The organism is Paenibacillus sp. (assembly GCF_048976745.1).
Classification (GTDB): Bacteria; Bacillota; Bacilli; order Paenibacillales; family Paenibacillaceae; genus Paenibacillus.
In genome coordinates, this window is the sequence record NZ_JBHGUU010000006.1 from 1,038,086 (window position 1) to 1,095,756 (window position 57,671).

The window sequence follows — 57,671 nt, forward strand, 5'->3', positions numbered from 1 at the left end:
ATATTCCCACCAACGAGCTGAAAGATTACCGCGTGGTTATTTCAGCCGGTTACGATGACTGGATTACACTGGACCTCAGCTGCAAGAAGCCAGAAGACGATAAAATCTACATCGTATTGGAAGGTACGGCGAGCCTTGCCGTATACAGCAATGAAGAGAAAATGACTGGGGCGGTTAGCTTCCTTTATAGACCGGAAGAGCCATCCAGGCTGAAGAAGTTTAATAAGAGCATTTGCTTCAAAGATCTCATACCATCCCAAGATATGTATAATCCCATGAATGTTATCAACGGCTACTCCAGACCTTATGGTCTGCCGAACGGCTGGATTTCGGAACATTCAGAAGGACAGGAATGGTTGGAATTTGGTTTTGCAAGCCCCAGGAATCTGGATGAAATTCATCTTGTTTTCAATTCACAGCTGAATTTGGAGCATTTCGACGATCCGATCCAGCCATTGATTCAAGATTATAATGTGACCTTAACTTTAGAAGACGGAACCAAGAGTGAAATTAATATCCGTGGGAATTATCTTTCGCTGAATAAACATCAGGTGAACGCAACAGGTGTAACCCAAATCCGGTTTGATTTCTGCGCAACGTATGGTTCACCTTATTATGAAGTGTTTGCTGTGAAACTTTTTGCTCCTAAAAACGCGAAGTGAGGTCGGGTGAAGTCGAGATGAAGGAATTTTTCTCACGAAGAGGATTGCCTAATGTCATTCAGAAGTTGGAAAATGGGGAACCCGTGACCATCGCTTATTTTGGTGGCAGTAATACACGTTCGAAAGGATACAGGGTCATGACGGCGGAGTGGTTGCGAGGGCAGTATCCCCATGCCGATATCCGTGCTGTGAACGCAGGCATTGATGGGACAGGATCGGACCTCGGCTGCGCCCGTTTGCAAACAGATGTACTGCGTCATCAGCCTGATCTCGTGTTTGTTGAATTTGTTGGCAACGATGGCGGAGTTCCCGAATCCAAGGCGCGAATCGAAGGCATAGTGAGACAGATCCGCAAGCAGAGCTGTTTTACCGATATCCTGTTCGTATATACGATTAAAGAGCGGGATTTGAACTTATTTCAATCCGGGGAGTACCAGAAGGGCGCTCTTATGCAAGAGGAAGTCGCCGACTATTACGGTATTCCTTCGATTCATCTGGGCGTGGCGGTCAGTCAATTGGTTTCAGATGGCAAGCTCATTTTCACCTCAAGTTCAGATGTGTCCATTCCCGGTGCCGTTATTTTCACGCATGATTCGATCCATCCAACGATTCCAGAAGGACATCAGATTTACACAGATACCATCATCCGGTCATTTGAGAAAATGAGAGAACTACGAGATCACGTGGGAAAAGTCGAACATCACTTGCCGCAGGACCCGTTGGTCCCGGCTAATCCTTGGGAGTATGCTACCATGCTGCCACTGGATCGTCTTACTCATTTTTCCGCAGGATGGTCTTACATGACTTCCAATGATTTTGCCTTAGTACGCGAGTATGATTGGTTGTTCCCAGGTCTGTGGCGAGCAGTTGATCCTGGTGAGGCGATTACAGTGGAGTTTGAGGGAACACACATCGGCTTATTTGATATCGGGGGACCGGATTCAGGCAGATTGAAGGTGTCGGTAGACGGAGGGGAGTCTTTTCTTATCGATCGATTCACGCCCTATAACGATCATAATCGAAATCAATATGTTTTCTTGCCGGAGCTACCGAATGGGAAACATACCGTTCGCTTCGAGATCGATCATGAGAAGACGGACAAAGCGGCCGTGTTTGAGGCTAGCGGCAATGAACAAAGTATGGCGCATATTCGGCAGCATCCAGCTTGGTATGATCAAACGGTCATTCAGCTTGGAAAATTGTTATTGGTGCAGCCGCCATTATAATGGATTAGTCCAATTGGAAGAGTAAGGACATTTGGAACTCTTGGAAAACCTACATTCTATCTGACTGCAATGAGCACTCAGTTAGATGTAGGTTTTTTTCACTTAAAATCGTATAAGAAATTCTTAAAATGAAAGAAATTTTACGGTGATGTGACTGCTAAGATGAAAACAACAGAGCGCAATTAGGCAGAAGAGTAAAGCGAAGGTCAATTGCTTTTTTTACAATCATTCGAGCAAAGGCAATGCATTTATGGAAGCGTTATCATTTTAAGGAGAGGCTGTGAATTGTATGGTCAAAAGGAAGCTGTTTTTCTTCATCGTTTTCATGTTGACGATCGTAGTTCCTTCTAGCCTGATTGGAATAAGGACCGCTTATGCGGAGACCTTACCTTATCAGACCATTATCATCGATGACGGGAGTATCAAGATCAATGATGTTATGACACCTGATGCGGGTAACGAGAACAATGGATATTCTGCTCCAAATTGGACGACAAGCACAGGCGTGAAGGGATATGATCTTTCCAGCACCAAATATACGAGTACAGCAGGCCGAACGATCACATGGAATCCACGCTTGGAAGAAGGAACGGCGAAAATATCGTTCTATAAGGTGGATTGGGCGGATAAAGCAGATCGTAATGTGAAAATTGAGATTGTTCATAATGGAACAACGGATGTACTCTTTCTCGATCTGAAGCCTTCCGTTGACGATCCAGCGGGGTGGGTTGATTTGGGAGAGTACTATTTCTCCGGAGTTGGTGAAGAATATGTTCAATTGACCCGGTCTACCAGCACCTCAAACACGATCCTTACACGCGCGGATGCGGTTAAGTTCGAAGGCAATATTGAGCAGAAAGAGCCACATAAGACGATCATCATTGATGATGGAAGCCTCACGATTGATAATGTCGTCACTGTTGATGCAGATAATGCCAATAACGGATTCTCCGCTCCTTATTGGACAACAAGCGCGGGAGTGAAGGGATACAATAATTCCAGTTCCAAATATACGGATGCTGTAGGTAGAACGATCACATGGAATCCGCGCTTGGAAGCAGGGACGGCGAGAATATCATTCTATAAGCTGGATTGGGCGGATAAAGCAGATAGCAATGTGAAAATTGAGATTGTTCATAACGGGATTACGGATGTTAAATTTATGGATCTTAGACCTTCGTCAGGTCCATCCGTTGGATGGGTTGATTTGGGAGAGTATGAGTTTAGTGGTGATGATACCGAATTTGTCAGGCTGACTCGAACGCAACCTACGACGGGTACAATTATTACGCGGGCCGATGCAGTCAAGTTCGAGGGAAATATCCGTCAGCAAGCTCCACCGTTGCCCCCGCTGCGGAGCCGTACTTTAGCGAATCTCAGTTACACGGAAAAAGGCAGCATTGAAAATGCCAATTATAAGGCAACTTTCTATGAAGCAGCATGGGATGAAGGGACATCTATCGTTCGTGACATGTTCTACAAAAACACGGAGACCGGGAACTGGGTTCCAATCAATAATGAATCGGAAAGGCTTGAGGAACAATGGGTCTTATTAGATGGGAATGCGGGGAGCCGAACCAATTACTACGATACGATGAACAAACGCTGGATTACATTTGACGGAATCACTTTTCCCGACAGTCAGACGGCGGTATTAACCGATTCCTCGCACGGAAGTGATTACGATTTACAAGTGAACTGGTCCATGGCAGGGGATAAACCCGATGTTTCATTTGCCTTCACACCTCGCCGCGACGGCAACTACGTGATAGGATATCAGTCCTTCACAACCGAGTCAGTCTCGGGCATCAATGAAGTGTTAAATGGATTCAGGTCTCATGCCAAAATGGTAGGTACAGTGGAATCAACAAGCTTGCGGGAGCTTAGCGCTCCGATGAGTCTGGTTGAGAAGAATGATAATGCGGGAAATCCATTGACGTATGGGGTATTTGTACCTTCGGAAGAGTTACCAGTTGAATTTGAGCCGACGGGAGGTGTTACAAAACAACGGCTGGGCATGAGCCTTGTTAACAACGAAGGCAGCGTGCAGCCCATCCTTTACGCCCCTCAGTTGGGGGCTTATTCGCAGATGACTGCAGAAAGCACCTATCAATTTCATATGGGGCTAATTGCGCAAAAAAGTAATCTCTATGAGTCCTATACGGATATTCTTCGCAATGAGTACGAATATTCGGCATATCGTGAAAATGTATCAAATAAGTCGCTTACTGACGCGATGTTTAATATGATTGATCTCCTTAAAATTGAGCCGCAAGGGGACAACTCTGTTAATTATGTCCCATCACCCAGCGGGTGGTGGAGCCGTGCCAAGGGTTTTATCGATATTGAAAATGAGGACAGCGTTCGAACAAGCTCGAATGCAGTTCTTCTGGGGGCTTACTATTTGACTGGGGATGACCAGCTATACGATACGAGAGCATTGCCCTCCGTCCAGTATGGCGTATCCCGAAATGGTATTGGTTGGTCGCCAACGCAGAAGAAAGTTTACGGCGTGCCTTCTTTATGGAAAATGGCTACTCTGCCGTTCGATGTTTCAAGCGTAGCCGCTGTCAATCAGATGATGGGCACTTCGGCAGGGATAGGGGCACTGGCACAGGAAGAATACCTCGTGCGTGATCCGGACCAGAAAGATCGGGGGCCTGTCATTCAGCCTCTGATGATGTATCGCATGACGGGAGATGCACAGCATTTACAGACTGCGAAGGATGCGGCCGACAGTTATATCACGCAACATATCGATACACCTCCATCTGTGAATGTGAGCAAAAATGAGTTCATTTATTATTATAGCAAGCTATGGATGGAGATCCTGGAGCTATATGAGGAAACTCAGGATCCCAAATACCTGGATGCCGCCTATAAGGAAGCCAAACGGTATGCAACCATGTTTGTTGCTCGCCCAGTCCCTGAAGGTAACGTTACAATTCCACAACCAGAGACATATAATTATGCGGAGTCATTCCATTGGCCGGAAAGCGGTAAATTTCAATATCCTCGGCTCAAACTTCCCGAAGATATTGCCGGAGGCGTTCAAGCCGAGCGTTGGCTTGTTTCACCAAGCGGATTGACGTTTGAAGCAGGAAGTACCACTGGCTATTATCGGATGAATGCTCAAGAAGCTCCATTCATGCTGAGATTATCGCTCTATACAGGGGATAAACTACTGCAGGATATTGCTCATAATGCGGTTATTGGTCGCTATTCCAGTTACCCAGGTTATTACTATAAGGGCTTCGCCGTTAGCCAGCTTGAACCCGATTTTCCACTGGAAGGCCCAAGCGGAGCTACATCCATCTATTATCACCACATACCGGGGCAGCTTGGGCAAACAATGGATTATTTGATCAGTGAACAATCCTTAAAATCAAACGGGAGTATTACATTTCCTTCGGTATTTGAAACAAACTTTTTATGGTTCAAATATCACCTCTATGGGAATAAACCAGGTCAATTTTATGGGAACTCCGACGTTTGGCTATGGATGCCCAAGGGGATTATTAAGACCAACCATCCTCAATTGAATTGGATAACGGGTGAAAGCGGCGATAAATTCTACATTAGTTTAAGCAACGCATCTTCAGAAGAAGTACAGACTCCGATCGAATTGAATGAACAAATTATTGGATTCAACCCGGCACAGGACTATACGGTAACGATCATCCGCGACAATGGTACACCAGAGCACACGGTTATGAGTGGGGGAATCATTCAAGCCACGATTTCAGGCAAAGGAATTACCGCGATCATCGTAGAGGGACTTAACATTGATGTGCCCCTGCATCAGGTCAGAACGGCTGATACCTCGGATGCAAGCTATTTCTTTGATATTCACAGTCCAATCGATGCGGTTAAAGGCATGCTGCTCGTCAAGCCTGACGAGACGGTCTATGATGCCTATGTACAGGCAAAAACGACAAAACCAGCGACAATCCATTATTCACTGGACGGCGGGGCTACGTATACGACCATTCCAGATACGATATATCCAATGGAATGGTCGATCAGGGTGAATGATGTATCCCAAACGTTCACGTATTACGTGGAGTCGGAGGGGAAACAGACCCGTAAGCGAACACTTTATCTGCCTGATCAGGTATCGGAAACTCCAGTCCAACCCGATGTGCAGGATAGTTCATCTATCATTGTGGATAACACGGAGGCGGAGACAGAAGGTGTCTGGATAAGGGATACGACGGCTAACGACTATTATTATGACAACTATGTATACGCCAAATCTACGACTGGCACAGCAACAAGCACAATGAAATGGCGACCTGAGTTGCCAGAAAGTGTAACTTACAGTGTGTATTACAAGATTCCACAAATCACTGCAACAAGTGAAAATTGGGCAACAAATGCCTCATTTACCGTTTATTATAACGGAGGCTCCGAGACGGTTACTGTTGATGAGACAATGGCAAATGGTACTTGGGTACACCTGGGTGATTATCCTTTTGTCGCAGGTGATAGCGGATATGTGGAACTAACCAATAAAGCCAACAAATCCAGAGTTGTAGCCGATGCGATGATGTGGGTGGACCCAAACAGGGTACCACAATTGGAGTCTGCGGTAATCCTTTCCGATCGCAGTGAGTTGCAGATGACTCAATCGGCACAACTGAGTGTAACCGGCTATCTGGATAACGGTTTGATTGGTGATCTGACACAGGCCAATGTGCAGTATTTCGTTGATCGTACGGATCTGGCTGAAGTGGATAGTAGCGGGTTGTTGACCCTGCTCAATCTCGATGGGGACACGGATCATATTGAGGTATGGGCCACGGTAACGATTGACGGGGTGACCTTAACCACACCGCCTTTGACCATCACGATTAGGGATCTAACGGTTATCGTGGACAGTACAGATACAACAGGGTTATACACGACAGAAGGATCTTGGAGCCAAAGTAATTTAGCCGGCTACAAAATTGGGGTTAAATCTCGCTACTCAACAGTTCAAGGATCATCAGCAACCTGGAAAGGTCAGTTTCCAGAGGGGAAATATACAGTCTCGATCTACAAGCTGGTTCATACAACGGCAAACGATAACAATGTCAAAGTGGAAGTGAAACATAAGTCGGGTACAGAGGTCACCTATATCGATGCAACGGTCGGCTCATCAGGTTGGGTTAATCTGGGAACATTCGACTTTACGGGTGACGGCAGCGAGTATGTCCGGTTAACCAGGGTTACGCCTACAACGGTAGATCCGCCAACGCTTCCTGCGGATATGATCTATACGAGGGCTGACGCAGTTATGTTTGAACGGCATTCCAATGATTCGGAGTTGCTCACAAATGAGGCGCCAGGTGAACCGACACTTTCTGAACAAGAGCAGTGAATGATGAATGGAAGTGAAACGAAGGTACGTGATGTTGTTCGAATTATTGTAAAATAATTTCAAGAGCCAAGTGGATCAAAACGATCCATTTGGCTCTTTTGGTCTAGGTGCATGAAAGTGTGACTACAAGGAAGAAAGGCTGGCAGCCACCTTCCTCTATCCATTAAATACTTATGTTTGCCAAATCCAACTTTTTTGGATTCTCATAAAAAAATTGCCGCTTTCAGATTATGTTTCGTCACACTCAAAACGTTTCTCTAGACCCACACAAATCTTCAATGATACCATCATACACGTGCTAGAAATGAAGATTGCAGGAGGATATCATTGTGGATCAACTAAAATACGATAATCTAAAGCTGGGGGAGCGCGGAGCTATTATCAGCATTATCGCCTACATATGTTTGACCGTATTAAAACTGATCGTTGGCAACATGGCCGGATCAGAAGCGCTCAAGGCGGATGGATTAAACAATGCCACCGATATTGTGGCCTCAATAGCTGTACTGATCGGTTTGAAGCTTGCCCAACGTCCAGCTGACAAAGATCATACCTATGGTCACTGGAGAGCAGAGACCGTTGCGTCACTTGTTGCTTCTTTCATTATGATGGCGGTAGGTTTACAAGTACTGTTTGAAGCCATTCGTTCTGTGTTTCAGGGTACACATGAATCTCCGGATATCATCGCCGCGTACACAGGCATATTCTGCGCAGTAATCATGTATCTGGTCTATCGCTATAACAAGAGACTCGCTACACGTATTAAAAGTCAGGCGGTCATGGCTGCAGCTCGCGATAATATCTCGGATGCCTGGGTGAGTACGGGTACAGTCATCGGAATCGTGGGTTCCCAGTTCGGCCTCCCATGGCTGGACCCTGTAACGGCTGTCATCGTAGGTTTCCTCATCTGCAAAACTGCTTGGGACATTTTCAAGGAAGCCACACATCATCTGACCGATGGTTTCGATGTTGAACTAATTCAGGAGTACAAAAAAACGATTGCCGGAATAGACGGTGTAGAGAAGGTCAAAGACGTAAGAGCACGCAATTATGGCAATAATGCTGTCGTGGACGTTGTCATCACAGTCCATGCTGAGCTGGATCTTCAACAAGCACACGATATCTGTACAGACGTGGAGAACGAGTTAATGGAAGAGCATGACGTATACACCGTTCATGTTCATGTGGAACCTGATATGTTGAAAGAGTGCATTTGATATTAAGATATTAAGAAATTAATAGAGTAACTCGGCATAGCAAAAAACCAGTGAGCGTACTTATGCACTGGTTTTTTGTTGTTATTAATTGTTCATCTGTAAAGAATATCGCGTTATTTATCCCGTCATGACTATCTCGGCAAATTATAGGTAATCAGATTGTTATATTTATCCGCATGTTTCTGTTCGTCCAGGATGATTCCCCAAACCGTGTCCTTATATATGCCATAAGGGAGACCAAACCATATTTTTCTATACTTTTCAACTGCCGCCAACTCACCCTGAAACGCTTTTTGCAATCCGGCAAGATAAGAGGGGACCGTCTCAACTGGCTCACTACTTACACCCGAAATCTCTTGGCCTGTCAGATCCTTGTACAATTGGCGAAACATTTGATTATGTCCGCGTTCATCATTGCGGATGCTCGTGATGATGGCAGCCTGAGTAGCATCGGGTGACAACTGAATCAGTGAATCATAGAACAGCTCATCGTTTCGTTCTCCCTGCACAGCCGTTTTGATTAATTCAAGTGCTTCGGTTGCTGATGTTGCCCATACCGGAGTAAAAGTGTACCTGTAACCATATGGATATGTCACATACATTACGAATCCCTCCAAGACCAATATGAGTTAGGATATGCACGTATGCCTATCAGCGTTAACCCATATACTCTGTCCCGTCGTATTAATCGAAAGCTTTAATGGAACTTTACTTGGTATACCTCAATATTTTACTGTAACCATAAGCAATAATAAATGGCAGGAGGTAGGACAAAAAGGTCCAAAAAATGTTCCATCCATTAAAATAAATAACATGTCCCATCATTTTGGCAACCCACTCAATGATTGTCAACGACAAGGATGCAACAAGGATTGCCAACCATGGATTGGCTCCTTTTACTAAAATCGTATACATCATCAGGCAACCGGCAATCGGGTAGACCCCCAGATCCATTGGAAGAGCAGCAAAGGATTGGTTACGTGTATTCGGGAGAATATTCCAGAAAAAATTAAATCCTATATTGTTGATACAAGCGGAAACAGCTACGCCCAGTGGATAATATAGAACAAGGATTGTAAAGTTTCGACGCAGAATCCATACACCCAATATAATGGGGATTATCATACCCAACAGAATGTTACCTAACATGTAAATCTCCTCCAAAGCTTTTTACTTCTGTAGTTTCAGCATAACTTTCATCACTCTTTTTTCTTCTCCAGTGGCCAAGCTGCCCTAACCAATCGTTAACTGCATTTATCGGATTTTTCTCCCTTTGATGCAACTAATGTTGTATAAGGTAACCAACTCCAGGGGATATAATGCATATTAGCAAATTGGATGTCAACCGCTTTCATTCTTTTGCATTTTTCAAAATAATGATGGATTATGTTGTTTTGTTTCATTTGATTATAGATAAGGCAACATATTTAAGGATAATGGAGTGAATACTCAGAAGAGTTCATAATTATCTAACGAGTGAAAGGGTGCTTGCATTGTACGAACATCTTATCATCTTCATCCGAAGTATCTTTGCCTTCATACTTCTACTGGGTATTGCGCGCATATTGGGAAAACAAACGTTGTCTGATATGAACTTCCACGAATTTGTCACCGCAGTTATCATGGGAGCCATAGCTGCCAATCTAGCTTTTAACGAAAAAATAGAAGTCACACATCTGATTATTTCGCTACTTGTTTTTACCGGAACATCTTATCTGTTATCCAGATTAAATCTGAAAAGCAGAAAATTGCGCCTATTGGCTGAAGGCTCACCCACTGTAATAATAGAAGGCGGAAAAATTCTTGAAAATAATCTCGCCAAAAATAAACTGACATTGGATTCCTTGAACCAAATGTTAAGACAGAAAGATATTTTCAACATGGAGGAAGTGGAGTACGCCTTACTCGAAGTGAATGGACAAGTATCGGTCATGAAAAAAGCCAAGTATAAAACGGCTACGGTAGAGGATGTTCAGAAGAAGGTAGAATCCAATCCTGAATGCATGCCTGTGGAGTTAATTATGGACGGAGAGATGTTAAGCAAGAATCTTGAACTGAACGGCATATCTGATAAGGAACTGATACAACAGCTTGAATTGCAAAGTAAAAACATAAGCGATGTATTCTATGCGGTAAAAGGAAGCGACGGCAGGATCTATATGGATTATTATGAGGATCAAATCAAACATCCCATTGATGTCGAGTGACATCCTCTGAAATGAAAAATATCCCTCCTCTTCGGATGAAAGAAGAGAAGGGATGATCGTAAACTGCTGTAGTGTTGAATTATTGATGATTGCTGAGAATATCAAATATGATCTTGGCATTATCGGTGTTATCGATCAAACCGGCAAAGCGATGACTTGCCGGGCCATAGGCATAGACCGGAACATCTTCACCTGTATGTCCACCTGTCGTCCAGCCCGTAAATGAACGGTTATCAATAATTGCTTCTATGGCATTATCAATCTTTGTTACGTCTGCACTTTTGGCTGCTTCTTTCACGGATTGAATCTCTTCCGACTTCAACTCCAGTTTCAGATAACTTTTCAATGTTTCTTCAACCGAAGCACCTTTTGCAATTTGTGCTGCCATGAAGTCTGGAGTTCGCAGAGCAGCTTTGATCGGGTCTACGAAGAAGTTGTATTCTCCGTCTTTTCCAAGGGTAAGTCCGCCCGTGGAATGGTCGGCAGTAGCTACAACAAGTGTTTCACCGTCTTTTTTGGCAAAATCAATAGCGGCCTGAAATGCTGCTGCGAAATCTTCCATTTCACTCATCGCACCAACGATATCATTATCATGTCCTGCCCAATCGATCTGGCTGCCTTCGACCATTAAAAAGAATCCTTTGTCGTTCGAACTGAGACGATCAATCGCTGTATTGGTCATATCAGCCAATGATGGAGTTGCAGCACTACGATCAATCAACTTGTCCAGACCTCCGTCCGCAAATAGCCCAAGAACTTGTTGATTCTTATCCGCAAGGAGAGAAGAACGATCTGTAACATAGCTGAATCCGGCCTTCTGGAATTCCTTCGTCAGGTCACGACCCTCGCGTACAAAATTGGATTTCCCTCCGCCCAGAAGTACATCAACTTTATGCTTGCCGTTAATCAACTCATCATAATAATCGTCCGCAATAGCATCCATATTTTTTCGACTGATATCATGGGCACCAAAAGCAGCTGGTGTGGCATGAGTGATCTCCGATGTAGCCACGAGTCCGGTGGCTTTCCCGTTTTCTTTTGCCTGCTCAAGTACGGTTTTGACTTCCTTCTGCTCAGGGTCAACCGCAATGGCAGCATTGTAGGTTTTCACACCTGCCGACATGGCTGTTGCTGCGGAAGCGGAATCCGTCACATTTTGTTTATCATCATCCGGATAGGTCATTTGTGCCCCAACCAGATAAGGGTCAAATACGGTTTTGTCCATGCCCTTCGTTGAAGGATCATCTTTCATATAACGGTAGGCGGAAGTATAAGAGGTCCCCATGCCATCCCCAATGAGGAAGATGATGTTCTTGATCTGTTTTTTCTCCACACTTACAGCTTGAACCGCACTTGCTTGTCCGGCAGTCAAGAGAGTAGAAGCCGATACAGCCAGAGTCAGCGCTACCGCTGGTAATACTCTTTTGGATAATTTCACAATGATTCCTCCTCATCATATCTCAACACAAAAATGAATGCATGAATCTGTATTCATTTGTTCATCATTAAAAAGGTTAGCACTTATTTGTAAATGAAAACCAAGAACTTTGTATACCCGAGGTAAAATAAAGGCGATGTGCTTCCGACGAAAGATCAACTGATATGTAACATACGAGATTATGAAAATATACAAAAATATACTCATTCCATTGTTTTTGAAGTATGATACAACATAAGTAGAACGCTTTCATTTTTTTTATTACTGTTAGTATAAAGTCAATTTTATTTTCAGGAGGCTCTTTACCATTGACCAAAACAACTCCAAATTATGATGGGTATCTCTTTGTACATTTTATTGGCGAACAACCAGATGGGGAGCAGGTTTACTTCTCCTATAGCGAGGATGGTCTTCACTGGAAGGATCTGAATGGCGGCTCGCCTGTGCTGTATTCCGACCTTGGAGAAAAGGGGGTAAGAGACCCGTTTCTGGTTCGCTCCGTCAAGGAAAATAAATTTTATCTGATTGCTACGGATCTCCGCATCGCAAGTGGCAAAGGATGGACTCATGCCGTTAATGCCGGGAGCCGTGACGTAATCGTATGGGAATCCAGCAATCTTGTGAACTGGTCATCCCCATGGAGCGTCACACTAGGTGTTGAAGGGGCTGGATGTGTCTGGGCACCGGAAGCAGTTTATGATGAAATAACAGATGAGTTTCTCGTATTCTGGGCTTCTGCGACGCAGGAACCTCAGGAGCAAGAACGAAAACAAAAAATATACAGCGCTCGTACAAAAGACTTTCGTACGTTCTCGGCATCGGAAAAATACATTGAACGGGATAATCATATTATTGATACAACGATTCTTCCTTCGGCTGGCTCTTACTATCGATACTCCAAGGATGAAACAACCAAAAACATACGGGTAGAAAGGGGAGACTCTCTGGACAAAGGGGCGTTTGCTTCGCTGCAATCCCCGGTACTGGAGGCTGTGGCAGGTGTGGAAGGACCTCAAATCTTTAAATTCAATGACCGGGAGGAATGGTGCCTGATTGTTGATCGATTTGCTGAAGGCAAGGGTTATCTTCCTCTGTTGACTACAAATCTGGGAAGTGGAGAATTCCGAATCGTCCCTGATGGTGATTTTGATATGGGAACGAATCAAAAGCGTCATGGAAGTGTCATGCCAATCACAGCTGAGGAGTGCAGCCGACTTCTCGCGGCTTTCGGAGATGGTCATCAGGTGCTTCCCGGACAATATGCCGATCCTGATGTCGAACAGTTTGGGGATCGTTACTATATGTATCCAACAACAGATGGCTTCGAGGGGTGGTCGGGGACACAATTCAAGGTGTTTTCTTCTTCAGACCTGAAGCATTGGCAAGACGAAGGCGTGATCCTTGATCTGGGAACAGAGGATGTCGGCTGGGCAACTGGTAATGCCTGGGCACCGGCCATTGCCAGCCGAAACGGAAAGTTCTATTTTTATTTCTGTGGCAAAATGCGTAACGGAGAGAGTGCCATTGGCGTTGCTGTAGCAGATACACCGATTGGTCCATTCCTGGCCGAGTCGCAGCCTTTAATCACAATGGAGCAGTTGAAACGTCTGGGCATTACCATGGGACAAGCGATTGATCCCTCTATCTATGTCGAAGATACTGGAAAACCGTATCTGTTATTTGGCAATGGACATGCTGCCATTGTGGAGCTTGGTGAAGACATGATAAGTGTAGTGGAGGACACAATGAGCAATCTGGCGGGCTTGCATGATTTTCGTGAAGCGGTAACTGTGTTAAAGCAAGGCGGACTATACCACTTCACGTGGTCCTGTGATGATACAGGCAGCGAAGACTATCATGTGAATTACGGTACGTCAGAGCAATTATACGGTCCTATTACCTATCAATACCCGATTCTGAGCAAAAATGTCGAGAAGGGCATGCTGGGCACAGGTCATCACTGTATATTTATTGATTCCGAAACGGGGCAATACCAGATTGCCTATCACCGTTTTGTCACACCACTATCCCGATTTTCCTCTGGAAAGGGGTATCATCGCGAAATATGTGTGGACCCGCTTCTGTTTGGTAAGGACGGACTGCTACAGCCTGTTATACTCTAATATAAGGCGTTTCATTAAATCGCTATCTATAAAGCCTCATACAATCAATGCCTGTCAAATGTCGCTTTTAGCGGTTTTGGCAGGCATTGATCATTTTTATCTTCCACCTGGAACAAGCAAAAGCCTTAGTGTTGGGTGGGTATGCGACTAACTGAATGCATTCACTTCAGAATACATTTGACATCCATATCAATAAATCGTATTATTACGATATAACGATTTAGGAGGGATACTTTTGAACACACCCGCTTTTGACAGCAATAACATTAAACAGTTTGATGAACCTGCTAATCTGCTGAAAGCATTATCTCACCCCATTCGTTTATGTATTGTTAGGGGATTAATGCAGAAAAAAAAATGTAATGTTTCATATATGCAGGAATGTCTGGATCTTCCCCAATCTACCGTGTCACAACACCTCCAGAAGCTTCGTAGTGCAGGTATTGTTGCTACGGAACGAAATGGTCTTGAAGTGAACTATGTGCTTGCCGATCAACGGGTTGAACAGATTATTAAAACTTTATTTGAAAAGGATGATTGTGAATCATGAACAAAAAAGTACTCATTGTTGGCGGTGTAGCTGGAGGGGCATCTGCAGCTGCACGTCTTCGTCGTCTGGATGAACATGCCGAGATTATTATCTTTGAGAAAGGCCCCTATATCTCATTTGCCAATTGTGGTTTACCTTATTATATAGGTGGCACAATCGAAGATCGGGAGCGTCTGCTGGTGCAAACACCAAAAGGGATGGCAGATCGCTTTCGTATCGATGTGCGTACAAAGAGTGAGGTTGTAGCTATTGATTCCCAAAAGCGGGTGGTTAAGATACATTCCCAGGAACGCGGTGTATATGAAGAAAGTTATGACGAATTGATATTGTCACCAGGTGCCAAACCGGTCATTCCCGATCTGCCGGGCAAGGATAATCCGCTAATTTATACCGTACGAAGTATTCCGGATATTGATCGGATCAAAGAACAGGTAAGTTCTTCTAACAACAAGTCTTCGATCGTCATAGGTGGTGGATTTATAGGCGTAGAAATGGCTGAGAATTTAAAGGAAGCGGGTCTGGATGTAACGCTGATTGAGGGGAACGCACAAGTACTCACACCATATGATCCCGAGTTAGCAGCCGCATTGGCACAGGAAATGGAGAATCATGGTGTTAACCTGCTGTTTTCCAAACGTGTTCAGGGATTCCATTCCTTAGAGCAGGGTATAGGGGTTGAACTTGCGGATGGTCAAACGCTGACTGCCGACATGGTTATTCTTGCGATAGGCGTTACGCCAGACACCTCTTTTTTGAAAAATAGCGGCGTTTCGTTGGGTGCACGTGGACATATTATTGTAAATGAAGCTCTAGAAAGCAGTGTGCCACACATCTATGCTGTTGGTGACGCCATCGAAGTAACGGAAACCATTCATGGTACGAAGGCAACGATTCCCCTTGCCGGACCTGCCAACAAACAAGGCCGTATCGTTGCTGATCGTATTGCAGGGCTTCATTCTACCTATAAAGGAACACAAGGGACCTCCATTATCAAAGTTTTTGGAATGACGGCAGCCACGACAGGCAGTAATGAGAAAACACTACAGCGTCTCGGCGTGGAATATCAAACCGTTATCGTACACCCTGCTTCTCATGCATCGTATTATCCGGGATCAAGCGCAATTACTCTTAAACTGCTGTTTACTCCGGAAGGTAAAATCTTAGGCGCGCAAGCCGTCGGGTATGATGGAGTGGATAAACGAATTGATGATATTGCAGTAGCCATTCATTTTGGAGGATATGTAGGGGATTTGACAGAACTTGAACTCAGCTACGCGCCACCTTATTCTTCTGCCAAAGATCCCGTAAATATGGCTGGATATGCAGCAGAGAATATGATCAGCGGACGTGTTCAGACGTTCACCTATAATCAACTGGCTGATCGTCAGCCGGAGCAGTCGATACTTCTGGATGTTCGCAGTGAAATCGAGCATCAGAATGGTCATATTCCGGGTTCACTCTCTATTCCAGTTGATGAGCTTCGTCAACGTTTAGATGAATTAGACCCATCCAAAGAAATCTGGCTATACTGTCAAGTCGGCTTACGTGGTTACACAGCTTCGCAAATTTTGCGTCAGCATGGTTTTAGTGTGAAAAACTTGAGTGGTGGTTATAAAACATACCGTCAAGCCCAGTTTAAGCCGGCTTCATTTACTGCTGCAAAACAAGATCATCATGATCCTGCGGTGGACGTTAAGGAAAAAAAGTCTATTCCCACTGACACAACACAGCCACAACGTATTGATCATGACTTGAACGTATGCGGATTAAGTTGTCCGGGTCCGCTAATACAAGTGAAGCAGAAAATGGATCAGCTCTCAAACGGGGAAACCCTTCGTGTGAAAGCTTCCGATCCAGGCTTCTATGAAGATGTCAAAGCATGGGCTACAATGTCGGGTTCCACAATCTTGCAGTTGGAAAGAATGAAAGGCGGTACCATTGAGTCTGTCATTGTTAAAAATACAACACAACCTGTATCGGATTCTTCCATCAGTGATCCTGCCAGCACGATGGTTGTCTTCAGTGGTGATCTGGATAAAGCAATTGCCTCACTCATTATTGCTAATGGGGCAGCAGCGAGTGGACGGAAAGTAACCCTGTTTTTCACATTTTGGGGATTGAGTATTATCCGTAAGCCGCAACCGCAGAAGTTATCCAAAACCATGATCGGTCGTATGTTTGATATGATGTTACCTCGCGGCAGCCAGAAACTTGGCATGTCCAAAATGAATATGCTCGGAGCAGGCCCAAAAATGATCCGTGGGTTGATGAAAAAACATCAGGTGCCTTCGTTGGAGGAATTGTTAGAGAGTGCAATTGCTCAAGGAGTGGAGATCATTGCCTGCCAAATGTCCATGGATTTAATGGGAATTCAGCGTGAAGAATTAATAGACCAAGTTAAAATTGGTGGTGTCGGTTATTATCTTGGACAAGCATCACAAGCAAATCATAATCTGTTTATATAACAAGTTAAGTTATCAAGTTGGTTCATGTAAATATCAAAAGAGATCTTCCGCAGTGAATGCGGAGGATCTCTTTTGATTGGTTTATAACAGAGTAATTATGCGAATCACATTCCATATTCATGATAGATTAGAGCAACAATCCGTATACAAATTACTGATATGTTATCTAATGTCCACCTGTATTCGAAGCCCAGACAGAGTACCAACCCAAGGCCGGATTTTCATTGTAGTACAGCACCAGATTGCCGTCAGTTTGCATGATGAGCACATTGCCTCTAAGGTTGGCTGGCACATTGTCTGTGCTGTATCATCTGCAAAATTCTTTTCTGGACTGATCAGTTCAGATATGTTATATTTCTGAAACAGGAGGTGTTACTTATCGCCAGGACTAAAGAATTTGACAAAAATCAAGCGTTACACCAAGCGATGCTGTTGTTTTGGAAAAAAGGATATGAGGCTGCCAGCATACCGGATTTACTGGAAGTGATGGGCATTAGTCGGTCCAGCCTTTATGATACGTTTTCCGACAAGCAAACCTTGTACAGAGATGCCCTGGAGCATTATAAAAAAGGGAATTCCAATAAACAGACCATTCTTGAACAAGCATCCAACGTTAGAGATGGAATTCTTCAATTTTTTGAAAATCATATTGCTTCAGCATACGATACAAGCCTGCCGGGCGGATGTTTTGTAACGAATACAGCTACAACATTGGAGTCACCAGATGAACAGATCAATGTCCTGATAAAGACTAGTTTTTTGGATTTGGAACAAGCTTTCTATGAGCTTTTGGAGAAGGGTCAACAATCGGGAGAGATAGATAAAACAACAGATATCAAAACATTGTCGTATTTATTGCTGAATCTACATCAAAGCATAAATATTATGTCCAAAACAGGTCAAGATCCGGAACGTGCCAAAGAGATGATTAACTTTGTAATGGCAGGGATATAATTTTTTTTTGACAATTCCGGAATGATTGTTCCATTATTATGTTCCTCATATTTTGAAGGTCTCATTTGAAGAGTATATGTAAGACCATCATTTTTTTGATCATTCTGGAACATTCATTCCGTTATTGAGAATCCATCATGAATAAGGAGATGCAACCAATGAAGGTATCGTTTATTGGACTTGGGAATATGGGGCTACCTATGGCACAGAACCTGTTGAAATCGGGGCATGAATTAGTCATCTTTAATCGGACTCCCGAAAAAGTTGAACCCTTGATAAAACAGGGAGCACGCTATGTCCAAACAGCACTAGAAGCAGCAAAAGAAAGCAATTTTGTCATTACCATGTTATCTGATGATGCTGCTTTGAAGGAGATTGTTGAGGGACCCAACGGCGTACTGAACGGATTATCTGAAAATGGAATTCACGTATCTGCCAGTACGATCAGCGTGGATCTTGCTCGGAAATTATCCGCTATGCATGCGGAGAGACAGCAACACTTTGTGTCTGCCACTGTGATGGGGCGTCCGGATGCCGCTAAAGCAGCTACATTGCGTATTATTTTAGCTGGTCCGGAACACGCAAGACAACGAGCACTCCCCATATTAACAGCACTAGGTCAAGAGATATTTGAGATTGGAGATCATGGCGAAGAAGGTAACATCGTCAAAATAGGCGTTAACTTTCTAATTGCTTCCATGCTGGAAGCTTTGTCGGAAGCGCAGCTCATGGTTGAGAAACACGGCATTAAGCCGTCCCGATATATGGATGTTGTGAATGCACTTTTTCAATCTCCGGTATATCAGAACTATGGAGCGATTATGACCGAACAACGCTTCGAACCAGCCGGTTTTAAAATGAAGCTCGGGTTAAAGGATGTCGCTCTAGCTATCGAGGCCGCCAAGTCCGTTCAAGCTCCTCTGCCTTTAGGTCAGCTTATCCATCAGCACCTGACGGAAGGAATTGCTCATGGTTATGGTGAGTTGGATTGGACCGCTTTAATTCGTTGTCTTGAGCATTCCTCTTAAGGAAAGAAAAATATAAGGAGCGATTAATTATGGAAATAGGAGTTACTTCATTCGTAGAAACAAAACCTGATACGGAGACTGGGGTTGTCATGAGTCACGCACAGCGATTGCGAGAAGTCGTCGAAGAGATCGTTCTTGCAGATCAGGTGGGACTTGATGTGTTCGGCGTAGGTGAGCATCACCGTGAAGATTATGCGGCTTCTTCACCGGCAATGGTTTTGTCCGCTGCGGCGCCCCTCACAAAACGAATTCGATTAACAAGTGCTGTGACGGTGCTTTCTTCAGCAGATCCTGTCCGTGTGTTTCAGGATTTTGCCACGCTGGACGGTCTCTCCAATGGACGTGCCGAGATTATAGCTGGCCGGGGTTCCTTTATTGAATCCTTTCCGCTGTTTGGTTATAACCTGAATGACTACGAGGATTTATTTAATGAAAACATTGAACTGCTTCTTAAATTACGGGAATCCGAGAAAGTCACTTGGAGTGGAGGCCATCGACCAGCGATACATAATCTGGGGGTGTACCCGCGCCCTGTTCAGAATTCCTTACCTGTATGGATCGGAAGCGGAGGCACCCAAGAGTCTGCCATACGTGCTGGAATTTTAGGTCTGCCGCTAGTTCTTGCAATTATCGGTGGAAACCCAACAAAATTTGCGCCGCTGGTAGAACTATATAAAAAGGCGGCAGCTCATGCCGGTCATGATGTATCGCAGCTTCGGGTAGGTTCACATTCTATCGGATTTGTTGCAGATGATACGGAAAAGGCTGCAGAACTCTTTTTCCCGTCCACTCAGTACGGCATGAATAAACTCGGCAGAGAACGGGGGTGGGCATATTATGATCGTTCCAGCTATGATGCTGCCCGCAGCTTTGATGGTGCGTTGTATGTAGGTGATCCGGAGACAGTTGCTCAAAAAATTATTCATCTGCGCAAGCATGTAGGAGTTACACGTTTCATGATGTATGTTCCCTTAAGCACGATGCCACATGAGTTGGTAATGCGGGCTATCGAATTGCTCGGTAAAGAGGTTGCACCGCGAGTACGAGAGGAAATTTCCAAGTGGGAAGCTGAAATGAGATAAGAATTAACTGTAAAAACATAAATGAACGAATTCATTATTATATTTGGAGGAATGATCATGAGTATTGAGACACGTATATTACCAGAATTAAGAGGGGTATATTCACAATTTCCAGGGTTTGAACTGGAGAAAAATTTAGAGTGGAGCAGAAGTTTAGTAGCGGCTACCTCTGTGAAGAGCTCAGAACAAGTTACTACAACCAGTCGCCAAATTCCGAGGGAAGGAGGTGAGATGCTGGTCAAAGTATATGAGCCGGCTGAGCGAACCAATGATTTACTACCAGCCATGTTATGGATTCACGGGGGCGGATACGTGTTAGGACATCCAGATATGGACGACAAATTGTGTGAACATTTTGTTCAGACAGCAGAATGTATTGTCGTATCAGTCGATTATCGACTCGCTCCTGAACATCCTTATCCTGCGGCGATTGAAGATTGTTATGCTGGATTGGTATGGATGACGGAGGAAGCAGCAATGCTTGGTATTGACGTGAATCGGGTTGCCATTGCCGGTGCTAGTGGTGGTGGAGGACTAACAGCAGCACTAGCGCTGATGGCACGTGATAAAGGAGGTCCGTCGATTATCTTTCAAATGCCTTTGTACCCGATGCTGGATAACCGTAACATCACGCCATCCAGTCATGAGATAACAGAAGAGGGCGCAATCTGGAATCGAACGGACAGCATTGCTGCTTGGAATATGTACCTTGGTGAGGGGAATGATGGCAGTGGAAGTTCTTCTTACGCAGTACCTTCGAGAGCAGAGAACTTGGCTGGATTGCCGCCAGCCTATACTTGTGTAGGTCAACTCGATCTATTTCGGGACGAAACGATGGACTATGTGGCACGATTAGCACAAGCAGGTGTAGACGTTGAATTTCACCTCTATCCAGGTTGCTTCCACCTTTTCGAAATTCTTGCTCCGGAAACAGAAGTGAGTCAGCGAACTGTTAAGGGTTATATGGATGCAATGGCTCGTGCACTTCATCCCAATAGAACCCTTGAATAAGGATTAATGCATCGGAACCTTACACTTAAAGTAAATTGATAATTGTAAACTTTATGTCCCAAGAAGTCACTAATCGTAGTGGCTTCTTTTTTGTCTGGAGACGCTTGTTCAATTTCCAGCCCGGAACCTATACTATAGAAAGTCACTCTGACAAGATGATTGAGTTATGGAGAAGCTTGAGCATATGTAGAGTTGGATGATCCAGTGAATCAAGTAGGGTAACGTTCATCGGTATCCAAATAAATGAGAGCGGAGATTATTATGCGAAAATACATAATTGGAATTGACTTGGGTGGAACCAATATTAAGTCATCCATTTTCAACCTGAAGTTTCAAAAAATTCACGAAAGAAGCGACCTTACAGAGGCAGCAAAAGGACCGTTTCATGTATTAAACCGAATCGTAGACATTATTCAAGAGATGCTGTCTTCCGAGGGAATCCAGCCAGCTTCTATTCTGTGCATGGGTATGGGCATTCCTGGATTATTAGATCCGGAGCAGGGACTATCCATATTTTCACCTAATTTTCCAGACTGGGAAAACATCCATGTCGTGAACTATATGAAAAATCATTTTGAATTTCCTGTTTACATCGACAATGATGTTCGTGTAAATCTGTATGGTGAATGGCAGTTTGGTGCAGGCAGCGACTATAAAAATCTGATATTGATTACGTTAGGCACTGGCCTGGGATCTGGTATTGTCAATGACGGAAAAGTTCTCTACGGTACTACATCAAGTGCAGGCGAAATCGGTCATATGAATATGTACCGAGAGGGGCGGCCTTGTCGTTGTGGAAGTTCGGGCTGTCTAGGTAGATACGTGTCTGCGATAGGCATCGTCAAAACCTTTACGGACAAGCTGGAGGAAGGCCGATCAAGTATGATTATGGAATGGGTGGGAGAGGATTGGACAACAATCACTGCCCGTATGATCTCGGAAGCATACGATCTTGGAGATTTACTTGCTATTGAAGTTATGCATGAGACCGGTAAAATTCTCGGATTTGGTCTTTCCAATGTAATCAATCTGTTCAATCCGGAAGTGATTATTGTTGGTGGAGGAATGTCGGCTGCCGGTGATCGATTGCTGAATACAGTACGTGAGACTGTTGAGAAACATGCGTTAAAGCTTTCATCCCGAGCATGTACAATAGTGCAAGCGAAATTAGGCGGGCAAGCAGGGATGATTGGTGCGGCTGCATATGCCAAAAACAAGATGTCATTATAATGCATCACAATATGATAATTGATCAATTATGCTTGAGAATATGTCATTGCATCCTACAGTCTAAAACCTTAACTTAAAATGACAGCAGAGAACGCTAACAAGCTCGTTGACGTTTATACCAATTGAACGACTAAGTTATGTGTAAACGCCCATTGGACAGAGTGGAAGAGTGAGATTTATCTCACCATTTTGTAATGTCAGCTGGGCTCTTCATGTCGTTTATGAAACTGTTTAGGCGAGGAACCGGTCATTTTTTTGAATTGCCTGCAAAAATGCTCGACATTACGGTAACCGCATCGATCGGCAATCTCTGCAACCGTATATGTATGATGTCTGAGATATTCTTTGGCCAAACGTATTCGGCTATGAATAACATCCTCCATACAAGAGAGACCAAAGGATTTCTTGTACATCAATTGCAGGTATCCCGGACTGACGTTTATGGTCTTCGCCATTTCTGTTATTGTCCAAGGATGGCTGGGATCGTTATGAATTGCCGTTCGAAGCTTCAACAAAGGATAGTGCTGAGGATTAATGTTCTCTTGAACACAAGACTCAAGCAATTTATTGAACAAGGTTCGCAGCAGGCAATTGATGGACGATTCCCGGTAATCGTTCAGTAAAGAATGCTCTGCAACAAGCAATTGGAACAGCTTATGACAATATTCCGGATCATCCAGCGGGAAAGGTGTGCCTGACGGAAGGGAGGTATCGGTTACAAACGTTTCATCACTTTCAAAACGAATCCAATCGTTCACATATTGCTCCGTACAAGAGCGGTAATATATTTTCTGATGAGGTGGATAGAGAACGGCACAATGAGGTGGATAATCTATCAGTTTCCCGCCCACCCAGAATTGTGCAGGAGTCTGAGTAACAACTAACAGCCAGCAATCATGACCTTCGGGAATGTCAAATACAAACGGATTATTATGGGCAGCATCATATTCAACGTAAAAAATAGTATTCATTGTTCGTCACCTTTACTATGCAGGTTATGGAATAAATAGAGACACTTTTGGAACATTGCAGTTATTTCCTAATTATACGAAAGTTATCGTCAGTGTAATAGATGGTCAATCACTTTAAACAAGGAGTGTACGTTGAATGAATAAACAAGGTTTGAATCCATACCTTCCATCCTGGGAATATGTCCCTGACGGCGAGCCTTACGTATTTAATGAAAGAGTATATGTATATGGTTCGCATGACCGGTTTAACGGACATGTTTTTTGCCTGAATGACTACGTATGCTGGTCTGCTCCAGAGAATGACCTTGGAAATTGGAGAAATGAGGGTGTGATCTACCGGAAAACAGATGACCCTCTGAATCCGGATGGCGACATGTGTCTGTATGCACCAGATGTTACGCTAGGTCCCGATGGACGGTATTATCTGTATTACGTGCTGGATAAAGTACCTGTAGTTTCGGTGGCTGTATGTGACACACCTGCTGGCAAATTTAAATTCCATGGATATGTACAATATGCCGACGGCACTCGTCTGGGCGAAAGAGATGGAGACGAGCCGCAGTTTGATCCCGGTGTGATGACTGAAGGACAACATACCTATCTGTATACCGGTTTTTGTGCACCTGGGAACCAATCCAGACATGGCGCGATGGCTACGATGCTCGGTTCAGACATGTTGACGATTATGGAGGAACCCGTATTTGTGATACCTAGTCAATCTTACAGCGAAGGCAGTGGTTATGAGGGACATGCATTTTTTGAGGCGCCTTCCATCCGAAAGAGAGGCGACACCTACTACCTCGTATATTCCTCTATCGTTATGCATGAATTATGTTATGCCACAAGTCAGTTTCCAAACAAAGGATTTCAATATCAGGGCGTTATCGTAAGCAACTGCGATCTCCATATCGACTCGTACAAACCTGCCGAAAAGCCCATGTATTATGGGGGCAACAACCATGGCAGCATAGTTGAGATCAATGGAGACTGGTATATCTTTTATCACCGTCATACCAATGGGGACGCATTCAACCGGCAGGGCTGTATCGAGAAGATATCTTTTCAGGAGGACGGAAGCATTCTTCAGGTGGAAATGACCTCCTGCGGTCCAAACGGCAGACCGTTAGAAGGAAAAGGTGAGTATCCTGCATATCTTGCCTGCAATCTTTTTACCCAGGATGATCAGAGCTATACTGGAGGTTTCGGAGCAGGTGCCTGGCTGGACAGCCGCTTTCCGAAGATAACCCAGGATGGTAGAGACGGTGATGAAGAGACGGGTTATATTGCCAATATGGTTGAATCCGCAACCGCAGGATTTAAGTATTTTGATTGCAAAGGAATTCGTGAAGTCTCAATCAAGGTGCGCGGATATTGTAACGGGGGATTCGAGGTCAAAACAGCATGGGACGGCCCAGCACTGGGTACAATCCCGGTGCATTTTACAAATCATTGGAAACCCTATACAGCCGAGATTATTATTCCTGATGGCGTACAGGCGTTGTATTTTACATATCGGGGTTCGGGAAGTGCGAGCCTCGCTGCATTTATTTTGGCGTAAGTATAACAGAGGAACATAGTCCCCCTGAGAAATATAGAGCAGCTACTGGACATCCAGCAGCTGCTTTTTGTATTGGTTAGCTTCCTGCGGCTCAGAGATTGCTGCATCTCATGGTCGTAACATTCTTACTGCAATGGTCAGGTGGCTCTGGGATTACAGAGATTCTCTCAGGAATCTCAAAACGTTAAGTATAGTCAATCTGAATGTGTGGCTTCTCCGGCCTGTTGCGAATGACTGCGAAATTCACTTGGCGCGATGCCTGTCCACCGCTTGAACTGGCGGCTGAAATGCGCATTGGTCTTGTACCCCAGCATCATCGCAATATGGTCTATGTTCAGGTCGGTTTGTTTTAACAAGCGCTGCGCTTCGTGCAAAAGGGTTTCGGATAGAAACTTGCGTGGAGCGATGCCGTATACCTCCCGAAAAATACGATTAACCTGGGACGGGCTAATGCTCAGCGATTTGGCAATGTCCTGAATCCAGGTTCGCTCACTCTCCTGAATTTCCCCGTGAAGATGAATGTATCTTACCGAATCCTCAATGTGCTCAGCAATCTGATGGGCAATGGTTTCTTTTCTCGACAACGTAATGGGGGCTTGCTGAGATAATTGTCCGACCAGGGCACCAAGCAGTTCAAACACGGCGGCATGTACCTTCATCTGTTTGGAAGAAGATAGGGAACTTGACAAATGCTCTGTGGCCAGATTATACAAGGTCGACAGGGAAGAGGATAGTCCCAGAGCCAAATTCGAATTTGCCGGATAATAGATATCTTTGCAACGGTTGAGTTCTCTGCAAAAGGACGTGTCGTGTATGCTGAAATGCACAGAAAAGTAAGTGAATCCTTCCGGTCCGGCACCGGTGCAAGAATGAGTCATACCAGGCCGGATGAACAGGAGGTCACCCACCGACTGATGATAAGACTGCCCATTAATGACCATGTTCATCTGGCCGTCCATCATCCAGTGCACTTCATACATTGAATGTTCATGGGACGGGTACGTCCAGTTGGAATCTACTTTTCTGGCATGCAGCCCCAATAATTGAAAAGACATGCGAACATCGGGCAGACGACCTAAATACACAGCATCCGAAAGCTTGGTCACCGCAAACCAACCCCTTTGTACTATTCTGTATTTCAACGCATCTAACTTCATCTTAACAGAAAAATAATGCGTGAAAAGGGTAAATCGTCGGAGTGATTAGAACATCGTCACGAACCATAGCGAATGCTATGGTAGTACTATCAACCCGATGGGGAAGAATGGGGGCAAGCTTGAATGAGAATTATTCGATTTCTGGATGGACAACAGAAGTGGCTGGCAGCCGTTACGGATGATGAACAAGCGTATCGTTTGCCACAAGCCGATTTTATGACTTTGATTGATCAAGCAAGAAAGCAGGGGATTACTCCCGTACAACTTGTTGAAAGCGCTTTTAAACCGTCAAACAAGTTGACTGACGATTGGACTTCCCTGCATCTAATCACGCCACTGGAAGCTCCGGAAGTATGGGCGGCGGGTGTGACTTATCAGCGCAGCCGGGAAGCGCGCAATTATGAAGCAACGGAAGGCAAGCTGGATGCGACGACCTTTTACGATAAAGTTTACGATGCCGAAAGGCCCGAGATCTTTTTTAAATCCACAGCAGCACGGACGGTAGGTCCGAATGAGCCAGTCACGCTTCGCAGCGATTCCAATTGGCAGATTCCGGAGCCTGAGCTGGGATTGGTGCTTGCTGCAGATGGCAGCATTGTAGGATACATCGTTGGCAATGACATGAGCTGTCGCGATATTGAAGGGGAAAATCCGCTGTATCTGCCGCAAGCAAAAATGTGGCGCAATTCCTGCTCCATAGGTCCGGCCATTCGTCTAGCGGAAACGGTACAGAATCCATACGCGTTCAGCATCGTTTGCGAGATCTATCGTGAAAGTGAAATCGTTATCAAAAGCGAGGCAAGCACGAGTGAGTTAAACCGAAAACTCGATGAGCTGGTCTCCTTTCTGGCGAGAGATAACGATCTCTTTGACGGTACGGTGTTATTGACTGGTACGAGCATCGTACCACCGAATGATTTTACACTTGCACCCGGGGACCGCATTGAAATATCCATTAGCGATATCGGAACACTTATTAATCCAGTCATTTCTAACTAATGTATAAGGAGGATGAATGCGATGACCATATTTCAGGTAGAGCAGACATATAGCAATTACATTAACGGAGAATGGGTAAAGGCCACATCCGGTGAGACTGAACCGAGTATCAATCCGGCGAACCGTAAGGAGGTAGTCGGCCATGTACCCACCTCCGGCGTAGAGGATTTGAACCGGGCTGTCGCAGCAGCGAAGGAAGCAGCCAAAAAATGGCGGAGGTTATCGGGCGCAGAACGCGGCAACTATCTATTTCAGGCAGCCAATGTGCTGGAACGCCGGGCCGATGAAGTTGCAGAGGCGATGACCAGAGAAATGGGCAAAACACTCCCTGAAGCTAAAGGAGAGACGTTGCGTGGTGTCGCGATCTTAAGGTATTACGCTGGAGAAGGCATGCGAAAAACCGGGGATGTTATTCCATCAACGGACAGCGAAGCACTGATGTTTACGACTCGTGTACCCCTTGGCGTTGTGGGGGTTATTGCTCCTTGGAATTTCCCTGTAGCCATTCCGATATGGAAAACGGCTCCGGCCCTAATCTATGGCAATACGGTTGTGTTGAAACCGGCTCAGGAAACTGCGGTCACTGCCGCTAAAGTCATGGAGTGTTTTGAAGAGGCAGGCATCCCGGCAGGCGTTCTTAATCTGGTATGCGGTAGAGGCTCAGTGATCGGATCTGCACTGGCTGAGCATCCGGATGTTGGCGGGATTACCTTCACAGGCTCCAATGAAGTGGGGAAAAGGGTCGGCGGCACAGCACTGGCACGTGGGGCCAAGTATCAACTTGAAATGGGCGGGAAAAACCCGATTATTATCGCGGCTGACGCTGATCTGGATTTGGCGGTGGAAGCCACCATCAGCGGTGGATTGAAATCGACAGGACAAAAATGTACCGCCACCAGCAAGGTCATTATTGAACGAAAAGTATACGATGCCTTCAAAGAAAAGCTGCTCTCGCAAATCCAGGAGATCCGGCTGGGTGACGGCATGTCTGCAGGAAGCTGGATGGGTCCATGTGCAAGCGAAGGACAGCTCAATACCGTGCTGAGTTATATTCAAAAAGGCCAGGATGAAGGTGCCGTTCTGCTTGCTGGCGGAAAAAGAGCGGACGGTCCAGGACTGGAAGAGGGATTCTATGTGCAGCCGACTGTATTTGAAGGGGTCGAATCCCATATGTCCATTGCCCGGGAAGAAATCTTTGGCCCGGTTTTGGCCTTGATTGCGGTAGATTCACTGGAGGAAGCGATCGAAGCCGCTAATGACAGCGAATACGGCTTAAGTGCGTCCATCTATACACAGAACGTCGGATCCGTGTTGTCTTTCATCCGTGACATGGATGCCGGGCTTGTCAGAATTAATGCAGAAACGGCCGGTGTAGAGCTTCAGGCTCCGTTCGGCGGGATGAAGATGTCAAGTTCACACTCCAGAGAACAGGGGCAAGCGGCTATTGAGTTTTTTACGGCCATCAAAACGGTCTTCGTGAAGTCATAAACTGTGGGAGGCTATCATGTACGAACAGATTACGTCGATTATGGGGGAGAACGCATCCAACGACTTCGATATCATAGCACATGCTCCAGGGGCTGCCGGACGTCTGCCTTTAACGGATGATTTACTGCGGAATGCTCCAAGCGGCGACTTGTTCGGCATGTCCCAGAATGTTGGAATGGGATGGAAGCCCGGGGAATTGAACGGAAAACAATTTCTGATCTTAAGTACACAAGGTGGCATACGTAATGAGGACGGCAGTCCTACCGCACTCGGTTACCATACGGGACACTGGGAGGTCGGCCTGTTAATGAAGGCTGCCGCTGAAGAGCTGTCAAGCCGGGGCGGAATCCCGTTTGCCGGATATGTCAGCGATCCGTGTGACGGCAGATCACAGGGGACGACCGGCATGTTCGACTCGCTTCCGTACCGTAATGATGCCGCTATGGTATTTCGCAGACTAATTCGCTCGTTGCCAACGCGCAAAGGCGTGCTTGGCGTTGCCACTTGTGACAAAGGTCTTCCAGCCATGATGCTCGCGCTCGCCGGCATGCCGCAATTGCCTGGTGTAATCGTTCCCGGTGGCGTCACACTTCCACCTACCGAAGGAGAGGATGCCGGTAAAATTCAAACGATCGGTGCACGGTACGTCAACGGGGAAATTTCTCTTGAAATGGCGTCGGATTTAGGATGCCGGGCTTGTGCTACACCAGGAGGAGGCTGTCAGTTTCTAGGTACCGCGGCTACAGCCCAGGTCGTAGCAGAGGCACTGGGTATGACAGTCCCACATGCCGCGCTTGCACCTTCCGGGCAGCCCATCTGGATTGAAATGGCGCGCCAATCGTCACGTGCACTCATCCATATGGAGTCTCAGGGGATGAGGATGGCAGACATTGTCACAGATGCTTCCATTCGCAATGCGATGACCGTGCATGCTGCGTTTGGCGGATCAACCAATCTGCTTCTTCACATCCCGGCGATTGCCCATGCGGCTGGTTTAACCGTGCCCACGGTACAGGACTGGATACAGGTCAACAAGAATGTTCCAAGGCTGGTTAGTGCGCTGCCAAACGGACCGATCTTTTATCCAACTATACGTGTCTTTCAGGCCGGAGGGGTACCAGAGGTCATGCTTCACCTCAGACAGCTTGGTCTGTTGGATGAGTCTGTACCAACGGTTACAGGTACGTCATTGGGACAGGTGCTGGATTGGTGGGAATCGTCCGAACGCCGTCATCTCATGCGGAAACAGTTGAAAGATCAGGATGGAATCGATCCGGACAGTGTCATCATGAGTGCAGAACACGCCCAGCGGCTTGGAATTTCATCGACCGTAACCTTTCCAACCGGGAATATTGCTCCGGAAGGTTCTGTCATCAAATCCACCTCGATTGATCCTGATGTACTGGATGAGCATGGCGTATACCGTCATCGTGGCAGAGCAAAGGTGTTTACCACCGAACGTGAGGCGATCCATGCGATTAAGACCGGAGGTATTCTGGCTGGTGACGTTGTTGTGCTTCTCGGGAGAGGTCCATCGGGAACCGGAATGGAGGAGACGTACCAGCTTACATCTGCGCTTAAGCATTTGCCTTTCGGTAAATACGTGTCACTTATTACGGATGCCCGGTTCTCCGGTGTTTCCACCGGAGCGTGTATTGGTCATGTTGGCCCCGAAGCGCTGGCTGGTGGACCCATTGGGAAGTTGCGGAACGGAGACCTGATTGACATCGTGGTCGATCGTAACACGCTGGAAGGCAGCGTTAACTTTATCGGAGAAGGAGAGATCGAGGTTACTCCTGAAGAAGGTGCTGTTATCCTCGCACAAAGGTCCTTCCATCCGGAGATGAGGCCTGATGAAGCTTTGCCGGATGATACAAAGCTCTGGGCTGCCTTGCAATCGGTCAGCGGTGGGACTTGGAGAGGGAATGTGTACGATGTAGAGCGGATCATAACTGCTCTGGAAGCCGGCAAAAAAGCGCTGGGCTGGTCCTAATATCTACCTTTCATGTATCTGCTGTTGCACAGATCATCACTTTCGTACCGGAGGTTTCTTCCATGAATAAGATCAAGAAAATGATTACCAATCCCGTCCTTTCCGGTTTCCATCCCGATCCGTCCATATGCCGAGCGGGGGAGGATTATTATATTGCCACGTCTACCTTTGAATGGTTCCCTGGTGTACGGATTCACCACTCCCGGGATCTTGTTCATTGGCGGCCAATCGCTTCTCCGCTGACTCGTGTAACGCAGTTGAACATGGAGGGCAACATTAATTCCGGAGGTGTGTGGGCACCCTGTCTTAGTTATGACAAAGGTATGTTTTACCTAATCTACACCGATGTCAAAAGCCGGGTAGGTGCTTTTAAAGATACCCACAATTACCTTGTGACTGCAACGAATATCGAGGGACCTTGGTCCGATCCGGTGTATTTGAACAGCAGCGGTTTTGATCCTTCACTGTTTCATGATGAGGACGGGCGCAAATGGCTGGTCAATATGATATGGGATCACCGTAAGGGCATCAACCGGTTTGCAGGCATCGTTCTTCAGGAATATTCTGTCCAGGAACAAAAGCTGATCGGTCCTGCGGTGAACATATTCAAGGGAACAGAATTAGGACTAACCGAAGCGCCGCATCTGTATAAACACAAGGACTATTATTATCTCATTACGGCTGAAGGGGGAACGGGGTATGAGCATGCGGTTACAGTTTCTCGTTCCCGTACGTTACAAGGTCCTTACGAGGTCGATCCTTCCAATCCGATTCTTACTTCATACGGCAGACCGGATTTAGCTCTGCAGAAGGCAGGCCATGGCAGTCTGGTCGAAACGCATACTGGCGAATGGTACATGGCTCATCTGGTCGGACGCCCGGTTCATCAAAAGTTTTGCATTCTTGGACGTGAGACTGCACTTCAACAATGTATATGGAGCAAAGATGGCTGGCTGAGACTTGCAAGTGGTGACCGCTATCCGGAAGTTCAGGTACCTGCACCGATGATCCCGCTACACCCGTTTGAGCCGATGGCTGAAATGGATCATTTCGATCATTTCGAGCTTCGGCAGGATTGGAATACACTTCGTATACCGCCCGATCCAACTTGGCTTAGCTTGAGGGAACGTCCCGGACATTTGCGTTTGCACGGCATGGAGTCAATGAGTTCAACGCACAGGCAAAGCATGATCGCACGGCGGCTTCAATCCATGAAGTGTGAAGCCGAGACATGTCTGGAATTCGCGCCAGACCATCCACAGCAGATGGCTGGATTGATTTTGTACTATGATACCAAAGACTATCTCTATCTGCGGGTAACTTATCATGAAGAGAAAGGGCTGTGCCTGGGAATCATTCAGTCCAAATACGGGGTATATGACGAACTGCTGGAGGATATTCCGCTGGAGTCGGTAAATATACTTCGCTTAAAGGCTGTGGTGGATCATGATCGCGCCCGTTTCTACTATTCGTTAAATAGTGATTCATCCTGGAATCCTGCAGGCGAGTGGGTTGATATCACACATCTGTCCGATGAATCTCCGGAATATATCCGGTTTACCGGAACCTATATCGGTCTTTGTGTGCAAGATCTTGGCGGAACCCGGAAACATGCCGATTTTGATTATTTTATGTACAAGGAAATATAACATGCTGTGAGTTTATTGAGATAAGCCAGAGCCCCTTGTGAAGGGGCTCTGGCTTATCCTAACAGGGATGAATAACTACATAATAATATGATATTATGTTTGTCGGTAACAGGTCGAATATAATAGTTGGAGGCATATTATGAGATTATATAAAGTTATTGAACCCCATAAATCAAACTATCCTGATCCCATCGTTTTAGCCAAGGGAGATTCGATCCTATATGGGAGAGAAGATACTGAATTTCCAAACTGGATTTTCTGTGAATCTGTCCATACCCAAAAATGCGGCTGGGTACCTAAGCAAATATTAAGCACCCCCAATGAAGAACATATCGCGACTGCATTATCAGACTATTCTGCACACGAATTAACCGTAAAACCGGGTATCATCGTTACAAAAGAGTTTGAACTAAATGAATGGAGCTTTGTTCATACCGCAGAGGGTGAAAAGGGCTGGTTGCCAAATAAGATATTGACTCCATCGGAATAATAACGGAAGGCATAGAGAAACTTACTCTAGATCATGATTGAAGATATTTCGCAGTTGTAATGCTCTCATTTGTAATTAGGCATGCATTTACCTTGAGGATTTTATTCCTCTCGTGTAAATGACATGCCTGTTTTTTTAGTTGTGCTGTAAATCCCTTGTGATTTTGCGTCCCGTTGGTGTCTGGGCGAGGCCGCCGCCGGCTGTTTCGCGAAGGGATTCAGGCATGGCTGATCCGACTTCCAGCATCACCTGTACCACCTCATCCGAAGGGATGATACTGCGTACGCCGGCAAGCGCCATATCCGCTGCTCCCAGCGCTGTAATCGCCCCGAAGCCATTGCGAACAATACAAGGAATTTCAACCAATCCGGCTACCGGATCACAGATCAGGCCAAGGGTGTTCTTCAGAGCAAGTCCGACGGCATGGATCGACTGAGAAGGGGAGCCACCCCGAATATCCACCAACGCGCCGGCTGCCATCCCGATAGCAGAACCCACTTCTGCTTGACATCCCCCTTCCGCACCAGAGATGAACGAGTTGTTGGCGATGACGTAACCAATGGCTCCCGAAGCAAACAGGCCATAGACCATTTGTTCATCCGTCCATCCAAATCGCTCCTGGCTGCTAATAAATACCCCGGGGATAATGCCGCAGGAACCCGCCGTCGGAGTAGCGATGATGCGGCCCATTGAGGCATTGACCTCGGACACCGCAAGTGCGTAACTCATCGACAGACTGGCATGGTCACCAAGCAAGGATTGCCCATCTGTACGGTAAACCATCAGCTTGCGGGCATCTCCGCCAGTCAATCCGCTTTTGGAAGTTGTATCGGTATGAAGTCCTTGCTGCACTGCACTTTTCATAATTTCATAATACGCTTGCATTTGGTTGAAGACTGTATCCTTATCTTCGCCCGTTTCATGACATTGCTCTTCCAGCATAAGCTGACCGAGAGTAAGGTTGCGGGTCTCTGCCAGTTCGGCAAGTTGTTTTAACGTTCGGAAATTCATTGCGCAACCTCCTTTTTGGATAGATCTGAAGTTAGATTTTTTAAGCTAAAGACAGAGTAGAGTGACATCATCGACTTCCGAAAGCGCCTCTATCTGGCGGACTACACCAGGATCCATCTTGCCATCACATTCCAGTACCATCATGGCTTCTCCACGCCGGTTCTTTCGATCCACGGACATGTGTCCAATATTAATGTGATGATCCACAAGCAACCGAGTGATGACAGCAATGACACCCGGTTCATCGCTGTGACGGATGATGAGAGTAGGATAGAGGGCTGTCAACTTCAGGTGGTAGCCGTTGATCCGGACGATTTCGATATTTCCCCCGCCGATCGATGTGCCTACCATATTCAATGTGCGATTTCCCGCAGTGTTGGTTAATACAATCTCGGCCGTGTTCGGATGAGGGTATAGACCTGTCCCTGGACGGATATTTGTTTTCATACCGGCAGTGTCTGCATGGGCAAATGCATCAGGCAGTCCGGGATCATCCGTGTCCATGTCCAGCAGACCGCCCACAATGGCAGTGTCGGTGCCATGTCCTTTGTACGTTGCGGCAAAAGAACCAAACATGAGGATCTCCGCATGGGAGGGACACTCCCCGAACAGATGTCTGGCTGTACGTCCAATCCTTGCTGCCCCGGCAGTGTGAGAGCTTGAAGGTCCAACCATGGCTGGACCGATAATCGAAAATACGTCTTTGAACCTCACGGTCTTATTCTCCCCGCTTCGGAGGCTGCACATCTGCCGGAACAAGACAGTCGTAGGCTTCCCCGCCGAGTCTGTTCAGCAATTCCTGTTTTGCTTCCTTGATGATCTCTGGATGTAAAATGGACTCCATGGCCGTAGTCGCCATCGCTTTGGCAGCCAGCAGCATACCCTTGTGAGCAAAACTGCTCTTGCCCTGAGCAACGGTCTGCCATGCATGAAGCGGTGTACCAAACGCCATCGTCGTTGTAATACACTGCGCCGTCGGCACGTTCCAGCTTACATCGGCTACATCGGTTGAACCACCCATGAAAGTTTCCTTCTCATCCGAATAAGGGGCAATAAAGTTCGGCAGCGGCCGTTCGGCCAGAAGAGGAGCAAGCTCAGGACCAACTAACGCGCCAGCTTCCTGTTGATTTTGGAGCGGCAGCGTATCATAGATCTCTTTGGCATAATTGTATTCATCCTCTTCATAATCAGGAGCACCGAAGGCAACGAGATGTTGATGCATTATTTTCTCAAGCGTACTGTTCGGAATCAGGTTGGCGCAGGCGCCTTCATATTTAAAGTCCATCGTTGTTTCGGTCATCAAGGCTGCGCCTTCTGCCACTTTCACCAGACGTTCAAACAGACTGCGTACCTGTGCGGTCTTGGGAGCTCGAACGAGATATGTGACCTCGGCTTCCGCTTGCACTACATTGGGAGCCAAGCCACCTGAGTTCGTGATTGCATAATGAATTCTGGCCTGATCAATCATGTGCTCCCGCATATAATTCGAACCGATATTCATCAGCTCAACCGCATCGAGGGCACTACGTCCCAGGTGAGGAGCGGCAGCAGCATGAGCACTAATACCTTTGAAGGTAAATGTAACGTGAATGACTGCATTGGAGCTTCCATGCATAACCGCATTCATGGAATGAGGGTGCCAGGAGAGGGCAGCATCTACATCTTTAAAATAACCTTCGCGAGCCAGATAGGTTTTACCATATCCACTTTCCTCGGCGGGACAGCCATAAAAGCGCACCGTTCCCGGGATCTCCGGATGTTCCTGGAGATAATCTTTGACCGCCACTGCTGCAGCCAATGCACCGATGCCGAGCAGATTATGCCCGCATCCATGACCGTTTCCACGCGGTTGAACAGGTTGAAATGTGCTGATTCCGGCTTCCTGGCTGAGATCAGCCAGCGCATCGTATTCGCCCAAGAGAGCAATGACGGGCAGGCCCGAACCATAGGAAGCGATAAATCCAGTTTCCAATCCTGCCACAGCTTTCTCGATCGTGAAACCTTCGGATTCCAGCATCCCCATGAGCAGCTCTGCTGATTGGAATTCATCGAAACGAGTCTCTGCATAGTCCCAGATTTGGTCACTGGCATTCGTGAACATATCGCGCTTTCCTTCAATGGCTTCCGAGATATATTGGGTCAAATCTACAGTAGTAGTCATAATTATCCGCACCTCTTATTCGTTAAAATGGTTGTATTGTTGTATAGAACATGAACTAAATGTCGAAGTAACATCTGGCGGTAAATCTACAAGCTTAGACTGCTTTTGCCTGTAACTCATTTGTGTGATCCTGATCCGAATTCGAACGGCGGGAGAACATCAGGGTAATGGAGCAGAGCAAAGCAAAAGCGATCAACATGATAAAGGCTGTGGTATAAGATCCCCCGGACGCTTGAACCAGGAATCCGATTAGCATCGGGGTCAGGAAACCTGCAAGCTGAGCACCTGTGTTAATGAATCCATTGGCTGTCGCAACGACTGATTCGGGCATCGTTTTGAGTGACTTTGAAATAATCAGAGTCGAGATAAATCCGGCCATTGCCGTAACAATCGTCATGTACGTAATGAAGGTGGTGATGCTGCTCGCGGAGCCCATCAGATACAGGAACAAGGCCACAAGTACACCGAACACCGAAGCGATGATTCGATCTTTGCCAGCGGGAATGCGGTCAAGCACATAACCACTTAGAATCATGGTGAAAATGCTGACAAAAGCCGGAATTGCGGCGAGCATTCCCATTTGAGTCATATCCAGTCCTCGGACATTGACCATATATGTCGGCATCCAGGATTGCAGCCCCCAGTTCACTGCATAAATGCTGAAGTAGCTGATGAACAGATTCCAGATCATGGGTGTCTTCAGGACGGTTTTAAGTGATGTTTTGGGTTGTTGGCCCGAGCTGGAGGCCGAAAGAGCAGGCTTGACCGGTTCTTTTAATAAAAAGAACATCAAGGCTGTGATGAGGATGCCCACCGCACCAATAATATAGAACAGGTTGCGCCAGCCAATGGTCACAAGAGCATGTCCGGTAAGAATTGGAGTGACAACCCCCATAATGGCTGCGGATGCCAGCATAATCGACATGGCTCCACTGCGCTGATTCAAGGGAAAGTTCGTGGCGATGGCCTTCGAACCGGAAGGGAAGAAGCTGCCTTCTCCGATACCAAACAGGAAACGAACAAAGATGAGGGAGAGTAACGACCAGGCTGAACCTGTCAGAATAGTGAATACGGACCAGGAGAATAAGGAAACGATAATAACTTTGCGATAACCGAAACGGTCGGCAAGTGCTCCGCCTGGAATTTGCATAATGGCATATCCGAGAAAAAAGCTGCTGAGGATGATTCCTTGGGCAGATGCACTCAGGCCCAGATCCTGAGTAATGCCGACAATGGCATAGTTGATGACGAAGCGGTCCAGATTGCCAAGACACCAGCCGAGAAACAAGAGAGTGAGAACAATGTACTTGAAGTGTTTACTGTGCATGATTTTAGACATCGCGTTACCTTCTTTCTCATCAAATGTTAACTAAATTTCTGTGTTGCTTTAAAGTTACATGATGGAGGGGTTCCAAGACAATGTATATCTCTGTATAATTATTTGAATCATGATGTAAAAACCTACATTGACAGGGGGCGGCTGTGTTGAATGGAATCTTACATAAAATCATGCAGGAACGTTTGGGGAACTGCGATTATGAGGCCTGGATCAGCAGTAACTGGGCGGATTGGGTACTGATTGAAGCGATAGGCAGAAGAGGAAGTACAACGCCTTCTTTTGTAGAACAACTTCCACTGCAACATCCCAAAGTAGATAAGGAATCCAAAGATACGATGTTAGTTTACCTTCCATATGATAACAATATATGCGTGGCTATCCGGGTTTTTAAGCATTGTGAATTTTCTGCAGAAGATTTAGTCACACTGTCGTCTTTGCTCTACCCATACTATACGGAAGCTGTGGCTAACAAGAATGAACGCGCTTTGAATGAAATCATGAACAGTATCAGGGATGTGACTCAGCTTCTGGATCTGAACGAGTTGCTTGAACGGATTCTGGTAAGTGCGCTATCGGTTATCCCTTATGAATGCATTGGCGTGTTGTGGAGATATGACCCTGTAATCGACGCATTGACGGTTAAGGCAAGGGCAGGTGAGATGGGTGAAGGCATGTTAAGAATGAAACTGAAACCAGGTGAAGGGATCATTGGAAACACCTTTAAGCGAGGTACACCCAAGCTCTACAACGGTTTATCTTCAGTAGAAGACGACTTTGGCAACATGACAATGGACAACAAATATCATCTGAATTCGGCGTACAATTTTCAAAATATAGGTTCAATCATTTCAGTGCCGATTAAAGTGGAAGGTCAGTCGGATTGTGTGTTAATCGTTTATCAAAAAGGGAGGGTTCCCTTATTCACAGAGTCGGATGTGCGGTTGCTGCAAAGTTTTGCCGATCAGGTTTCAATTGCAATCACGAATGCCAAACTGTACGAGAATCTGAGCAAACAGAACGCGACACTCATGAAACGGGATGAGATTCACTCCTCTCTTATGCGGATTTCACTGCAAAATAAGGGAGCAGTATCTATTATCAACGAATTGGCACGTGTGATTGGTGTACCGATGACCTTTGTGGATTTTATCGACAACGAATGGATTCCGAAACGAAGCAAAGTCATGAATGGCTGGACTACGGAAAGTCTTCGCAGCTTATACGAATCCTTGCATCATCCGGATTATCTGACTTGTATCGAGGGAGAAGCTGACGGGCTGTATCAATATCTGTATCCCATTGCGTCAGCCAATCAGTGCCTGGGTTATCTCATTATCCAGATGAACACAACACTAGAACCATTGCAGTTGATTGCGCTGGAGCAGGGAAGCTCTATTCTGGCCCTGGAATTGATGCGCAAGCAGTCCTTGGCCGAATTTTATTTTAAGAGAACACAGCAATTTTTCAATGATCTGAGACTCAGTCAGGATTCGGAGGATTACTGGCAGAAGTCCGGGGAGATTGGAATCGTTCCTTCAACCTCCATCGTGGTGGGACTGCTGGAGTTTGCGGAGTGGGTCAACCCTTCTACACTTAGCACGTTGTCAATTCAATTGGTAGCGTATCTAAGAGAGAAAATGCCAGCAGGGGCGATGCCCATTGCGTTTGGCAATGAAAGACGAATTACGGTGTTACTTGTGCTGACTGAATCGTACAAGCCTGGCAAACTGGAACAACAGTTCAGCGCATTTCTGCCGGAATGGGAACATCGTAATCACGTGAAATTGTTGGGGGGATTAAGTTCCGTGCGTTCTGGAGCCGATGCCATCAATACGGGATACCAGGAAGCGGACAAGGCTCTTGCATATCAGAAGACAAGGGGAGAACACGGCACGATCCGATATACGGATATTGGTGTTAACCGGTTGTTTATCCGGCAACCAACTGAGGATTTGAATGCATTTATGGCAGAGATCTTTGAGCCGCTGCGGCCTGCCAAAGGACAGACCGGCGGACTAGAGGAAACTCTCATGACGTATATGGCGTGCGGGGGTTCTGCGGTCCAAGCTGCGGCAGCACTTCATATTCATATCAATACGCTGTATCAGCGGATTCATAAAATCGAAGAGATTCTGGGCATGTCCCTGAGTAATCAGGAGCATCTGCTCCATCTGCAACTGGCCTGTTATCTTCGGCAGACCTATCGTTCGATGCCCAGATGACTAGCTTGTTCACGGATCACGAATCAAATGTCTCACCCACATAATGAAACGAGTGAATATGCGTTTTGGTGAGATCAATCACGTTCTTGATAAATGCCTCGCGAGATTCACGATATCCGCTTAATATCCAATTGTTCAAAAGTCCAAAAAAACCGTAGGCGGTATAGTACTTGAAATAGTCCATGTTAACTGGAGCGTTGTTGATCGTCTCAAAGACAAATTGCTCCTGATAGATTTTGAGTATGGTTTGCGGAAAGCCTGTATGTAGACCGGGTAACGTGTCATCGTATTGAATCAGTTCGAAGAAGTCACGGTGTTCGTAGATATAATCCACGATTTGAAAAGATTCGGCATCAAGCTTGTTTGTTGAAACTTTTTGACCGTGCCAATAGGGTTTACCTACTGCCCCCCTTAATCCTTGAAGTGTCATATTCAACAATTCTTCGGCGAGAATATATTTGTCCTGATAGTGTAAATAAAACGTGCTGCGATTGTAACCGGCCTGATCAACGATGTCTTTGACAGACACACCATGGAATCCTTTTTTTCTTGATGAGCTGAATCAGAGCAGTTTTCAGGTGCTCCTTGGTTCGATTACGATGTTGAGCTGTCACAATAAGTTCATTATTCATTCGAAAAAACTCCTATAAATATAGACATAGTTGTATAAAGTGTCTACGAGGTAGACACTTGGTCATATCTTAATGATTGGATTGTTACAATTTTAAGCATAAAATTAGTTTTGTAAACATCACATAGCACACATTCAATTTAAGTGCTATTCAAAATATTATACTGGGGGATTTATTCATGGGCAAACTACAGGATAAAGTAGCAATTATTACAGGAGGAGCATCCGGAATCGGCGCAGCGACAGCTCGTCTGTTCGTTTCCGAGGGTGCCAAAGTGGTATTGGTCGATCTGAATGAAGAAAAAGGCAAGGCGTTTGAACAGGAACTGAAAGCGCTTAATGCGGAAGCTCTCTTTATCAAAGCAAACATCACGAGTGAAGAAGAGGTTTCCGAAATTTTCAAACAAACCGTAGACGTGTTCGGTCAAGTGGATATCGTATTTAACAATGCGGGAATCGGACGAGTTCATCCAACGCATGAGCTTGACTATGCCGAATGGCGTAATACGGTCAATGTTGATCTGGACGGCGTTTTCCTGGTTGCGCGGGAATCGATTCGCGAGATGCTGAAAATTGGCGGAGGCACAATCGTCAACACGGCATCCATGTACGGATGGGTTGGTTCGCCTGGTTCAGCAGCCTACAATGCTGCCAAAGGTGGCGTTGTGAACCTGACTCGTTCGCTGGCGCTGGAATATGCTGAGCAGAATATTCGGGTGAACTCCCTATGCCCGGGCTTCATCGACACACCAATTATCCCAGAAGAAAGCAAACAAGCCCTCTCTGCATTAACACCGATGAAACGTCTGGGTCAGGCAGAAGAGATGGCGAAAGCCGTTCTGTTCCTGGCTAGTGACGATTCTTCATACATGACAGGTAATAGCCTGATCATCGATGGTGGGTACACCGCTCAATAAATATTGCATTTGTCACCAGAGAAAAATTCATTTCCCATTTCCATTAAAAGTCGCTTTTATAGCGGCTTTTTTTGTTATATCAGTAACCTTGAGCACAAGTTCAAAGACAAGCAAAAGCACATGCTCCAATTGCCAACTACCTGCTTCTGAGTGAAGTCAAAGATTGAGCGTTGAAGAGTTAGACGGATGACGAGCACACAGCAGCAGTTTGGCTATTCATAGTAGATGGCCTCATAAGGAAATTCCAACTTATTCAAGCGATATTCTTTGGGCGACATGGACATATATTGCCGAAACACTTTGCCAAAATAGCTGGGACTCTCAAAGCCGCATTGTTGACCAATTTGTGAGATCGGAAGTTCCGTTGTACGTAGCAGTCGAACGGCAACCTCGATCCGTCTGTCTTTGAGATAGGCGAGCGGTGATGTTTTCTCCGATTTCTGAAATAACCTGCACAAGTAGTGTTTATTGATATCGCAATGGCTAGCCAGCATATCTAACGTTAACGGAGAAGCATAATTCTCCCGGATGAACTTTTTACATTTCTCGATTGTTGTTATGGAAAGGGCACCGATATCCCTCTCCGCATCCCGACTCGTCTGCACCAAGATTAGCAACCAACGATAGATTTGCATGGACAAACGATACTTGTCGGTGACTTTCTCCTGATGAATCAAATTGATGATTTGCCATAACTCTTGAATCAAGGGAGAATCCGCGTTCCGCCGAATGACATGTCCCTCATTATCATGAATCATATCCCAGATTCGGTTGGCTTCATCCCCGCGAATGTTAATCCATATAAATTCCCATGGTTCGTTGTTCTCTTGTTTATAGTAATAGCAATGTTCTCCGTAGATTTTAACAAGCAGGGCATGCCCCTTTGGTAAAGGAATCGTCTGATTTTCAATATCCAGATAACCCTGACCATTAAGCGTATATTGAAAAACAACGTGCCCCGGGTCCGGTCGATCATCACTTGGACAACGATATTCCTCGCTTGAAACGATCTGCCATCCAATAGAGTCCAGTGTCATGATTGATGTATCGTCATTACGAAAAGCGTAAGAGACCGTATGTACCACACGTAAATCTCCTTCCTGAAAAAGTCAATTATTTTATATAATACGTCACATTTTTTAGATTGTCTGTCTTTTTTTAGACCTGTAAGATAAATGTAAGCGGTACCATAAAGAGGAGGTGGCTGTACATTGAGCTTATATAACAACAATTTTGGGAAAATCGAACTGATGATTCTAAAAATGAATTTTTAGATTAGGAGGCGTTAATCGAATGATCCGAAGAACTGTTTCCATCCAGAAATCGATGTTTGTATCTTTTTTAGCACTCCTTATGGTTATTTCACTGGCTGTTCCTCCGACACCGATGCGTGCAGAGTCACCTTCCAACAGCCTGCCGGGTCGCCAAGCAGAATACCTGAACCGGGGTTTGGTTGCGGTTCTTGTAGACAATGGCGTTTTCTTAAGCTGGAGGTATTTAAACAACGACCCAGATGATATCGCTTTCAACATATATAAAAATGGAATTAAAGTGAACGCAGCACCCCTAAGCGACGTGACAAACTATGTGGATACTACTGGTTTTGACAGCTCGCAATATCAGCTCTCTACCGTTATTGCAGGCAAGGAGCAGATGCTTCCGGAAGTTGTATCGGTCTGGCATAACGATTATTTGCCTATTCCGCTCGATAAACCAGCTGATGGGCGGACAAAGGATGGTGGAACCTACTCCTATTATGCAGGTGACGCTTCCGTAGCTGACTTGGATGGGGATGGTGAATATGAGATCGTCTTCCTGTGGAGTCCGAGTAACTCCAAGGACAATTCGCAGGCCGGTTACACCGGCAATGTCTATATCGATGCCATCAAACTGGATGGCACGAAGCTGTGGAGAATTGATATGGGCGTTAACATCCGTGCCGGAGCACATTATACACAGTTAATGGTGTATGACCTGGATGGCAACGGAAGGGCTGAGGTTGTTGTCAAAACGGCGGACGGCACGAAGGACGGCCAAGGCACAGTCATTGGTGATGGGACGAAGGATTATCGCAACGACGGCGGATACATACTGTCAGGGCCGGAATATCTCACGCTGTTTGACGGTGAGACTGGGGCGGCCGTATCGACCGTTAATTATGATCCCCCAAGAGGAAACGTCAGTGATTGGGGTGACGGCTATGGTAACCGTGTAGACCGTTTCCTTGGTGCGATTGCCTATCTGGACGGCACAAAACCAAGTGTCGTGATGAGCCGGGGTTATTATACCCGCACTGTGCTTGTTGCTTATGATTATGTAAGCGGGGAACTCGTCAAGCGTTGGACGTTCGACACCAACGAAGCAGGATCACAATATCAAGCACAGGGCAACCATAATCTAAGTGTGCTGGATGCCGACAATGACGGCAAGGACGAGATCATGTTTGGTGCCCTGGCTATAGATGATGACGGCAGCTTGATGTACAGTACCGGACTTGGGCACGGTGATGCCATGCACGCCGGACAGCTTGACCCGAACCGGGATGGTTACCAGGTGGTAAGCGTGCACGAGCATTCAGATGCGGCGTACGGACTGGAGATGCGCGATGCGGCAACTGGTGAAATTCTCTGGGGTGAGAAAACAGGTTTTGACACCGGTCGCGGGATGTCCGCGGACATTGATCCGAACTATCCAGGCTACGAATCATGGGCCACAACCGTTACCAACGGGCAAAGTGTACCTGTAACCAATACCTATTCGGCTGCAGGAGAGACGATCTACACTGCGGGTGAAGGACCCAAAACTGCCAACTTCGCCATCTGGTGGGATGGAGATCTTCAGCGAGAGCTGTTTGACCACGAGTGGGATAACAGTACCGCCAAAGGCATTCCACTCATTTACAAATGGGATTACGAAAATAAAAAGCTGAATGAAATCTTCCGGGCAACTGGTACGTTAACAAACAACCATACCAAAGGCAATCCGGCGCTTCAGGCGGACATTCTGGGTGACTGGCGTGAGGAAATTCTGCTGCGAAGTGAAGATAGTTCGGAGTATCGTCTCTACACGACAACTATTCCTTCAGAATATCGCATCCCTACGCTGATGCAGGACCCTGTGTACCGACTTGGCGTAGCCTGGCAAAATGTAGCCTACAATCAGCCGCCGCATACCGGCTTTTATCTCGGAGCGGAAGCTACAGCATTCCCAAAAGCCGATCTGGCGCTGACCCGCGAAGCAGAAATGCCGGAGCAGGTTTACCGTTTTGATTTTGGTACAGAGACAGCGTCAGGAAATACGGCTATACAGGACACGTTATACACACAAGAGACGGGATATGGGTTCAAAGATACAAATGGTGTTATCGTAGGTGAAAATGAGGTTTCGGTCGCGACAGGTACGACATTTGCTGTTGACCTGCCCAATGCCAACTACAAAGTGACACTGCGATTGGGCAATGATGCCAATGACTCGAACGTTGGAGTGAAATCCGAATTCGTTCAGAAGCTCGCCGTAACCCATGTGACCGCTGGAACACCACTGGAGTATTCCTATGATGTTGCATTGGTGGATGGACAGCTCGATTTCTTGTTCACTGGTACAGCCATAGACATCCAGGATATCCTGATCGAAAAATATCCAGAGAAAGTGGCCGGTGCGGCAACAACGATCTATATGGCTGGTGATTCAACCATGCAATCGTACAGTGAAATGCAGGCTCCTCAAGAAGGATGGGGCCAGCAATTCGGACGTTATTTCTCGAACGGTGCAGTCATCGTGAACGATGCGATTGGCGGCCGAAGCAGCAAATCATTTATGGTAGATGGTCGTCTGGATACGATCCTGCAACGAATCAAACCCGGGGATTTCTTCTTCATTTCCTTTGGTCATAATGACGCGAGTGCAGGGATACCCGATCGGTATGCTTCACCGGAGGACTATAAGATCTACTTGGCTCGTTATATAAACGGTGCTAAACAGCGCGGTGCTACACCGGTATTGCTCACACCGGTTGGACGCAGAGATTTCAATACGGTGACTCAGGAGTTCAACGTCAGCTTCCCGGCATACGTGCAGGCTGCCAAAGAAGTGGCAGAAGAGCTTGACGTGCCGCTGATTGATCTGAGCAAGTTAAGTGTTGCGTACTACGACAAAATTGGTAATACAGCTACGGAAAAAGTATTCCTGTATGCTAATCCGGGTGAATATCCAAAATACCCGAATGGGATCAACGATAATACCCATTTCAGCAGCTATGGAGCGCAGAAAATTGCCGGGCTCGTTGCTGGGGCGGTCAAAGACATGGAGTTGAGTATCTCCTCGCTGGTCATCGACCCGGATATTACCGAACCTGAACCAGAGCCGGAAATCCAGCTCTACGAAGAGGATTTTGAAGGCGATGCTGCGGGCTACCAGTATGCAATGGTCAATGCCACGGGTATTGCAGGAACCATGGCGGGAACTGTGGTCGAACAATCCGGAAATAAGGTACTGTCCGTCACAGGGTCGGGATCAGGCAATCGGGCCAAGGTGTTCCGTCTGTTTGATGCCGTAAACGGTGATCAGGTGAAGGTGAACTTTGACTGGCAATCCGGTAATGTGAGTGCTTATCCGTCAGAAGGTCATCTCACGATTCAGGATTCCAACGAAAATGCCCTGTTCACGCTGTATACCAAAACCGGAAGCACCAAAATTCATTATTATGTTGGTGCGTATAATCCGGACTACGGCACAGGAGATACAGCCATACCCCAAGGGGGAACGGCTACAGAGATTGCCAAGAACCAGTGGGTCACTGTGGATGCAACCGTTAATTTTGCCAGGAAAACGCTGGATCTGACATTAACAAATCTGGCGAATCCGACAGTCACACAAACGATCGAAGATATCCAGATGGGTTCAGCCGCCTATGCGGACAACGTGAGAGCCATTCGATTCCTGGGCACGAGAAAAGGTGGTGGAGGCACGCTGAACTGGACTACCCAGATTGACAACGTGCGGATTGAAGGCACGCAGCTTGCTTCGGAGGGCGGCGATCAGACGGACTTAATCGCTCTGTACGATGAGATCAAAGCGCTGGATCTGTCGAATTATACAGAAGCATCCAAAGCTGTCGTGAACCGTGCTTTGGTAGCTGCCGAAGCGATATTCAATACGGAAGCCACCCAAGCTCAAGTTGACCATGCGTTTAACATGTTAACTGTTGCAAAGGATTCATTGACAACTGAACCGAGCGAAGAGATAAACGAATACCAATTTGACTTTGGTTCCGGCGGTGCTGCCGAAGGATATATCAAGGTTGATGCCAAAAGAGCATACATCGAAGGCAACGGGTATGGCTTTGCCGATACTGCACTGACCAAAGATGAGAATCGTGAGACCGGGGATACGCTTAAAGAGGATTTCACGCGGGTAAACGGCACCTCCTTCCTGGTGGAGATGGAGCCAGCCAATTACCGGGTCACGATGACCATCGGGGATGCAGAGGAATCAACCAGCGCAAATGTTATTGTCGAGCAGATGACAAAGCTGCCGCTCACAACCATTGCCAAGGGCGAATTCAAAGAAATCACGTACGACATTGCCTTGATTGATGGAATCTTTAACTTCAACTTCACCGGAAATGCACCGAAGATCAATGCGCTGAAGCTGGAGCGTTTGCCAGATCACAGTGCAAGCGATAAACCTGTTATCTATCTGGCGAGTGATTCCACTGTGGCCAATTACGCGGAGAACTATCGTCCGCAAGCGGGCTGGGGTGAAACGTTGGGTGAATATTTTGATGCAAATGAAGTCAGTATTGATAACCGCGCAGTCGGGGGATTGAGCAGCAAGACCTTCCTGGTCGGCGGATATCTCAACGATATTCTGCTCGACATACATGAAGGGGATTATCTGTTCATGCAGTGGTCTCACAATGATTCCACGCCGTCCCGTCCGGAGCGTTATCTTACGCCTGAGCAGTTTAAGGTATATCTGAAAGAATACATTGACGGTGCACTCCAGAGAGGTGCAATTCCAGTTCTGGTCACACCAGTGAACCGCCGTGATTTTACCGGAGAGGTGCTGAACAAAAGTTTCCCGGCATACGTACAGGCGATGAAAGAAACGGCCCAGGAAACGGAAACGCTCATCATCGATCTGAACCAGGCCAGTTGGGAGCATTTCCAGGAGCTTGGCACAGAAGGAACCAAATCGATATTCATGTGGGTAGGCACTACGGAAGACAATACACATTTGCAGATGAACGGTGCAATCAAGGTGTCTGAACTCGTGGCTCGCCTTGTAAAAGATTTGAATATTCCGTTGTCTGATTTTGTCACGCTGGAAGGGGAATCACCGGAGCAGGAGGCCCCTCATACTATAGCAACTGTGGAAGGAGAATCGCAGAACGACTGGTATACTTCTCCAGTACAAGTAACCTTCACAGCAAGTGATGAAGACTCCGACATCGAAGGGACTTATTATCAAATCAATGGTGGCGATACGGTGAGTGGTACACAGTTGACCCTGACTGAAGAAGGTACACATACGATCAATTACTGGAGCGTCGATGTTGACGGTAACAAGGAGAGCGAACAATCATTGTCCGTATCTATTGATCTCGTACCTCCAACCATTGAAATTCATGGTCAAACCGAATACACCATTGATCAGCACGTGGACATTGGCTATACAGCTTCTGATACGGTATCCGGTGTGGCAGAACCGGAGGGTGTGCTCCTCGACACTCCGGCGTACACACTGGAACCCGGCCTGAACCAGGTTACGGCAACCGTCTCGGATATGGCAGGCTGGGAACAGACGGTAGAATATCGTTTTGGGGTTATTGCTACATTCGACAGCCTGATCAATCTGACCAACGCCTTTGCTGATGAATCGACTGATCCAAATGCCAGCGTTCTTGCTGATCAGCTCACAAACACCTTACAGCTGGCCAAACAGGCGGCAAACAATCGTGAAGGAGCTAAAGCGCGTCAACTGCTCGCATCCTACGGTACTGACGTTCAAGCAGCTAGAGGAACTATATTTACAGATGAGCAGGCAAGTGTGCTGATGAAGTGGGAGGAATGGCTCCATCAGACAACGCCACTAGCAAACGGGGCCCCTGGCACTCCAGTGTTATCTGATAATAATGGTTATGACACGGGGCTCAAAGACGGCGATTATACCGTCACGATGAATCTGTGGTGGGGAAATAACGGCAATCAGTTCAAGCTGTATGAGAATGGTGAATTGATTAAGGAAATTTCTCTGGTGGATCAATCCCCCTCCGCCCAATCCGTTCAAGTTGATATTACCGGCAAGAAAAATGGTACCTATATCTATACCGGGGAATTAATCAATGCACTCGGTACGACCATGAGTGTTCCGCTGACAGTTGTCGTCACGGACGCTTCCCCGGGGCAAGCCGTTCTGTCAAATGACAATTGGGACGGTGACGGCAAATATCATGTCACCATGAATCTATGGTGGGGAACAAACGCAACCGAATACGAACTTTACGAAAATGGTAAGTTGATCGACACACAGTTACTGCAATCGAATACGCCTAATGCACAATCTGCGGTTACGGCAATCAATGGAAGAACACCTGGAATCTATGAATATGAAGCTATACTTCGTAATTCGTCAGGGGAAACCAGATCACACAAATTAAATGTGACGGTACGAGAGTAGAGTAGGTATATCAAAAGTGCTACACCTCAGAATGATGAGGTGTAGCACTTTTGTCTTGTTCGAGAAGTTCTGAACGGTCAAGGTCACGTCAGGCTCAGTATGAAAGCGTTTGACTTATTTGAATATCAATCTATAATGATGAAAGGAAATCGGACTTGGAGCAAGCTTCTATACACAGGAGGCTTGCTGTTTCATTTTCAGAAGGAGAATAAGTCAGAATGACACTTAAAAAAAGAATCTTTTTACTGTTCTTTCTCAGTGCGTTTATCCCCTTTATCAGTATATTTGCGATTTCTTATTATACGATCGACTCCATTTTCGCCAATAAGATCGATGATGGCATTCGTAGCAATTTACAGCAGGTGACATCCTCATTGGAGAATTCCATCACCAATCTGAATCATGTTACACAGCAATTGTCCTACAGTGGCACTTCCGGCAAAAGACTGGATGAATTTTTGAATCCGTCCTCTGATATCTTTCAATTAATTGAGGCCAGGGAGGAGTTAAAGAGTGAGTTAAGCGTGGTTACTTTCACCAATCCGAATATCGGTTTGACCTTGTATTACTTCCAGAAAGAAGGCACCACACAGTTTGGCAACTTTCCAATCAAGGATCGTTCATCATTTGAGTCTTTACCTGTGCTCTTCCAAACCTATGGCATTAAGTATTATGGCCCTCATATCAGTATGAACCGATTCGATGACCAACTTGTTCTGTCTGCGATGCGAAAAGTACAACTCTCCAAAAGGGACGATGTGTATATTTACGTAGAATCCGGCTTTCGCCTTTCACAGGATATCTTGGGTTACACTCAATACAACGGCGCCTTATCCCACCTCATTCTGGATGGTACAGGAAACATTGTATACAGTGAAATACCGGAGGCCATGAAGGTTGGGGAGAATTTCTCCAGCTTAACAGCAGATCCTGCCAAGGACGGAATATCCCGCGGCTATCACTGGTTCAAGGAAGATTCCTCACAGAAATGGAGTGTCGTATCGGTCATTTCGCAGGCTCAATATCAACAGGAGAAAAACCAGTGGTTGCTTCAAATTTTACTGGTCGCTTTATTTTTCCTCGGCTTTACCGTGTTTCTCGCTTGGCTTTTGTGGAAGATGGTCTACAAACCACTCGGGTTGTTCCATTCGGAAATCAATGGGATGTCCAAGAATCCACAAACAACAGGCAGCCGAACTCGTACTCAGATCCCCGAATTTGATTTTCTGCTCGGTGAATTTTCGAATATGCAGCATCAGATTGGTGACCTCTTCAAGGAAGTTCAGCAGAAAGAGAAGATTCGTGCAGACCTGGAGGTGGAAAAACTACTCTATCAGATCAACCCGCACTTTCTGATGAATACACTGGATACGGTGCACTGGTTGGCCGTTATGAACGGTCAAGGGGAGATCGACAAGCTGGTGCAGTCCTTGAACAAGCTGCTCTATTACAATTTGGGCAAATTAGGGCAAGTATCTACAATGGAAGAAGAGATTGATGCGTTAAGACAGTATCTGATTTTGCAGCAAATTCGGTATGACTTTGAATTTGACGTTCGCATTACTGCAGATGAACAAGTGCTTCAAATTCCTGTGCCCCGCTTCATTCTGCAACCGCTGGTTGAAAATTCGTTATATCATGGATTGAGTGACGAAGGTTTTATTCAGATTGAAGTGACATGTACTACAACGTTGAACATTATGATCCAAGATAATGGAGCAGGCATGACAGAGGAGACCATTCATAATCTGCTGAACAATCGTGTAGCTGAACAACAAAAAGTTGGGATGGGCATCGGACTCAATTACGTTCACCGTATGTTGAAGGCACAGTACGGGGACCAAGCACAACTGGTGATCGAGAGTGAATTGGGAACAGGGACAAGCATCCTGCTCGTATTGCCTATTAAAGGAGAAGATATCTCGGCATGATTAAGGTATTGATTGTAGATGATGATAAGCTGGTACGCAAAGGCATTAGCTCAGCCATGCCATGGAACGAGTTCAATATGGAGGTTGTAGGAGAGGCCAGCAACGGGGCAAAAGCACTGGATTTCCTGGAAACCCAACCGGTCGATCTGATGTTGACGGATCTTGCAATGCCCGTCATGTCAGGGATTGAACTGATGCGAGCTGCGAGGCAGCTCTATCCGGAACTTCATATCGTTGTATTAACACTGCATCAGGATTTTGATTATATCCAGGAAGCGCTTAGGCTTGGAGCTATCGATTATATAGCCAAAGTCCAGCTGGAGAAAGAGCAATTTGAACATGTTCTGCAACGGATACATACCCGAATTAGCGGGTTGACAAACACGATAAGAAAGATGCCTTCGCAGAATGAAATCAATGTCCATTATCCACATGTGTATGCACTTGTGTCACAGGATCGCAAATCAGACCATAAGTGGCCAATGGAGATAACTGCGCATGAAGATGAGATACGGTGGGAGGTGGAGCGTAATAGCTGCATGTGGGCTGCTCCCCCGTCGGAGGAGGATCAACTATTCCATCAATTGGAGGAGTCCCTGCATCAAGTTCCCCATAGAACGTTGTTGGTTCTGTCTGATGTACAAGAGCGAACGTGGTCGCAAATCAAAAACTGGATTATAAATTATACAGAGACATCTTTATTCTATGCGTACAACCCCAATAACCAAGTCATTGCTGTTTCGATGAATGAGAAAAATGCATGTTCAAATGAACCGCTGGATGAAGATATGGATCGGATTAAGAAAAGTTGGTTCCAGACACCTTGGACCCACCATGAGAGTTACTACAACCAACTCATTGACCAGTTTATATCCTTACGATTACATAAGGGTCAGTTGATGGGATTACTGTACTCAATCGTGATGGAATGGAATCATCTTTTTGCCCAAACTACGCTTGGAAGAATCGCCATGATACATTCTTTCGAGTCCTGGTACGAGGTTGAAGAATGGATTAAACAGACTGCTGCCAGCATTCGAAAGGCAGATGAACAGACTTCGTATTCGCCGGAAATCATCGATGCCGTGAAAAAAGCAGTGATGATCGTGCAGCATGATATGGAACACGCCTATACAGCTTCGGGTCTCTCGCAACAACTCAATATCAGCCGAAGTTATTTCAGTCAATGTTTCAAAGATCTGATGGGGAAAACCTTTAATGAATACTCCCGGTTCATCCGGGTGGAGAAGTCCAAAGAATATTTGCTCAATACAAACAACACGATTTTCTGGATTGCGGAGCGAGTGGGTTATACGGATGAAAAATATTTCAGTCGGATTTTCCGCGAACTGACAGGTCTTCTGCCAAGCGAATATCGGCAGCTAGGCAGAGGCAATAAATAGCCGACAGCTTCCTGTCTTAGGAGCTGCCGGCTTTTGTTTTTGATGAAGAACATGGGTGGTTAGACAAATGTAGGTCAGCAGGTAGGGTAAATGCTCACAAGTTGGAAGTGCTTCGTAGTTTCGATTGAAAACTGTACACAATACTCTATCCAAACGACCGTACAATCCCTATCTCCATTCATTTACATTTCATTTTATAATGAAAGCGCAAACAAAAATGAACATCAGAAAAAAGGGGAATCGAATTAGATGAAAACAAAATGGTCTGTGAAAAGTAAACTGCTGACGAAGCGTCTGGCCGTGCTGTCCATGTCAGCCTTCATGGTTGCAATCCTCGCGGCATGCGGAGACTCTTCCACTCCACCTACTGCAGAGGAAGCAGGCAAATATGAGGTAAGGCCGGGAGATCCGTTCAGTGCCTATAAAGACGAAATTTCCGTAACCATGGGGCGGGTAACCACAGCTAATCCAAAACTGCCGGCTGGTGATACCTATGAAAACAACGCTTACACTCGACTGGTCAAAGACACGTTTAACGCTCAGATTACAGATCAATTTGAAGCCAATGGCGAAGATTATAGCCGCCAGGTTTCGCTCGCCATCGCGTCCGGGGAATTGCCTGACATGATGCGTGTTGATTCCAAAGATGAACTAAAAGAGCTGGTGGATAATGATCTGATTGAGGATCTGACAGCCATATATGATCAATATGCTACGGATAATATCAAGCAGATATACGATTCCTATGATGGTCGTGCATTAGATAATGCAACGATTGATGGACGTTTGATGGGATTGCCGGCGACTTCTCTGGATTCCGCACCAACGATGGTATGGGTCCGCCAAGATTGGCTGGATCTGCTGGGGATTCAACTTGATGCAGATGGAGACGGAGCCATTTCACTGAATGAAGTGGAGCAGACAGCGCTGGAATTTCTGAAAAGAGACCCAGGCCAATCCGGGAACCCGGTAGGTATTCCTTTTGTGAACACGATGAATACAACCGATTACAATGGCTCTGCTTATACGATGCTGGGTGTGGCCTCAACCGAGGGAGCCTTCCCGCAATATTGGATGAACGGTGACGACGGCAAAATCGTGTATGGTTCCACCACTGAAGAAACAAAGCAGATGCTGGGTATCATGGCGGATTGGTTCAAGAATGGCATCATTGACCCGCAATTTGGAACCCGTACGTTTGACGATATTACCGCACTCTACGCTAACGGCCAAAGCGGTATTGCTTTTGGACCATGGCATATCCCTGACTGGGGATTGATTAGTGCGAAACAGATGGATAAAAATGCGAAGTTCTCGGCTTATACGCTGGAGGATGCAGACGGCAAGGTCAACGTGGCGCATGCCAATCCATCCAATCAGTTTATCGTGGTGAGAAAGGGATATGAGCACCCTGAACTGGCTGTTAAAATTCTTAACCTGTTCTACGATAAACTGGCCAATGATAAAGATGCCGCAACAACCATGCCGGAAGCTGCCAAGTATCAGGAGACCGGGGTAGACGGATCAACGAGACCTTTCAATATCGAAGTGAACTCAGCTACATCGCTGCTGGATGATTACTCTGACGTTGTTCGCGGGATCAAAGGTGAGATTGGCCTGGATGAGGTTCGAACAACCGAATCGAAAAACAATATCGGAAGCATCAAAACCTATTTGAGCGACATGGATACCGATAATGTGACTGCGTGGTCCAAATATCATTCACGGATCAACGGAGTCGGGCTGATCGACAAACTGACACAGGAAAACAAATTCGTATGGATGACACCTGCTTTCTCAGGTACTACACCAAGCATGAAACAGACGTGGGCCAATCTGACGAAGTTGGAGCAGGAGTCTTTTATCAAAATCATAACAGGTTCAGAACCTTTGGATTACTTCGATACATTCGTGAATAACTGGAAAAAACAAGGCGGAGATCAAGTCATTCAGGAAATCGAAGATGAGATCGCATCCAAACAATAATATCCATGCACAGTAGCAGGGCTGCGAAACGCAGCCTTTCTTCAACGAAAGGGGTTCATCCATGAAACAGGGGAAATTGAAAGCGAGAGGGCGGCTCGGTCCAGGTGCCATGTACCATATGATGATGCTGCCGGGCATTTTGTTTTTGCTTGTATTCAGCTATATCCCAATGGTCGGCGTTATCACAGCTTTTCAGGACTATGTACCGGCGAAAGGGATGTTTGGCTCTGAATTTGTAGGGCTGAAGCATTTTATGTATATGTTCAAGCTGCCGGATATCGCGCAGGTCGTCAGCAATACGTTGGTGATTGCGATTGGCAAGATTTTGCTGGGAACGATGATGGCTATCATTTTTTCCGTTTTGTTAAATGAAATTCGTGTCAAATACGTTAAAAAGTCCGTGCAGACAATTGTTTATCTTCCACACTTTCTATCCTGGGTTGTCCTGGCATCCGTCGTGGTCAACATGTTCAGTTTGGACGGAATTGTGAACCAAATGCTCGCGTTCTTTGGCCTGGAGAATATTAATTTCCTTGGCAGCAACACCTGGTTCCAGCCACTGATTATAGGAACAGATGTATGGAAAGAGTTTGGTTACAGTTCCATCGTCTATTTGGCTGCCATTACGTCCATTGATCCCGGTCTGTACGAAGCAGCAGGAATGGATGGAGCCAGTTGGTGGAGAAAAGTATGGCATATTACCTTGCCAGGTATGCTCCCTATTATTCTGCTCATGGGTGTAATGAGCCTGACCAATATTTTGAGCGCCGGTTTCGATCAAATCTATAACTTGTATAACCCGGTTGTCTATGAGTCGGGTGACATTCTGGATACCTATGTCTATCGGATCGGTCTCGTTGGACGACAGTATAGCTTCGGTACGGCTGTAGGTTTATTCAAGTCTGTAATCGGCATTGTTCTGCTGATGTCTGCCAACCAGTTGGCCAAAAAATATACGGATCGAAAAATATTCTAAGGAGGCCAAACCTGTGTCCTATTCTGCAAACTTCAAAGAACGAATTGGCCGGTTTGTCATCTATGCCATCGTCATTATGCTGGCATTGGTCTGCCTTCTTCCTTTATGGAATATCGTTGCCATATCATTCAGCAGCAGCGAGGCGGTATCTGCAAATGCAGTAGGTCTCGTTCCGGTCAATTTTACAACAGCAGCGTATACCAAAATCATCGATGATGCACAATTCTGGCGTTCCTTTGGCATCTCCATTCTTCGTGTCGCGCTTACTCTTGCGCTTAATATGATTCTGATTATTTTGATGGCTTATCCATTATCCAAATCGAAGAGGGATTTCAAAGGCAGAAACATTTATATGAATATCATGATTTTTGCCATGTTGTTCAGTGGAGGCATGATTCCAAGTTACCTGCTGATCAAAAACCTGGATATGCTGAATACGATATGGGCTTTGGTTCTGCCAGGCGCTGTTCCAATATTCAGTGTCATCCTCGTGATGAATTTCTTCTCTGCTGTACCTAAAGCGCTTGAAGAGGCAGCATTCATCGATGGAGCGAATCCACTTCAGGTCTTGTTCAAAGTGTATGTTCCCGTGTCCATTCCTGCGCTGGCGACAGTCGCCCTATTCAGTATCGTGGGTACTTGGAATGACTTCTTCAGTGGTTTGATCTATATGACCAAAGTCAGCAATTATCCACTAATGACCTATATTCAGTCCCTTAACGTGAATATTGCCGATTTGCTTCAAGCTGGCACAAATTCCAGCGAACTCAGCAACCTGACTGAAATTTCGAACAAAAACCTGAACGCAGCCAAAATCGTAGTCGCTGTTATCCCGCTATTGCTGATTTACCCGCTGCTGCAAAAATACTTTGTGACTGGCATTGTCGTAGGATCGGTCAAAGAATAACAAGATGTTTTGTGATGATGAAAATAAAAACACTTGTCGTGTGCTAGGGAGGTTGAATGAACATGGAAAATAAAAAATGGTGGAAAGAAACCGTTGTATATCAAATATATCCACGCAGCTTTCAGGATCGAAACGGAGATGGCATCGGCGACTTGAAGGGCATTGTGTCCCGATTGGATTATTTGCAGCAACTCGGCATTGGTGCGATCTGGTTATCTCCTGTATGCAAGTCCCCTCAAGATGATTACGGATATGATATTTCAGACTATCAGGACATTGATCCGATGTTTGGGTCTTTGGAAGATATGGATACGTTAATTCTTGAAGCCAAGAAACGAGACATTCGGATCATTATGGATCTGGTTTTGAATCATACTTCAGATGAACATCCCTGGTTTTTAGAAGCGAAAAAAGGCAAAGACAATCCGTACCATGACTACTACGTCTGGAGAGATGGTGTGGAAGGAACACCTCCGAACGACCTGGGTTCCACTTTCGGTGGTTCTGCCTGGGAATGGGTGCCTGAGATCGGGCAATATTATTTGCATCTATTTTCCGTAAAACAGCCCGATCTCAACTGGGAAAATCCAAAAGTCCGGCAGGAGATATACAACATGATCAATTGGTGGATCGACAAGGGTATTGGTGGTTTTCGACTTGACGTAATCGACTTAATTGGTAAAGAACCGGATTTGAAAATTACAGGAAACGGACCTAATCTGCATAAATATATTAGGGAACTGAGCAAAGCAACCTTTCAAAAGGCGGAAGACCTGCTAACGGTTGGAGAAACATGGGGCGCTACTCCAGAGATCGCCAAACGGTACAGCAATCCGGACGGCAGTGAGTTTTCAATGGTATTCCAATTTGAACACATCAGCTTGGATGAACAAGAAGGTAAAGGGAAGTGGGATCTCAAGCCTTTGGATGTGATGGCATTAAAAAAAGTGCTGTCCAAGTGGCAGACAGAGCTTAAGGGTGATGCCTGGAACAGTTTGTTCTGGAACAACCATGATTTGCCTCGCATTGTATCCCGTTGGGGAAATGACGGAGAATTCCGGATTGAATCGGCTAAAATGCTCGCTACCCTTCTTCATGGCATGCAAGGTACACCTTACATCTATCAGGGTGAAGAATTGGGGATGACCAATGTTCAATATGCGATCGAGGAGTATCGGGATATTGAATTGCTCAACTTTTATAAGGAAAGAATGGGGAAAGGTTATCCTGAACGAAGCGTGATGGAGTCGATCTACGCCAAGGGACGTGATAATGCACGCACACCTATGCAATGGGATGCTTCCGATAACGCAGGTTTTACACAAGGGGAACCTTGGATTAAGGTGAATCCGAATTATAAGCATATCCATGCCGAAGAAAGTTTGAATAACCCTGAATCCATATTCCATTATTACCGGAAGTTGATTCAACTACGTAAAGATCATAAAGTCATTGTATATGGTGATTATGAGCTGATCTTTCCAGAGAACCCCGACGTGTTTGCTTATACTCGCAGGTTGAATAATACTACGATTCTTGTGATATGCAATTTCCAGGGATATACGATCGAACTCCCGTTTCAGGAGCAATTAACAGCGTCCAATCAGCTTTTGATATCCAATTATACAGGTGAGCTCTCCGAGAGCA

At 46.0% G+C, this 57,671-nt stretch carries 38 protein-coding genes and 1 pseudogene (2 of these 39 running past the window's edge); 28 read left to right on the plus strand and 11 right to left on the minus strand.

Going from position 1 to position 57,671, the window contains the following annotated elements; genetic code table 11:
• The 4 genes from ACE3K2_RS11255 to ACE3K2_RS11270 form a co-directional block, all read left to right on the plus strand.
• Positions 1–662 carry the end of an FAD-dependent oxidoreductase gene (locus tag ACE3K2_RS11255; RefSeq protein WP_421889816.1) on the plus strand. The gene continues 1,570 nt to the left of window position 1, outside the view, so only the last 662 of its 2,232 coding nucleotides appear in the window; the start codon falls outside the window, past its left edge; the stop codon is at positions 660–662.
• A gap of 17 nt (positions 663–679) precedes the next feature.
• A complete protein-coding gene (locus ACE3K2_RS11260) occupies positions 680–1,888 on the plus strand; it encodes a GDSL-type esterase/lipase family protein (RefSeq protein WP_421889818.1) in 1,209 nt (402 codons plus the stop codon).
• Between the two features lie 289 nt (positions 1,889–2,177).
• Positions 2,178–7,250 (plus strand): hypothetical protein, encoded by a 5,073-nt coding sequence (locus ACE3K2_RS11265; RefSeq protein ID WP_421889820.1) that lies wholly within the window; start codon positions 2,178–2,180, stop codon positions 7,248–7,250.
• Between the two features lie 329 nt (positions 7,251–7,579).
• A complete protein-coding gene (locus ACE3K2_RS11270) occupies positions 7,580–8,467 on the plus strand; it encodes a cation diffusion facilitator family transporter (RefSeq protein WP_421889822.1) in 888 nt (295 codons plus the stop codon).
• A 131-nt stretch (positions 8,468–8,598) separates the two neighbouring features.
• Here ACE3K2_RS11270 and ACE3K2_RS11275 read toward each other — a convergent pair whose 3' ends face one another.
• Together ACE3K2_RS11275 and ACE3K2_RS11280 are read right to left on the minus strand one after the other, a co-directional pair.
• Complete coding sequence (locus ACE3K2_RS11275; RefSeq protein ID WP_421889824.1) at positions 8,599–9,069, minus strand: ferritin-like domain-containing protein; 471 nt, start codon at positions 9,067–9,069, stop codon at positions 8,599–8,601.
• Between the two features lie 106 nt (positions 9,070–9,175).
• A complete protein-coding gene (locus ACE3K2_RS11280) occupies positions 9,176–9,616 on the minus strand; it encodes a hypothetical protein (protein WP_421889826.1) in 441 nt (146 codons plus the stop codon).
• Positions 9,617–9,951: 335 nt separating this feature from the next.
• Here ACE3K2_RS11280 and ACE3K2_RS11285 point away from each other — a divergent pair, with 335 nt between their 5' ends.
• A complete protein-coding gene (locus ACE3K2_RS11285; RefSeq protein ID WP_421889828.1) occupies positions 9,952–10,674 on the plus strand; it encodes a DUF421 domain-containing protein in 723 nt (240 codons plus the stop codon).
• Positions 10,675–10,753: 79 nt separating this feature from the next.
• Here the strand turns inward: ACE3K2_RS11285 and ACE3K2_RS11290 are convergent, their stop codons facing one another.
• Positions 10,754–12,118 (minus strand): alkaline phosphatase, encoded by a 1,365-nt coding sequence (locus ACE3K2_RS11290; RefSeq protein ID WP_421891176.1) that lies wholly within the window; start codon positions 12,116–12,118, stop codon positions 10,754–10,756.
• 302 nt (positions 12,119–12,420) lie between these two features.
• On the opposite strand from ACE3K2_RS11290, the gene ACE3K2_RS11295 reads away from it, so the two are divergent.
• The 8 genes from ACE3K2_RS11295 to ACE3K2_RS11330 all read left to right on the plus strand — a co-directional run bounded on the left by ACE3K2_RS11295 (position 12,421) and on the right by ACE3K2_RS11330 (position 22,555).
• Entirely contained in the window at positions 12,421–14,235 is a 1,815-nt protein-coding gene (locus ACE3K2_RS11295) for a family 43 glycosylhydrolase (RefSeq protein ID WP_421889830.1), read from the plus strand.
• 235 nt (positions 14,236–14,470) lie between these two features.
• A complete protein-coding gene (locus ACE3K2_RS11300) occupies positions 14,471–14,785 on the plus strand; it encodes an ArsR/SmtB family transcription factor (RefSeq protein WP_091030120.1) in 315 nt (104 codons plus the stop codon).
• The gene (locus ACE3K2_RS11305; RefSeq protein WP_421889832.1) at positions 14,782–17,250 is read left to right on the plus strand and encodes an FAD-dependent oxidoreductase; all 2,469 of its coding nucleotides are present in this window, start codon (positions 14,782–14,784) and stop codon (positions 17,248–17,250) included. The genes ACE3K2_RS11300 and ACE3K2_RS11305 overlap by 4 nt, the downstream gene beginning before the upstream one ends.
• 369 nt (positions 17,251–17,619) lie before the next feature.
• Entirely contained in the window at positions 17,620–18,204 is a 585-nt protein-coding gene (locus ACE3K2_RS11310; protein WP_421889834.1) for a TetR/AcrR family transcriptional regulator, read from the plus strand.
• Between the two features lie 158 nt (positions 18,205–18,362).
• Positions 18,363–19,232, plus strand: a complete 870-nt coding sequence (locus ACE3K2_RS11315; protein WP_421889836.1) for an NAD(P)-dependent oxidoreductase — start codon at positions 18,363–18,365, stop codon at positions 19,230–19,232.
• 29 nt (positions 19,233–19,261) lie between these two features.
• Positions 19,262–20,314, plus strand: a complete 1,053-nt coding sequence (locus ACE3K2_RS11320) for an LLM class flavin-dependent oxidoreductase (RefSeq protein WP_421889838.1) — start codon at positions 19,262–19,264, stop codon at positions 20,312–20,314.
• A gap of 57 nt (positions 20,315–20,371) precedes the next feature.
• Positions 20,372–21,325 carry an alpha/beta hydrolase gene (locus ACE3K2_RS11325; RefSeq protein WP_421889840.1) on the plus strand — a complete coding sequence of 318 codons (954 nt, stop codon included), beginning with the start codon at positions 20,372–20,374 and terminating at the stop codon, positions 21,323–21,325.
• Positions 21,326–21,586: 261 nt separating this feature from the next.
• Complete coding sequence (locus tag ACE3K2_RS11330; protein WP_421889842.1) at positions 21,587–22,555, plus strand: ROK family protein; 969 nt, start codon at positions 21,587–21,589, stop codon at positions 22,553–22,555.
• 197 nt (positions 22,556–22,752) lie between these two features.
• Here ACE3K2_RS11330 and ACE3K2_RS11335 read toward each other — a convergent pair whose 3' ends face one another.
• The gene (locus ACE3K2_RS11335) at positions 22,753–23,526 is read right to left on the minus strand and encodes a helix-turn-helix transcriptional regulator (RefSeq protein ID WP_421889844.1); all 774 of its coding nucleotides are present in this window, start codon (positions 23,524–23,526) and stop codon (positions 22,753–22,755) included.
• 136 nt (positions 23,527–23,662) lie between these two features.
• On the opposite strand from ACE3K2_RS11335, the gene ACE3K2_RS11340 reads away from it, so the two are divergent.
• Positions 23,663–25,084: a family 43 glycosylhydrolase gene (locus tag ACE3K2_RS11340; RefSeq protein ID WP_421889846.1), complete on the plus strand. Its 1,422-nt coding sequence runs from the start codon at positions 23,663–23,665 to the stop codon at positions 25,082–25,084.
• 194 nt (positions 25,085–25,278) lie between these two features.
• Here ACE3K2_RS11340 and ACE3K2_RS11345 read toward each other — a convergent pair whose 3' ends face one another.
• Entirely contained in the window at positions 25,279–26,190 is a 912-nt protein-coding gene (locus ACE3K2_RS11345) for a helix-turn-helix domain-containing protein (protein ID WP_421889848.1), read from the minus strand.
• Between the two features lie 174 nt (positions 26,191–26,364).
• Between ACE3K2_RS11345 and ACE3K2_RS11350 the strand changes: the two genes are divergently transcribed.
• The 5 genes from ACE3K2_RS11350 to ACE3K2_RS11370 all read left to right on the plus strand — a co-directional run bounded on the left by ACE3K2_RS11350 (position 26,365) and on the right by ACE3K2_RS11370 (position 32,860).
• Entirely contained in the window at positions 26,365–27,240 is an 876-nt protein-coding gene (locus ACE3K2_RS11350; RefSeq protein ID WP_421889850.1) for a fumarylacetoacetate hydrolase family protein, read from the plus strand.
• Positions 27,241–27,261: 21 nt separating this feature from the next.
• A complete protein-coding gene (gene gucD, locus ACE3K2_RS11355; RefSeq protein WP_421889852.1) occupies positions 27,262–28,728 on the plus strand; it encodes an alpha-ketoglutaric semialdehyde dehydrogenase GucD in 1,467 nt (488 codons plus the stop codon).
• 16 nt (positions 28,729–28,744) lie between these two features.
• Positions 28,745–30,721 carry a YjhG/YagF family D-xylonate dehydratase gene (locus tag ACE3K2_RS11360; protein WP_421889854.1) on the plus strand — a complete coding sequence of 659 codons (1,977 nt, stop codon included), beginning with the start codon at positions 28,745–28,747 and terminating at the stop codon, positions 30,719–30,721.
• 62 nt (positions 30,722–30,783) lie between these two features.
• Positions 30,784–32,370 (plus strand): glycoside hydrolase family 43 protein, encoded by a 1,587-nt coding sequence (locus ACE3K2_RS11365; protein WP_421889856.1) that lies wholly within the window; start codon positions 30,784–30,786, stop codon positions 32,368–32,370.
• A 139-nt stretch (positions 32,371–32,509) separates the two neighbouring features.
• Entirely contained in the window at positions 32,510–32,860 is a 351-nt protein-coding gene (locus tag ACE3K2_RS11370; RefSeq protein WP_421889858.1) for an SH3 domain-containing protein, read from the plus strand.
• 135 nt (positions 32,861–32,995) lie between these two features.
• Here ACE3K2_RS11370 and sdaAA read toward each other — a convergent pair whose 3' ends face one another.
• The 4 genes from sdaAA to ACE3K2_RS11390 all read right to left on the minus strand — a co-directional run bounded on the left by sdaAA (position 32,996) and on the right by ACE3K2_RS11390 (position 37,371).
• Positions 32,996–33,871 carry an L-serine ammonia-lyase, iron-sulfur-dependent, subunit alpha gene (sdaAA, locus tag ACE3K2_RS11375; protein WP_421889860.1) on the minus strand — a complete coding sequence of 292 codons (876 nt, stop codon included), beginning with the start codon at positions 33,869–33,871 and terminating at the stop codon, positions 32,996–32,998.
• Positions 33,872–33,916: 45 nt separating this feature from the next.
• On the minus strand, positions 33,917–34,585 hold the full coding sequence (gene sdaAB / locus ACE3K2_RS11380) for an L-serine ammonia-lyase, iron-sulfur-dependent subunit beta (RefSeq protein ID WP_421889862.1): 669 nt from the start codon (positions 34,583–34,585) through the stop codon (positions 33,917–33,919).
• Between the two features lie 4 nt (positions 34,586–34,589).
• Positions 34,590–36,032 carry a M20 family metallopeptidase gene (locus ACE3K2_RS11385; protein WP_421889864.1) on the minus strand — a complete coding sequence of 481 codons (1,443 nt, stop codon included), beginning with the start codon at positions 36,030–36,032 and terminating at the stop codon, positions 34,590–34,592.
• Between the two features lie 94 nt (positions 36,033–36,126).
• On the minus strand, positions 36,127–37,371 hold the full coding sequence (locus ACE3K2_RS11390) for an MFS transporter (RefSeq protein ID WP_421889866.1): 1,245 nt from the start codon (positions 37,369–37,371) through the stop codon (positions 36,127–36,129).
• 146 nt (positions 37,372–37,517) lie between these two features.
• On the opposite strand from ACE3K2_RS11390, the gene ACE3K2_RS11395 reads away from it, so the two are divergent.
• On the plus strand, positions 37,518–39,593 hold the full coding sequence (locus ACE3K2_RS11395) for a helix-turn-helix domain-containing protein (protein WP_421889868.1): 2,076 nt from the start codon (positions 37,518–37,520) through the stop codon (positions 39,591–39,593).
• Positions 39,594–39,609: 16 nt separating this feature from the next.
• Here ACE3K2_RS11395 and ACE3K2_RS11400 read toward each other — a convergent pair.
• Positions 39,610–40,225: pseudogene (locus tag ACE3K2_RS11400) on the minus strand (TetR/AcrR family transcriptional regulator).
• A gap of 178 nt (positions 40,226–40,403) precedes the next feature.
• Between ACE3K2_RS11400 and ACE3K2_RS11405 the strand changes: the two are divergent.
• Positions 40,404–41,141, plus strand: coding sequence for an SDR family NAD(P)-dependent oxidoreductase (locus ACE3K2_RS11405; RefSeq protein WP_421889870.1), 738 nt, complete (start codon positions 40,404–40,406; stop codon positions 41,139–41,141).
• 212 nt (positions 41,142–41,353) lie between these two features.
• On the opposite strand, the gene ACE3K2_RS11410 is transcribed toward ACE3K2_RS11405, so the two are convergent.
• The gene (locus ACE3K2_RS11410; RefSeq protein WP_421889872.1) at positions 41,354–42,226 is read right to left on the minus strand and encodes an AraC family transcriptional regulator; all 873 of its coding nucleotides are present in this window, start codon (positions 42,224–42,226) and stop codon (positions 41,354–41,356) included.
• 208 nt (positions 42,227–42,434) lie between these two features.
• Here ACE3K2_RS11410 and ACE3K2_RS11415 point away from each other — a divergent pair, with 208 nt between their 5' ends.
• The 7 genes from ACE3K2_RS11415 to ACE3K2_RS11445 all read left to right on the plus strand — a co-directional run.
• Positions 42,435–48,821, plus strand: coding sequence for a GDSL-type esterase/lipase family protein (locus ACE3K2_RS11415; RefSeq protein ID WP_421889876.1), 6,387 nt, complete (start codon positions 42,435–42,437; stop codon positions 48,819–48,821).
• A gap of 218 nt (positions 48,822–49,039) precedes the next feature.
• The gene (locus ACE3K2_RS11420) at positions 49,040–50,752 is read left to right on the plus strand and encodes a histidine kinase (RefSeq protein ID WP_421889878.1); all 1,713 of its coding nucleotides are present in this window, start codon (positions 49,040–49,042) and stop codon (positions 50,750–50,752) included.
• Positions 50,749–52,155, plus strand: coding sequence for a response regulator transcription factor (locus tag ACE3K2_RS11425; RefSeq protein ID WP_421889879.1), 1,407 nt, complete (start codon positions 50,749–50,751; stop codon positions 52,153–52,155). Before ACE3K2_RS11420 ends, ACE3K2_RS11425 begins: the two co-directional genes overlap by 4 nt.
• Before the next feature lie 249 nt (positions 52,156–52,404).
• On the plus strand, positions 52,405–54,141 hold the full coding sequence (locus ACE3K2_RS11430) for an extracellular solute-binding protein (protein ID WP_421889881.1): 1,737 nt from the start codon (positions 52,405–52,407) through the stop codon (positions 54,139–54,141).
• A 61-nt stretch (positions 54,142–54,202) separates the two neighbouring features.
• Entirely contained in the window at positions 54,203–55,117 is a 915-nt protein-coding gene (locus ACE3K2_RS11435) for an ABC transporter permease (RefSeq protein WP_421889883.1), read from the plus strand.
• 13 nt (positions 55,118–55,130) lie between these two features.
• Positions 55,131–56,024: a carbohydrate ABC transporter permease gene (locus ACE3K2_RS11440; protein WP_421889885.1), complete on the plus strand. Its 894-nt coding sequence runs from the start codon at positions 55,131–55,133 to the stop codon at positions 56,022–56,024.
• 62 nt (positions 56,025–56,086) lie between these two features.
• Positions 56,087–57,671: the 5' portion of a glycoside hydrolase family 13 protein gene (locus ACE3K2_RS11445; RefSeq protein ID WP_421889886.1), read on the plus strand. The gene runs 44 nt beyond the window's last position; the window shows 1,585 of its 1,629 coding nt (coding positions 1–1,585); the start codon lies at positions 56,087–56,089; its stop codon lies beyond the right edge, outside the window.

What these genes read in the sequence shown, in the direction of transcription:
- ACE3K2_RS11260 (WP_421889818.1), top strand. Translation starts at nt 680, where the DNA reads ATGAAGGAATTTTTCTCACGAAGAGGATTGCCTAATGTCATTCAGAAG.
- ACE3K2_RS11265 (WP_421889820.1), top strand. Translation starts at nt 2,178, where the DNA reads ATGGTCAAAAGGAAGCTGTTTTTCTTCATCGTTTTCATGTTGACGATC.
- ACE3K2_RS11275 (WP_421889824.1), bottom strand. Translation starts at nt 9,069, where the DNA reads ATGTATGTGACATATCCATATGGTTACAGGTACACTTTTACTCCGGTA.
- ACE3K2_RS11280 (WP_421889826.1), bottom strand. Translation starts at nt 9,616, where the DNA reads ATGTTAGGTAACATTCTGTTGGGTATGATAATCCCCATTATATTGGGT.
- ACE3K2_RS11305 (WP_421889832.1), top strand. Translation starts at nt 14,782, where the DNA reads ATGAACAAAAAAGTACTCATTGTTGGCGGTGTAGCTGGAGGGGCATCT.
- ACE3K2_RS11315 (WP_421889836.1), top strand. Translation starts at nt 18,363, where the DNA reads ATGAAGGTATCGTTTATTGGACTTGGGAATATGGGGCTACCTATGGCA.
- ACE3K2_RS11320 (WP_421889838.1), top strand. Translation starts at nt 19,262, where the DNA reads ATGGAAATAGGAGTTACTTCATTCGTAGAAACAAAACCTGATACGGAG.
- ACE3K2_RS11325 (WP_421889840.1), top strand. Translation starts at nt 20,372, where the DNA reads ATGAGTATTGAGACACGTATATTACCAGAATTAAGAGGGGTATATTCA.
- ACE3K2_RS11330 (WP_421889842.1), top strand. Translation starts at nt 21,587, where the DNA reads ATGCGAAAATACATAATTGGAATTGACTTGGGTGGAACCAATATTAAG.
- ACE3K2_RS11335 (WP_421889844.1), bottom strand. Translation starts at nt 23,526, where the DNA reads ATGAATACTATTTTTTACGTTGAATATGATGCTGCCCATAATAATCCG.
- ACE3K2_RS11340 (WP_421889846.1), top strand. Translation starts at nt 23,663, where the DNA reads ATGAATAAACAAGGTTTGAATCCATACCTTCCATCCTGGGAATATGTC.
- ACE3K2_RS11350 (WP_421889850.1), top strand. Translation starts at nt 26,365, where the DNA reads ATGAGAATTATTCGATTTCTGGATGGACAACAGAAGTGGCTGGCAGCC.
- gucD (WP_421889852.1), top strand. Translation starts at nt 27,262, where the DNA reads ATGACCATATTTCAGGTAGAGCAGACATATAGCAATTACATTAACGGA.
- ACE3K2_RS11360 (WP_421889854.1), top strand. Translation starts at nt 28,745, where the DNA reads ATGTACGAACAGATTACGTCGATTATGGGGGAGAACGCATCCAACGAC.
- ACE3K2_RS11365 (WP_421889856.1), top strand. Translation starts at nt 30,784, where the DNA reads ATGAATAAGATCAAGAAAATGATTACCAATCCCGTCCTTTCCGGTTTC.
- ACE3K2_RS11370 (WP_421889858.1), top strand. Translation starts at nt 32,510, where the DNA reads ATGAGATTATATAAAGTTATTGAACCCCATAAATCAAACTATCCTGAT.
- sdaAA (WP_421889860.1), bottom strand. Translation starts at nt 33,871, where the DNA reads ATGAATTTCCGAACGTTAAAACAACTTGCCGAACTGGCAGAGACCCGC.
- ACE3K2_RS11385 (WP_421889864.1), bottom strand. Translation starts at nt 36,032, where the DNA reads ATGACTACTACTGTAGATTTGACCCAATATATCTCGGAAGCCATTGAA.
- ACE3K2_RS11390 (WP_421889866.1), bottom strand. Translation starts at nt 37,371, where the DNA reads ATGTCTAAAATCATGCACAGTAAACACTTCAAGTACATTGTTCTCACT.
- ACE3K2_RS11405 (WP_421889870.1), top strand. Translation starts at nt 40,404, where the DNA reads ATGGGCAAACTACAGGATAAAGTAGCAATTATTACAGGAGGAGCATCC.
- ACE3K2_RS11415 (WP_421889876.1), top strand. Translation starts at nt 42,435, where the DNA reads ATGATCCGAAGAACTGTTTCCATCCAGAAATCGATGTTTGTATCTTTT.
- ACE3K2_RS11420 (WP_421889878.1), top strand. Translation starts at nt 49,040, where the DNA reads ATGACACTTAAAAAAAGAATCTTTTTACTGTTCTTTCTCAGTGCGTTT.
- ACE3K2_RS11425 (WP_421889879.1), top strand. Translation starts at nt 50,749, where the DNA reads ATGATTAAGGTATTGATTGTAGATGATGATAAGCTGGTACGCAAAGGC.
- ACE3K2_RS11430 (WP_421889881.1), top strand. Translation starts at nt 52,405, where the DNA reads ATGAAAACAAAATGGTCTGTGAAAAGTAAACTGCTGACGAAGCGTCTG.
- ACE3K2_RS11435 (WP_421889883.1), top strand. Translation starts at nt 54,203, where the DNA reads ATGAAACAGGGGAAATTGAAAGCGAGAGGGCGGCTCGGTCCAGGTGCC.